At 39.1% G+C, this 57,671-nt stretch carries 55 protein-coding genes and 2 pseudogenes (2 of these 57 cut by a window edge); 24 read left to right on the top strand and 33 right to left on the bottom strand.

Translation table 11 applies throughout. From position 1 onward, the window contains the following. A protein-coding gene (locus tag KO511_RS04960) for a GspE/PulE family protein (protein ID WP_215986369.1) crosses the window boundary here: on the bottom strand, nt 1–731 show its start. It extends 1,081 nt beyond the left edge of the window; 731 of the gene's 1,812 nt are visible here — the first part of the coding sequence; its start codon is at nt 729–731; the stop codon falls past the left edge of the window. Between the two features lie 370 nt (nt 732–1,101). Then, on the bottom strand, nt 1,102–6,138 hold the full coding sequence (gene dnaE / locus KO511_RS04955) for a DNA polymerase III subunit alpha (RefSeq protein WP_215986368.1): 5,037 nt from the start codon (nt 6,136–6,138) through the stop codon (nt 1,102–1,104). 120 nt (nt 6,139–6,258) lie between these two features. Between dnaE and KO511_RS04950 the strand changes: the two genes are divergently transcribed. Further along, nucleotides 6,259–6,726, top strand: a complete 468-nt coding sequence (locus KO511_RS04950; RefSeq protein ID WP_215986367.1) for a thymidylate synthase — start codon at nt 6,259–6,261, stop codon at nt 6,724–6,726. Then, on the top strand, nt 6,717–7,100 hold the full coding sequence (locus KO511_RS04945; protein WP_215986366.1) for a thymidylate synthase: 384 nt from the start codon (nt 6,717–6,719) through the stop codon (nt 7,098–7,100). Before KO511_RS04950 ends, KO511_RS04945 begins: the two co-directional genes overlap by 10 nt. A gap of 59 nt (nt 7,101–7,159) precedes the next feature. On the opposite strand, the gene KO511_RS04940 is transcribed toward KO511_RS04945, so the two are convergent. Both KO511_RS04940 and KO511_RS04935 read right to left on the bottom strand, forming a co-directional pair. Beyond that, nucleotides 7,160–8,200 (bottom strand): hypothetical protein, encoded by a 1,041-nt coding sequence (locus tag KO511_RS04940; protein WP_215986365.1) that lies wholly within the window; start codon nt 8,198–8,200, stop codon nt 7,160–7,162. After that, a complete protein-coding gene (locus KO511_RS04935) occupies nt 8,200–9,738 on the bottom strand; it encodes a ParA family protein (protein WP_215986364.1) in 1,539 nt (512 codons plus the stop codon). Before KO511_RS04935 ends, KO511_RS04940 begins: the two co-directional genes overlap by 1 nt. 164 nt (nt 9,739–9,902) lie before the next feature. On the opposite strand from KO511_RS04935, the gene KO511_RS04930 reads away from it, so the two are divergent. From KO511_RS04930 to KO511_RS04920, 3 genes are all read left to right on the top strand, one after another. Then, nucleotides 9,903–11,576 (top strand): hypothetical protein, encoded by a 1,674-nt coding sequence (locus KO511_RS04930; protein WP_215986363.1) that lies wholly within the window; start codon nt 9,903–9,905, stop codon nt 11,574–11,576. Nucleotides 11,577–12,408: 832 nt separating this feature from the next. Next, complete coding sequence (locus KO511_RS04925) at nt 12,409–13,500, top strand: tetratricopeptide repeat protein (protein ID WP_215986362.1); 1,092 nt, start codon at nt 12,409–12,411, stop codon at nt 13,498–13,500. An 8-nt stretch (nt 13,501–13,508) separates the two neighbouring features. Continuing rightward, complete coding sequence (locus KO511_RS04920; protein WP_215986361.1) at nt 13,509–14,957, top strand: bifunctional diguanylate cyclase/phosphodiesterase; 1,449 nt, start codon at nt 13,509–13,511, stop codon at nt 14,955–14,957. Nucleotides 14,958–14,971: 14 nt separating this feature from the next. Here KO511_RS04920 and KO511_RS04915 read toward each other — a convergent pair whose 3' ends face one another. Genes KO511_RS04915 through KO511_RS04905 form a run of 3 tightly spaced genes read right to left on the bottom strand, consistent with a single transcriptional unit; the run spans nt 14,972 to nt 17,521 of the window. After that, a complete protein-coding gene (locus KO511_RS04915; protein ID WP_215986360.1) occupies nt 14,972–16,357 on the bottom strand; it encodes a M23 family metallopeptidase in 1,386 nt (461 codons plus the stop codon). Then, nucleotides 16,341–16,730, bottom strand: a complete 390-nt coding sequence (locus KO511_RS04910; protein WP_215986359.1) for a hypothetical protein — start codon at nt 16,728–16,730, stop codon at nt 16,341–16,343. Before KO511_RS04910 ends, KO511_RS04915 begins: the two co-directional genes overlap by 17 nt. A 44-nt stretch (nt 16,731–16,774) precedes the next feature. Next, a complete protein-coding gene (locus KO511_RS04905) occupies nt 16,775–17,521 on the bottom strand; it encodes a mechanosensitive ion channel family protein (RefSeq protein ID WP_215986358.1) in 747 nt (248 codons plus the stop codon). A 247-nt stretch (nt 17,522–17,768) separates the two neighbouring features. Here KO511_RS04905 and KO511_RS04900 point away from each other — a divergent pair, with 247 nt between their 5' ends. Continuing rightward, nucleotides 17,769–19,064 carry a hypothetical protein gene (locus KO511_RS04900; protein WP_215986357.1) on the top strand — a complete coding sequence of 432 codons (1,296 nt, stop codon included), beginning with the start codon at nt 17,769–17,771 and terminating at the stop codon, nt 19,062–19,064. Between the two features lie 44 nt (nt 19,065–19,108). Here the strand turns inward: KO511_RS04900 and lpxC are convergent, their stop codons facing one another. Next, the gene (gene lpxC / locus KO511_RS04895) at nt 19,109–19,960 is read right to left on the bottom strand and encodes a UDP-3-O-acyl-N-acetylglucosamine deacetylase (RefSeq protein ID WP_215986356.1); all 852 of its coding nucleotides are present in this window, start codon (nt 19,958–19,960) and stop codon (nt 19,109–19,111) included. Between the two features lie 142 nt (nt 19,961–20,102). On the opposite strand from lpxC, the gene KO511_RS04890 reads away from it, so the two are divergent. Then, nucleotides 20,103–21,101, top strand: coding sequence for a hypothetical protein (locus KO511_RS04890; protein WP_215986355.1), 999 nt, complete (start codon nt 20,103–20,105; stop codon nt 21,099–21,101). A gap of 6 nt (nt 21,102–21,107) precedes the next feature. Here the strand turns inward: KO511_RS04890 and KO511_RS04885 are convergent, their stop codons facing one another. Both KO511_RS04885 and KO511_RS04880 read right to left on the bottom strand, forming a co-directional pair. Continuing rightward, nucleotides 21,108–21,353 (bottom strand): hypothetical protein, encoded by a 246-nt coding sequence (locus tag KO511_RS04885; protein WP_215986354.1) that lies wholly within the window; start codon nt 21,351–21,353, stop codon nt 21,108–21,110. After that, nucleotides 21,334–21,648 (bottom strand): hypothetical protein, encoded by a 315-nt coding sequence (locus KO511_RS04880; RefSeq protein ID WP_215986353.1) that lies wholly within the window; start codon nt 21,646–21,648, stop codon nt 21,334–21,336. Before KO511_RS04880 ends, KO511_RS04885 begins: the two co-directional genes overlap by 20 nt. Nucleotides 21,649–22,070: 422 nt before the next feature. On the opposite strand from KO511_RS04880, the gene KO511_RS04875 reads away from it, so the two are divergent. Beyond that, nucleotides 22,071–24,086: an ATP-binding protein gene (locus tag KO511_RS04875; RefSeq protein ID WP_215986352.1), complete on the top strand. Its 2,016-nt coding sequence runs from the start codon at nt 22,071–22,073 to the stop codon at nt 24,084–24,086. A gap of 12 nt (nt 24,087–24,098) precedes the next feature. Further along, entirely contained in the window at nt 24,099–26,666 is a 2,568-nt protein-coding gene (locus tag KO511_RS04870; RefSeq protein ID WP_215986351.1) for a DNA gyrase/topoisomerase IV subunit A, read from the top strand. A 41-nt stretch (nt 26,667–26,707) separates the two neighbouring features. Here the strand turns inward: KO511_RS04870 and KO511_RS04865 are convergent, their stop codons facing one another. After that, on the bottom strand, nt 26,708–27,619 hold the full coding sequence (locus tag KO511_RS04865) for a sensor domain-containing diguanylate cyclase (protein WP_215986350.1): 912 nt from the start codon (nt 27,617–27,619) through the stop codon (nt 26,708–26,710). A 78-nt stretch (nt 27,620–27,697) separates the two neighbouring features. Here KO511_RS04865 and KO511_RS04860 point away from each other — a divergent pair, with 78 nt between their 5' ends. From KO511_RS04860 to KO511_RS04830, 7 genes and pseudogenes are all read left to right on the top strand, one after another. Further along, complete coding sequence (locus KO511_RS04860) at nt 27,698–28,162, top strand: hypothetical protein (RefSeq protein ID WP_215986349.1); 465 nt, start codon at nt 27,698–27,700, stop codon at nt 28,160–28,162. A gap of 100 nt (nt 28,163–28,262) precedes the next feature. After that, nucleotides 28,263–29,657: a DNA repair protein RadA gene (gene radA / locus KO511_RS04855; RefSeq protein WP_215986348.1), complete on the top strand. Its 1,395-nt coding sequence runs from the start codon at nt 28,263–28,265 to the stop codon at nt 29,655–29,657. Continuing rightward, nucleotides 29,644–30,615: a hypothetical protein gene (locus tag KO511_RS04850; RefSeq protein ID WP_215986347.1), complete on the top strand. Its 972-nt coding sequence runs from the start codon at nt 29,644–29,646 to the stop codon at nt 30,613–30,615. Before radA ends, KO511_RS04850 begins: the two co-directional genes overlap by 14 nt. A 70-nt stretch (nt 30,616–30,685) precedes the next feature. Further along, entirely contained in the window at nt 30,686–31,090 is a 405-nt protein-coding gene (locus KO511_RS04845; RefSeq protein ID WP_215986346.1) for a hypothetical protein, read from the top strand. A 125-nt stretch (nt 31,091–31,215) separates the two neighbouring features. Beyond that, nucleotides 31,216–31,665, top strand: a complete 450-nt coding sequence (locus KO511_RS04840) for a hypothetical protein (RefSeq protein ID WP_215986345.1) — start codon at nt 31,216–31,218, stop codon at nt 31,663–31,665. An 89-nt stretch (nt 31,666–31,754) separates the two neighbouring features. Continuing rightward, nucleotides 31,755–31,847, top strand: a pseudogene (locus tag KO511_RS22505) (topoisomerase DNA-binding C4 zinc finger domain-containing protein); the annotation flags it as partial. Next, complete coding sequence (locus tag KO511_RS04830; protein ID WP_215986344.1) at nt 31,844–32,185, top strand: hypothetical protein; 342 nt, start codon at nt 31,844–31,846, stop codon at nt 32,183–32,185. The pseudogene KO511_RS22505 and the gene KO511_RS04830, both read left to right, overlap by 4 nt. Nucleotides 32,186–32,237: 52 nt before the next feature. On the opposite strand, the gene KO511_RS04825 is transcribed toward KO511_RS04830, so the two are convergent. Further along, a complete protein-coding gene (locus KO511_RS04825; protein ID WP_215986343.1) occupies nt 32,238–32,462 on the bottom strand; it encodes an SUV3 C-terminal domain-containing protein in 225 nt (74 codons plus the stop codon). A gap of 42 nt (nt 32,463–32,504) precedes the next feature. Continuing rightward, nucleotides 32,505–34,139, bottom strand: coding sequence for a helicase-related protein (locus KO511_RS04820; RefSeq protein WP_215986342.1), 1,635 nt, complete (start codon nt 34,137–34,139; stop codon nt 32,505–32,507). Nucleotides 34,140–34,260: 121 nt separating this feature from the next. Between KO511_RS04820 and KO511_RS04815 the strand changes: the two genes are divergently transcribed. After that, a complete protein-coding gene (locus tag KO511_RS04815) occupies nt 34,261–36,411 on the top strand; it encodes a single-stranded-DNA-specific exonuclease RecJ (RefSeq protein WP_215986341.1) in 2,151 nt (716 codons plus the stop codon). Nucleotides 36,412–36,480: 69 nt separating this feature from the next. Here the strand turns inward: KO511_RS04815 and KO511_RS04810 are convergent. Further along, nucleotides 36,481–36,951, bottom strand: a pseudogene (locus KO511_RS04810) (dihydrofolate reductase). Beyond that, a complete protein-coding gene (locus KO511_RS04800; RefSeq protein ID WP_215986339.1) occupies nt 36,948–37,373 on the bottom strand; it encodes a hypothetical protein in 426 nt (141 codons plus the stop codon). The pseudogene KO511_RS04810 and the gene KO511_RS04800 overlap by 4 nt, the downstream one beginning before the upstream one ends. A 103-nt stretch (nt 37,374–37,476) precedes the next feature. Between KO511_RS04800 and ssb the strand changes: the two genes are divergently transcribed. Beyond that, nucleotides 37,477–37,995: a single-stranded DNA-binding protein gene (ssb, locus tag KO511_RS04795; protein ID WP_215986338.1), complete on the top strand. Its 519-nt coding sequence runs from the start codon at nt 37,477–37,479 to the stop codon at nt 37,993–37,995. Nucleotides 37,996–38,385: 390 nt separating this feature from the next. On the opposite strand, the gene KO511_RS04790 is transcribed toward ssb, so the two are convergent. Next, nucleotides 38,386–40,587 (bottom strand): helicase-related protein, encoded by a 2,202-nt coding sequence (locus KO511_RS04790; RefSeq protein ID WP_215986337.1) that lies wholly within the window; start codon nt 40,585–40,587, stop codon nt 38,386–38,388. Nucleotides 40,588–40,699: 112 nt separating this feature from the next. Between KO511_RS04790 and KO511_RS04785 the strand changes: the two genes are divergently transcribed. After that, nucleotides 40,700–41,956, top strand: coding sequence for a hypothetical protein (locus KO511_RS04785; protein ID WP_215986336.1), 1,257 nt, complete (start codon nt 40,700–40,702; stop codon nt 41,954–41,956). A 111-nt stretch (nt 41,957–42,067) separates the two neighbouring features. Then, complete coding sequence (locus tag KO511_RS04780; RefSeq protein ID WP_215986335.1) at nt 42,068–42,553, top strand: GreA/GreB family elongation factor; 486 nt, start codon at nt 42,068–42,070, stop codon at nt 42,551–42,553. Nucleotides 42,554–42,598: 45 nt separating this feature from the next. Here the strand turns inward: KO511_RS04780 and KO511_RS04775 are convergent, their stop codons facing one another. After that, nucleotides 42,599–43,291 carry a hypothetical protein gene (locus tag KO511_RS04775; protein ID WP_215986334.1) on the bottom strand — a complete coding sequence of 231 codons (693 nt, stop codon included), beginning with the start codon at nt 43,289–43,291 and terminating at the stop codon, nt 42,599–42,601. Next, entirely contained in the window at nt 43,284–43,682 is a 399-nt protein-coding gene (locus tag KO511_RS04770) for a hypothetical protein (protein ID WP_215986333.1), read from the bottom strand. Before KO511_RS04770 ends, KO511_RS04775 begins: the two co-directional genes overlap by 8 nt. Before the next feature lie 93 nt (nt 43,683–43,775). Here KO511_RS04770 and KO511_RS04765 point away from each other — a divergent pair, with 93 nt between their 5' ends. Then, nucleotides 43,776–44,744: a hypothetical protein gene (locus KO511_RS04765; RefSeq protein WP_215986332.1), complete on the top strand. Its 969-nt coding sequence runs from the start codon at nt 43,776–43,778 to the stop codon at nt 44,742–44,744. Nucleotides 44,745–44,797: 53 nt separating this feature from the next. Here KO511_RS04765 and KO511_RS04760 read toward each other — a convergent pair whose 3' ends face one another. The 9 genes from KO511_RS04760 to KO511_RS04720 form a co-directional block, all read right to left on the bottom strand. Beyond that, nucleotides 44,798–45,040, bottom strand: a complete 243-nt coding sequence (locus tag KO511_RS04760; RefSeq protein WP_215986331.1) for a hypothetical protein — start codon at nt 45,038–45,040, stop codon at nt 44,798–44,800. A 97-nt stretch (nt 45,041–45,137) separates the two neighbouring features. Next, nucleotides 45,138–48,197, bottom strand: coding sequence for a hypothetical protein (locus KO511_RS04755; RefSeq protein ID WP_215986330.1), 3,060 nt, complete (start codon nt 48,195–48,197; stop codon nt 45,138–45,140). Between the two features lie 145 nt (nt 48,198–48,342). Beyond that, nucleotides 48,343–48,936 carry an ATP-dependent Clp protease proteolytic subunit gene (locus tag KO511_RS04750; protein ID WP_215986329.1) on the bottom strand — a complete coding sequence of 198 codons (594 nt, stop codon included), beginning with the start codon at nt 48,934–48,936 and terminating at the stop codon, nt 48,343–48,345. 72 nt (nt 48,937–49,008) lie between these two features. Then, on the bottom strand, nt 49,009–49,857 hold the full coding sequence (locus KO511_RS04745) for an MYG1 family protein (RefSeq protein WP_215986328.1): 849 nt from the start codon (nt 49,855–49,857) through the stop codon (nt 49,009–49,011). A gap of 118 nt (nt 49,858–49,975) precedes the next feature. Further along, entirely contained in the window at nt 49,976–50,437 is a 462-nt protein-coding gene (locus tag KO511_RS04740) for a hypothetical protein (RefSeq protein ID WP_215986327.1), read from the bottom strand. Further along, the gene (locus KO511_RS04735; RefSeq protein ID WP_215986326.1) at nt 50,434–50,760 is read right to left on the bottom strand and encodes a hypothetical protein; all 327 of its coding nucleotides are present in this window, start codon (nt 50,758–50,760) and stop codon (nt 50,434–50,436) included. Before KO511_RS04735 ends, KO511_RS04740 begins: the two co-directional genes overlap by 4 nt. A gap of 43 nt (nt 50,761–50,803) precedes the next feature. After that, complete coding sequence (locus KO511_RS04730) at nt 50,804–51,001, bottom strand: hypothetical protein (RefSeq protein ID WP_215986325.1); 198 nt, start codon at nt 50,999–51,001, stop codon at nt 50,804–50,806. Between the two features lie 14 nt (nt 51,002–51,015). Next, complete coding sequence (locus tag KO511_RS04725) at nt 51,016–51,705, bottom strand: hypothetical protein (RefSeq protein WP_215986324.1); 690 nt, start codon at nt 51,703–51,705, stop codon at nt 51,016–51,018. Further along, on the bottom strand, nt 51,705–52,460 hold the full coding sequence (locus tag KO511_RS04720; RefSeq protein WP_215986323.1) for a hypothetical protein: 756 nt from the start codon (nt 52,458–52,460) through the stop codon (nt 51,705–51,707). The genes KO511_RS04725 and KO511_RS04720 overlap by 1 nt, the downstream gene beginning before the upstream one ends. Before the next feature lie 49 nt (nt 52,461–52,509). Here KO511_RS04720 and KO511_RS04715 point away from each other — a divergent pair, with 49 nt between their 5' ends. After that, the gene (locus KO511_RS04715; protein ID WP_215986322.1) at nt 52,510–53,106 is read left to right on the top strand and encodes a hypothetical protein; all 597 of its coding nucleotides are present in this window, start codon (nt 52,510–52,512) and stop codon (nt 53,104–53,106) included. A gap of 150 nt (nt 53,107–53,256) precedes the next feature. On the opposite strand, the gene KO511_RS04710 is transcribed toward KO511_RS04715, so the two are convergent. From KO511_RS04710 to KO511_RS04685, 6 genes are read right to left on the bottom strand one after another with little or no spacing between them, the layout of a single operon-like run. Beyond that, nucleotides 53,257–53,673, bottom strand: a complete 417-nt coding sequence (locus tag KO511_RS04710) for a hypothetical protein (RefSeq protein ID WP_215986321.1) — start codon at nt 53,671–53,673, stop codon at nt 53,257–53,259. Further along, entirely contained in the window at nt 53,670–54,443 is a 774-nt protein-coding gene (locus tag KO511_RS04705) for a flagellar biosynthetic protein FliR (RefSeq protein WP_215986320.1), read from the bottom strand. Before KO511_RS04705 ends, KO511_RS04710 begins: the two co-directional genes overlap by 4 nt. Before the next feature lie 24 nt (nt 54,444–54,467). Next, complete coding sequence (locus KO511_RS04700; protein ID WP_215986319.1) at nt 54,468–54,740, bottom strand: flagellar biosynthetic protein FliQ; 273 nt, start codon at nt 54,738–54,740, stop codon at nt 54,468–54,470. Nucleotides 54,741–54,749: 9 nt separating this feature from the next. Further along, nucleotides 54,750–55,508, bottom strand: a complete 759-nt coding sequence (locus tag KO511_RS04695; RefSeq protein ID WP_215986318.1) for a flagellar type III secretion system pore protein FliP — start codon at nt 55,506–55,508, stop codon at nt 54,750–54,752. Nucleotides 55,509–55,566: 58 nt separating this feature from the next. Beyond that, nucleotides 55,567–55,929: a hypothetical protein gene (locus KO511_RS04690; RefSeq protein WP_215986317.1), complete on the bottom strand. Its 363-nt coding sequence runs from the start codon at nt 55,927–55,929 to the stop codon at nt 55,567–55,569. Between the two features lie 56 nt (nt 55,930–55,985). Next, nucleotides 55,986–56,885, bottom strand: a complete 900-nt coding sequence (locus KO511_RS04685; RefSeq protein WP_215986316.1) for a hypothetical protein — start codon at nt 56,883–56,885, stop codon at nt 55,986–55,988. Between the two features lie 57 nt (nt 56,886–56,942). Here KO511_RS04685 and flgB point away from each other — a divergent pair, with 57 nt between their 5' ends. Both flgB and flgC read left to right on the top strand, forming a co-directional pair. Next, the gene (flgB, locus tag KO511_RS04680; RefSeq protein ID WP_215986315.1) at nt 56,943–57,332 is read left to right on the top strand and encodes a flagellar basal body rod protein FlgB; all 390 of its coding nucleotides are present in this window, start codon (nt 56,943–56,945) and stop codon (nt 57,330–57,332) included. Nucleotide 57,333: 1 nt separating this feature from the next. Further along, nucleotides 57,334–57,671: the 5' portion of a flagellar basal body rod protein FlgC gene (flgC, locus tag KO511_RS04675; protein WP_215986314.1), read on the top strand. Its footprint extends 70 nt past the window's final position; the window shows 338 of its 408 coding nt (coding positions 1–338); it begins with the start codon at nt 57,334–57,336; its stop codon lies beyond the right edge, outside the window.

Raw genomic sequence — 57,671 nt, 5'->3', positions numbered from 1 at the left:
GTTGCATTCTGAATCTTCAGAAGGCGTATAACCATATCAAAACCATCTGGCTGCACAGGAGATGTAGCAACACGACCTCTAAGTCTCATTGTCCCAAGGTCTTTATCTATAAGACCATCTTGTACGTTATTGGGGTCAAAAACCTCAGCACCTACAGTCACAAGTACGTTATAGATCGTATTACCGAGACTTTTACCCTCATGAGGCGTGAGCTTAGTTAGTTCTGAGATACTGCCATTAATTCTTCGGCGGATTTTAGCTTCATCATGACGTACCTCTAAGTGTAAGTCTGAGGCATTATCCTTAAGGCATTGCTCTATGAGGGCTGTAGCCTCTTTAACATTATCTAGCTCAGATACGGCGTCATTCTTTTTCTCATCTTTGATGTTTACCTTGTTGCTCTTAACCCTTTCAGCCCACTCAAGGTATATCTTCTTTAAAACCGCTGGATGATCTAGTGGCTGAACCTTACGAACAAGTTTGTATTTTGATGAAACCTCCGCAACAAGCAGTCTTCCCTGCTCTGAGGCAAGAAATTTTTTATAGCCTAAGAAGTAAAGAACGCTTTGGTTCCCTTCATCACCCTCTACATTCGCGTTAATAATAGCGACGTACTGCTGATGTCGCTTCGGAATCTTTACATGCTGGGTGTCTCCTTTGTCTACACCAATCAATGTCCAGTCACTTCCTAAGTCACTGACATTTCTAATATCTGGGAATTGCCCTGCCATTGTTATTATTTATTTTTTTACAAGTAGCGATTACGCTTACATAACATCTGCTTAACTGACAACAAGTTTTCAATCAAAAAAAGCGTATACACAGAAGTGTTATCACTTAAGTGCTATCAAAAAAGTGCTTGCACCTAAATGTATTTAAAAAAGCGTATACAAAAATCGTATACACCTTAAAGTTAAAAAAAATATGTAAGCTAAAATAACTTACGCTACTGGTTCCTTTATTGAAAAATTAAGAAATAAAAATCATTAAAGCAAGGAACAAAAAAGGCGAGTAAAAACCCGCCCATAACTAACCGCTTGATTCGATTGAACCGAAGCCATAAAAGATTACGCATCAATAACCCAAATGCCTGAACTATTTTTAACTCCAACCGCTCCCATTGTCTTTTTTATTGTAACGACCCTTTGGCCTGTTCTCATAAACCTCGTTTTCTGGATTTTGAGGATCATAAACTACCCAAGGTGTTACCGTCATTGAGTCATCATCTGCATAATTATCACGAAGAACCACTCCCTCTATAGCCATTGGTGCACCAATAAACAAATTCGACTTAATTAAATCAAACATGTCAGGTAGAACCATTACAGTCATTTCACCAAACGAATCATCAAGAACTAGGAAAGCCATATCACGACCAAAGTTTTTGCTTGTTTCTTTCTTGATTTTGATTTGATGAATGCTTGCAATTACACCTGCTACTCGGCTAGGAGCAGTTGATCTCTCCACTTCTCTTCGTTCCTCTTCTTCCAAACCTTCAGTCGAAGGATAAGTTAACTGAGAAATAGGCGTATTCCCGAAACTCTGAGATAGTCTTACTCTTAAGTTATCAATATCAAATGGATGCCCAGAAACATAGTAGGCCAAGTAACCCATTTCTTGCTTAAGTCGGTAAGCATCTGAAAAACGCTCAATCACCTTATAGTCGATAGAGTTGAGTGCTTTCTCAAAACTCTCTGCCTTTGCCAAATTAGCAATTGTTAAGTTCATAACAATTGCTTCAATGTCTGTCCAGAGATATGCACGCTTATCAAAAGAAACTAATCGCTCACCTTCATCGCTAGTTTGCGCTTCTCCGCCAGAACTCAATCTATCCTTCTCTGCATTAAGTTGCGACTCTATGACCTCAAGCTCAGAATTAACTTTACGGAAATTGTTTGCTAGTTCATTTCTTCGGCGCAACTGAGTTTCAAGGTTTTTCACATCCTCAGAAACACTGAACTTATCTGCACCTTTATCAACCATAAGAGGAATTTCTTTGATTAGGTACGCTGCCGTTTCCCCGAGAGTTTTATTGTCCATTGATGTATGGCTGGATACCGTTAGCCCGTATCGCTCACCGTAATAAGAAATTACGCTTGAGATCATTTCTCTCAAATCTTTACCTTGGCGAACTAGTGAATCTTTCTCGTGTTTTTTAGCAAAGAAATCAGACTTCAAACCTTCAAGTTTAGGAGTAGTCTTCTCAGAGGTAGCTAACTCACTCTCTTTTCTCAAAGCACCATCTGGAAGGTCGCGAGTCGTTTCAAGTGAGTCAAGCGCACCAGCAAAGAGAAGCCCCTCTGCTACCTTCTTATCAAACTTTCCGCCACAGCGCTTCCTTAGATCCTCAACTGATTTGAACTCACCATTACGCTCTCTTTCCTCAAGAATGGCTTTCAGCTTATCCTCACCAACACCTTTGATAGCAAGCAAACCATATCTGATTGCATTTTCATCTTCTGGCAAGAATTCTGTATCAGACTGGTTTACGTCAGGCGGAAATATAGTGATTCCGTTTCGGTTACAGTCCACCAGTGTCGCTTTGAGTTTATCAGGGGTACTTGATTGGTCTGTCAAAAGAGCAGCCATATACTCGCGAGTAAAGTGAGTCTTCAAATAAGCTGTCTGGAATGTCACATGAGCATAAGCCATTGAGTGTGACTTGTTAAACCCGTAGCCAGCGAACTTCTCAATAAGGTCAAAGATTTTCATAGAAAGCTCTGAATCTATTCCTTGAGTTACTGCCCCTTCTTGGAAAACTTCACGCTGCTTTGCCATCTCCTCAGGTTTCTTCTTACCCATCGCACGACGAAGCAAATCTGCACCACCAAGTGTGTAACCTGACATGGCTTGCGCGCACTGCATTACCTGTTCTTGATACAAAATAATCCCGTATGTTGGCTCAAGGATAGGCTGCAAACAATCGTGCTGATAGGTAGCATCTGGGTATGAAGTTATTTCTCTTCCATGCTTACGATCAATGAAGTTATCGACCATTCCTGACTGTAGAGGCCCCGGACGGTATAGCGCCAATAGGGCTGACAAGTCCTCCATGTTATCACAAGAGATTTTTCTCAAAAGCTTACGCATACCATCAGATTCAACCTGAAAAACACCGTGAGAGTTACCTGTGCGCAACAAATCAAAGGTATCTTTATCACCGTAATCGATTTTAGACATATCAATATCTACACCCTTAAACAATCGAATGTACTTCCTTGCATACTCAATTGCTGTCAGGTTGGCTAGACCTAAGAAGTCAAATTTTACCAGACCAGCAGTTTCAACATCATTCTTATCAAATTGAGCAATAATTTTTGATGTATCTCGGGTATCAATATGGAACGGTGTGAAATCAACCATTTCTGTTGGGGCAATAACAACACCACCCGCATGAACACCTGAGTTTTGCTTCAACCCTTCCATTCGAGAAGTCAGTTCCATCAACTCGTGAACTTCTCGCTCACGCTCTTTACGGAAAATAACTTCTGGTATTTCGAGACAGTCAGAAATTTTTACTTCTGGTGCATCTGGGAAGAGTTTAGTTAGTTGATCAGAAAATGACGGGAGCAAGAACCTAGTCTTTGCAAGTTTCTTGATACCACTCTTCGCGGCGATTAAGCCATGGGTTGCGATTTGCCCAACAGACGGAAACAAAGAATCTGGATTATTGTATTTGTTTTGGACATAAGCAATTACACAGTCTCGGTTAACAGGCTCCCCAGTTTCTGGATGGAAACCAGAACCAAAATCGACGTCGAAGTCAGGCATCGATACACGTTCTGGGTTCAAGAATCGCTCGAATAGTAGGCCATATTTGATAGGTTCGATATCTGTAATATTCAGGCCATAAGCAACAATAGAGCCAGCGCCCGAACCGCGTCCGGGGCCAATAGGCACACCATTACTCTTACCCCAAACGATAAAGTCAGCTACGATAAGGAAATATCCAGAGAAGCCCATGTTCCCTATAATCTCAACCTCATAATCTAAGCGTTTACGAAAAACTTCTTTGAGACTCTCGACTTCCTGAGCTTGTTCCTCACTCAAATCATCGAAACTATCAACTTTATAATCGCGTAGAGCGTTGAAATTAAATTTTTCCCACATCCCCTCTTCTGCTAGATGCTTCATGTAGGTGGTTTCATCAAAACCATCTGGAATTGGGAAGTTAGGCAGTACGGGATGATCAAGAGTGATGTCCAAATGATTACCAATACCGAGATATTCAGTCAACTTGGAAGTATTATTCAGCAAAGTTGGGGTATCGGAAAAAATTTCCAATAACTCTTCTGGAGACTTTAAGTAATGCCCATGAAAATAATTTTTTGTTCGTGATGGTGAATTAACATACTCATCAAGAAGCATCGCTGCCTTATTATCCATTACCTCGTAATCGTCCTTACACAGGTAAAAAGCATTATTCATAGCAAAAGCAACTAAACCTCTAGATGAGGCATGCTCAACAAGTGCGCTATTCCTTGCCGCTTCAACAGAAACCAAGTACTCACCGTCTTCTTGAGTTGTGCTTCTCTGTATACCTACAAGGACATTTTTAGAACCGAAAATATCTTCATAATACTCGAATGCTGAACCCATATCGGTTTTGTAGCGAAAAGCTTTATCAACCTCATCATTCTGCAAACCAACAATCGCTACCAACCCATCAGAAAACTCACGAAGCCTCTCAATTGGTAGTTTAGGGTATGAGTTTACCTTACGCTTGTCGCCTTTAGTTTCAATCAAATCCGAAGACTGCCCTTCCATATATGAAAGCGATATGAGTCGCTTGATGTTTAGGAAGCCCTCTTGTGTATTTGCAAATAAGGTAATATCACTATAGCAACTTTCATTTTTATCTTTGTAGTCGGCTGCTGCCTCAAGAATAACAGGGTATAAAGCATGAAGTTGCAGCTCACGCTTCTCAAGACTGGTCATTTCGTCAGAGACAGGAATCGGCTTAAACGATCCCGCCGTCTCTTTAACCCAATACATCAAAAATGCTTCAGCATACAATGCTGTAAGATCAAGTTTATTATGAGCCAAAGTTACGTTACTGCCCACAGAATCAATTAAAGAGAATACTGCTGCCTCTTCACTGGAGGCGCTTGCCTGTAAATGGTTGTAAATTTCGGCAAAAAGAACCTCATGATAAGTTGCCTCTGTGTTTTTAGCAGTAAGCTTTAACTCCAAAATCGACATAGGAGGTTGCTCACCAAGCAAGTCATCCATAACTTCAGGGAGTACTGATGATCCCGTTTTAGATAAACCCAAGAAATCAGAAGTAACAGAGCGAGCATATTCATCATCGAAGCTGAATTTAAATTTAGCGTGCACCTTAGCTATAGACTCAAGGTATGTTGAGAAAGCAAAATCCTGCTTATTGAGTTTATCTCCCTTCTTGACCTCGATAGCCTTAGCCCACGATTTATATGAAGGGATAACATACTGGTCAATAAACCCACCCCATTTATCGGATGAAGTGAAACTCGGCTGAGACCCAGCCCTAATTTCAGAATAAAGAGCAGGAAAAGCTTTCAGGTAACCTGATACTTTCTCTTCATCTAGCTCTATCTCTCCAAAGAATGTTTTACGAGAATCATCTGCAAGCTTTTTCTTGCTTGCTGCTCCTGAATATCCAAGCTGCTTTGATTGGAGTGCAGCTTGTTGTTCAATACTGGATAAACCAAGGATTGAAGCGGCATTAATTGCAAACAATAGAGATTCTTTCCGCTGTGTAGATGTAGCTTTAGGAGCCGAAATTGCTCGTTTTCGTAGTGGTGCTACAATACCACCTTCAATTTCCATGAAGTATTTTGATACGTATTCTTCGCTTGCTTCTTCACCGATCAGTGCTGTTAAGTATTGATATAAAAGAACAAAAAAAAACCCATTCCTTGAACTTTGTGCTGCATATACTCTTTTGGGATCATAAACACTTAGCAGGGCACCCATTACTGGATTAATAGAGTACTCCAAGCACTTTTTATAGAACCCTATGCCATCTGAAAGCATAGTACGGTCTGCCATAACCAACGTTTTAATCCCGTTTTCCGCTGCAAAACTTACATAGTCTTTTGATTTACCTGAACCCTCATGGAGTGAATGGTCAGTCCTAATTATTGCGAAATCTGTCATTGTTTGCTCATTAGATTTGTTTGTTGCGTCATTATATTACCATCATCAAGTGTTCAGTCATAGAAATACCAATAAATACACGGCGCTATAATGACTTAAGTGTGAGGTATTCATACTTTTATGAAATACGACACTAATTACATATACTTTAATGGTAATCAAAATATCAAAATGACTAAAACTACAACCAAGGTTAGACTAAACACCCAGAAATTCGCACAAACATACTACGGCGAAAATATCCCCGCCCTCATCGGGGGAGGGTTTACGGCGAAATTGCTAAAGAAGACATTGATTTTTGGAAAGGTAACACTTCGCGAGAGTTTTTTGGATAAAGCAGGATTAACTCATGTTGTAGAGGGCAACATGGCTAAGGCGTATGGCTTTCAGCTAAGAAATTATAATGGCGACTTTGATGAAAATACTCAACAAGCCATTCCTGATTCTGGTGTAGATCAGATAAAAGAAGTGTTTGAAAATTTGAAGAAAAATCCATTCGAGAGTCGCCATTACGTAACAATGTGGAACCCCGCTCAGCTTCAGGAAATGGCCTTACCGCCTTGTTGGCACCCACATCAATGGTTGTAATTGAGCATGAAGGAGTCAAATTCCTAAATCTTGAAGTTACAAGCAGATCGGCAGATACATTATACAGTATGATGCTCAATATACGGCAGTGTGCATATTTGCTTATGGCATTTAGTGCGGCTCTTGAAATGACACCTGCCCTACTTACCTGTGAGCTAATAGATGCGCACTTATATGAAAACCAAGTAGAGTTCACTAAAGAGCTATTAACAAGAAAGTTCAGTGAAGAGCCTTGCTCAATAGAATTCAAAAAGAAATTGAACACTGTTGACGATATAATTTCATTAACAATGGATGATATTACGGTGAATATGCCAGATGAGTTCGTAAACAAGGACAAGTTTGTGACACCAAAGCCACCTATGGCTGTATAGCTATTCCGTGTACATAAAAAAGCCCGAGAGTTTTCTCGGGCTTAAAATTAAAATACTAGTCAATAAGTGAAATGTGTATCTAACAATGATTGTAAGTCATCTTTAAATGACTTAGGTACTTTCCCATTCCCTTTAAGCTCCCAGCCATTAGCTGACTCAACCAATTTAATAGTAAAATCTTCACTTTCCACTAAAGTGTTAATTACTGGAGGCTGACTAACTACGGCTTTTGGGGAAAATTTTCGCTTAAAGGCTGCCAACAACTCAGCACCAGTGTATTCGGTTCCGAAATCACTTTCTAACTGCGTGAAAAGTTCATCGAAAACAGGCTTTAACTGCTCTCTGGTGAAGCGTGAATCACCTTTTTTCGCAAACTTTGCAATATACTCAGCCAACTTACGAATACTATCTTGCGAGATTTGGTTAACTAACGCTTGCTCAAAGTATTCTTCATGGATAAACTCGAAGATCTTTTTGACACGCGAAACCGAAGCTGCACTTGTCGCAAACCCACTGGCAGCTAAAACCTCAACCAACAAATCCGTCTGTTTTACATCTTTATTATCTACGTGATCATGTAGTAAATCACGGTATTCATCACGCGCAGTCAGCAACTTCTCAAGGTCTGAGAAATCCTTGCTAGTATTTGTTGAGTTTATATGCGACTTAATTACCCTGTACGGTAACTCATTAGTAAAATACTCGACAGGAAGGTCGAACTCCCCCTTAATTGCGGACATCCGACGTCGTGACCCGTCGATAGCATAATACTTACTGCCATCAAAGTAGCAAAGCACTGGCTCATTAATGACGCCGTCATTTTCGTTGATGTCTTTTATCAAGTCATCAACGTTTTTTCCCTGTAGAAATAATTGATTTCGCTTATTTAATTTGTGAACAAGTACTGTAGATTGAACATCGCGAGATAGAATTAAGGTCTTAGAAACCTCAACCTCAGTGCCGCCTACAATTCTTTTGGAAAGTTTTTTTATAGTGTCTTGCAAAGTTTCTTCCTTAGACGGCAAGTTAAGATCTTTTACATCTTCTTCTGGATTTTTTTCGCGTTTTGAAATTTCACGCACCACACCTTTTAGAGACATTATTGCTGCTCCTCTTCAAGCATTCGTTCATATTCAATTTTCATAGCTAGTTGAGAGAAAACTCTGCGCTGGGCTTTTAACGGCTTATGATCATCTTTGCCAGAGGTGTTTTTTGCAGGGTTCCAAATCGTAGCCTCTTGAGCACTGCATGTAGTAGCTGCTGTTGAGTTAGGAACAATTACATCCATTAGTTCATACATTGTGTTTTGCAATGCGCACATCAAAATTGTCACAACAGAATCTTGAACTTGCGACTGAGCCAAGAATTGGTTGATGATCAATCTGCTTCTCATAGGAGTTGAATACTCCGATGTGTGAGAAACTAGAGTTGGTATAACATCAATTGCCATTCTTCTAGCGAAGTTCCTGAAAGATTGCACATCTACACCTGTTGGCTTCAAGATCGCAACTTGCTCATCACCTGCATAGTAGGATAGGGCAGCGCTAGCATGAATATCAGGACGAGTGTCAATCAAAATGTAATCATACTGATTATCTTCGCAGATATTATCTAAAATCACCTTCAGTGCATTTGGTTTAATGTATTTGTTACCATTCCCTGTACCAACACTAAACTGCGTATCAAAAGACGAGTCACTACTTGCTGGAAGCAAATCTACGTTCGGCAAGGTAGTTTCAACAACGGCTGACCTACAGTCTGCTTTGAATTTTGAAAGTGATTCTAATGTCGGCTCAGTTTCTGTGTACTTTCTGAATAGGTCAAACACACTTAAAGATTGACGGTGATTAAAATAACCTTCACTACCCATGTGCTTCTTAACAACCAAAGTAGATGTACAAGATTGTTGGTAGTCAGTATCTACTACAAGAACACGCTTATTCTCATTGATAGCTAAAGAAAGTGCGCCAGCTAGCGATAGCGTAATATGACTCTTACCAACACCACCTTTTTGGGTATACACAGTTATGACACGCGACTGTCTCTGATTTACCGATGGTTTATCAATATATGAAAAGAACTCATCTCGCAGAGCTAACACTTCATGGAGATGAAACCTAGTAGCATTCGTCCATTTTCTTTTCTTTGCAATTTTTGAAATAAAATCCCTAACCTTTCTTTTCATGGTCAGGTGATCGTTACCATATAAGCGCACAATCATTTGTTCATCAAACCGCATAGATGTTCTTACATCACTATCTTTTTTCTCGAATTGTTCGTCTGCCTTTTTAAGGCTGTCAAACAATTCGTAGTCGTACAGAAAGGTATGAAGCAAAGATCGCGGTATCTCACCATGTTCGTCGCGAATTCTAGAGAAATGCTCTGAGAGTTGACCCATTACATCATTTAGCTCGCTAAACGTTTTAAGGTGCCTTGCTTGCTCAATAATATATGGAGGAACGTAACCACAATCCTGATGCAGTTGCTTAACCATCGCTACATCTAGATAGTTCCAGTAACGGTCATCTGTAATGGTGTTTAAGGTAGTAATAATGTTGTTTTTGCAGCAGTACCTAAAGGCTTGGTACGCCAATTCGCGAAGATCGATTTGACCCTCACACTGAAGTGATTCTGACATGAAAATTTCCTTTTCATAAAGCGATGTATGCGAAATTAAAGAGATCTACCCTTAATTTAGAACTTATCAGTGAGGCATGAACAAGTCCATTTTTTTTTCTCATTTCTCCCAATAACCTCTATTACATCAATTTTTTTAGTACAATTAGTGTAAAAAGCGTACAGTTGTTTAGACCATACGAACCATCCTTAGAATCATACATTCAATCAAATAGAGCATTCTCTCTTGAACTTGTTCATGGGATAAATGGACAAAGGCGTCCACTAACCAAAGACATACTTGAGGCGCATGATGCACATAGAGCTATTGAGCTTCAAAAATACATTAATCACTTCAATTTAAATGATGGCGAGGTGCAATCTCTTCTAGATGAAAAGAAGTCAGGACTAGACCCTTCACAAATCGGATGGGTAAAAAAATCCCTGCACGAAGTAATCTCCAACTCGACAAGATTAGACCCTGCAACAAGAGATCAAATTAGCTTTGGTTTAGTTACTAAGAGGGATGGAGTTGACTTAGTGTCTGAGATTGTTGATTTCTCAAAAATAGGTAATGACAAGATTGCCGCTTCAGTTTTTGATTTGTCAAAAGGGAGTGTTCATCATGAGGCGGTTTCTATTTTGGTGAATGAAATCTATAATATATCTCAACAACCTGAAGAAGACCCAACCAGAAAACACAACCCGAGAGGAAATAAAATAGAGGCTCTGTTGACTGCTACAAATGAGGACACATTCGAAAATCTATTTTTAAAAGTTTATCAAATGAACCAGTCCGTTGTTGGTTCAAGTAATGAAGTCACACCTGATAAATTTAAAGAAGAAGAAAGCAAACTTAATGACGCTACGCTAGGGATGCCAAACCTAAGAGAAGTTCTAAGTAGCGGCTCTAAAATTGAAACGCCATTCATGGTTCCTCGGGTATCAACAGGCTCTGTGGAAACCGCTAAAATCATTCAAGGCTGTATATCCTCAAATGCACATGAAAACTTTCTTAACTTTACTCCAAACGTAGATTTATCCCTAGAGATGAAAAAGCTGATTGATTCTATTGGGGTTGAAATTAGCACGGAACATTCAATGTTTGCAGGCTTTAAATCAAAGGCTAACACTTTTGATGAACGTATTGGGGGTGAGTTTAAATCTGAGAAGTCTGAATCTAACGACATAAGTTTATTCAATAGACTTAAATCCAAGACAAAAGACAAGCTTAAAAAGTTAACATCAAAAGACGATAATCTAGGCGATAAAGAAAAGATTGATTGGTCTGTGTCAGACTATAACTGGCATAACAAAGCCGATCATTTCTCAACAGAAAATTACAAGCCAATAAAATCTATGACATTTAGTGATAAGTATAATAAGCCCATATTTATCCACAAACCTACATCTGGTCTTGGTTTCGGTAGCACTAGATTCGGGAATACAGGCGGAACTATCCTTTTTTCTAAAGGAAGGAAGATCACCCAAGATGAAGCCAACTTGATAGTAGCTCAGTTCCTAAGAACAAACACTATATGCCAAATGTACATTACACCTCCAAAGCATCTAGAAAATAAAGAATCTTCGCAGAGACATGTTGAGCTACTGGTTATATCAGCTCTGGAGTATGGTGTTCCAGTTGAAAATATAAACGTCAGGCCAAATGGAATGGTAAATGCTGAGCAGTTCCAAGAAATAGTAGAAAGAGCCACTTTGGATATGAAGGCTGGATTGTTCGAAGAATTCGGCGGACTTAGTGATACAGCCGACATGACAATAGAAGCACCAAAGGATGGGGTCACTGCCAAAGTTAAGAATGATGATGTCATTGTACGGGTAAGTAAAGAAAAACCTTAATGAATCAATTTTGATTGCAGCAACGGACCCCCCCCTCCATCAACTGAAAGTTCAAATGTTGCTGAGGTAAGGCTATAAGCAAATCAAAGTATCGACAACTCTTCAATGTTTTCACTAGTGAAAAAGTCAGCACCTTATCGGCAATCCTTCAATATTTTCACTAGTGAAAAAGTCAGCACCTTATCGGCAACCCTTCAATATTTTCACTAGTGAAAAAGTCAGCACCTTATCGGCAATCCTTCAATATTTTCACTAGTGAAAAAGTCAGCACCTTATCGGCAACCCTTCAATGTTTTCACTAGTGAAAAAGTCAGCATCTTGCCAGCAAACTTCAATGTTTTCACTAGTAAAAAGCCAGCACCTTGCCAGCACCCCTTCAATGTTTTCACTAGTGAAAAGATTGGCACCACTAGATTAAGGCTGAACCAATTAAATGCAAGATGGCACGTAAGTGGTTGTATTTAAAGTACACCACAATTGGTTAGCCACAACTCTTTCTCTGTATTTCTAACGAGATGAGGAGTGGTAAGAGCGTATCTTCTTCTTGATACTCAAAGTTACCCATAATTCGATTAATTAAAAAAGAAAAGGAGTAGTTAGAATAAAATTTTGTATACTCGAATATAAAATGATTAGTAACGAAATTATATTAAGTAAGGAGATCCTGAGACTTATAGCTATGTACGGCGACAAGTCGCCAGTTTTAAGGAATAGATTAAAAGAAACAAGATACTATTGTTCCCTTTCCTATATTGAAAAGGCTCAATTACTTGACTGCATTGATGAGGTGCTATTGAAATACATAAAATGAATTGGTTAAATTATTAATAAAATGAAAACCAACCTTTCACTATTGGCTACCATTCTTTTTGCTAGCTACTCTACTGCTGGTTACGCTTCTATACCTCCCGTTACGTTTGGGAGCTTAGTTGAGCAGGATTCACATCTTCCTGCAATTCAGCTTTTTTTAGCAGAAGATAAAGCTACCGAAAACAACTTCGAGGAGTCTACAGTACACTACATTAAGGCCATAGAGCTAGGAATTAGCGGAGCAGTATGGAACCTTATGAGGTTTGTTGATGATGGGGTTTTAAATGATGAGCACTTAAATGAAGCCATTCGAAAAATAAAATCCATGGCTACAGAAGATACTGAGCTATCTTTGTTCCTTGCTAACTACTACCACAACAAAGAAGGTACAGACAAAGAAGCATTTCATTGGATGAATAACTCTCTTAGATTAGGCTCAACTGGTGTTGGCGAGATTTTGGCTGATTACATAATTAGGGGTGTTGGCGATGCGGACTCACACTACACGCAGATTGAGGCAGCTACCTTACTAAAAAAAGCTTCTGATGAAGGCTCAGCAAGCGCCTCCCTTACTCTTGCTAAAATATTTGATGATGGAAAATTGATTAAACGCAATCTTGGTCAAGCAAGGCATTACTATGATATAGCTGCGAAATCAGGAATGATTGAGGCTAACTTCAGACTAGCTTATTTCTTGGAACATGGCATTGGCGGGAACAAAAACTTAGCAGAAGCAGCAAAATTATATGAGCAGCTTTTGAATACAGATAAGGCTTCTGATGTTCATTATCGTCTTTCAAGACTCTATATGTATAACGAGGATGCATTCGAAAATGCTAGAATTGATGGTATAACCCACCTAGTTGCTGCGGCTAACCTCGAAAATCATGATGCGCTCTATAAAGTTGGTGTGGCAACATACTATGGAAGTGATGGCTTCAAGGTTAATATCGAGAAAGCAATTGAGCATTTGAAACAGGCAGCATATCTTGGAAACAAACTAGCAGCCCAGAGACTAGTCCAAATATACAAGAACGGAGATAGAAATATTTCCCCAAACAAAGAGCTGATGAAGGAATTTCAACGTATTCTAACAGATGCGCCAAAAGTATAAATTTATGTATGAGACGTTCTCATGAAATTTTGAGGATAGGGCTGGCTAGTGCTTCCTTGGGTACTGTAGGGTATCCCGTAATTAACGGGGTACTTACAGGGTCGCTGTTATTGAGCTTTTTACTTCCATCAGAAGTCAAAAGGCAAGAAGATATCGATAGCGTGACTGGATTACTAACTCTAAGTGCTTACAAGAAGCATTTGAATGAGGTGGTTATTAGAGAGGTTAATCATCCAGCAGAGAGTAAGCGTGTTTTCGTAGCATCTATTGATATCTTAGGTTTTTCGGAGATCAGTAAAGAGCATGGGTACTCAACTGGAAGAAGAGCCTTAAGAACCCTATCCAGAGTAATCAAGCAGCAAAGCAAATGCCTCGCCTCCTCTAGACCTTATGGTGATATATTTCTTTTAACTTATGTTTCAGACAATCTAGAATGTATAAAACAAGACCTACATTCTATTATCGAGAAAGCTGAACAACTGAATGAAGCGCTAGGGTTCTCTATTGGGATTTGCTCTGGATTAAGTGAGTTGCAAATTGCTAGCGAAGAAGGCGTTGAAGTCGATCTAATCTCTTCTGCTATAACTCAAGCAGAGGTAGCAAGATTGATAGGAAAAAGAAGTGCGAAAAAGATAAATTGCTACAAATCCGAATACGCGAGCAAACACTTAGAGAAGATCAAGATGGAAGACGCTCTTCTTAAGAGTATCGAAAGCACAGAAATAAGCGTTTTTTATCAACCAAAACTAACTGCTCAAGAAAGAAAGATTACTGGTTTTGAAGCACTATGCCGTTGGTGTCATCCTGAGTTAGGATTTATTTCGCCTGCATTCTTTATACCTTTATCAGAAGAAACTGGCTTTATCCACAAGTTAGGTATGCATGTAATTGAGGAATCATGCAAAACCTTAAAATGGCTTAAGGATGCTGGCTACCATGAAACTAGCTGCGCCGTTAATGTTTCAATCGCACAGCTAGAGCATCTAGATGGTAAGCCACTACTTTCTCATATCAGGAATATGATATCTGAATACGATATAGAGCCATCATTGCTTGAAATAGAAATCACTGAATCAATGGCAGCCAAGGATTTTAATCTCATCAAACGACATGTTGAAACCTTAAGAGGATTAGGAGTTGTGGTTTCTTTAGATGACTTTGGCACTGGGGAATCTACCCTGTATAGGTTAAAAGAACTAAATTTAAATCAGCTTAAGATTGACAAAGCATTCGTTGATGATGTCTGCACAGAGAGAGGCAAAGAGGTAATGCAAGGAATATTTACTATTGCTAAAGCGATGCATCTCACGACAGTGGCAGAAGGAGTTGAAGAAGAGAGACAAGCGGTAGTTCTTGCTGAAATGGGGTGTACATACCTACAAGGATACCATTTGGGCAAACCTATGCCCAAAGATCACATTTTAGAGGCAATAAAAATAAACAAGGGTGCTAATTAAAGCACCCTTTTTCTTTACCCAGTAAATTCAGTTCGATATGCACCTACTTCTTGTTTGAATCTGCTTATATCATTTACTGTATCTATTGTTGGTAAATCAATCTTTAAGCTATCTACCCGCTTACCATCCTTCTTAAGTTCGAAATGAAGATGATAGCCTGTCGATAGACCAGTTTTGCCGACATACCCTATGACTTGGCCTTTCTTAACTTTAGCACCAATCTTAATGCCTTTACCGTACTTACTCATATGTGCAGAAAGAGTCTCAATACCCTGAGGGTGTTTTAAAATAACCGCCTTACCATAACCCCCTTTAGTACCTGCAAACTTAACGGTAGCATCACTTATTGCCTTTATGGGGGTGCCACCCATATGTCCGTAGTCTGTCCCCCAGTGTGGCCTAACTATATCCAGTATCGGATGCTTTCTATGTAAATTGAATCGTGAAGTAATTAATGGGTTATCAATCGGATGCCTCAAAAAACTTGGCGTTACACTTTTACCATCGATGTCATAATAGCCTGCGCCATTTGATGTCTTAAAATAATAGGCTTCGACAATATTTCTTTCAGTTACCTTTACTCTTACCGCCTTAAGTAAAGTTGATACAATTTTTTTATTAACTACTTCTCTATCGAATATTGCCTCAACCTCTACACCAAACCTCAAGGCACTAAAATCCAACTTACTCTTCAGTGTGTCTGTAACCTGAGCTATCTCAGTATGCGTTAATCCACTTCCTAAACCATCTACTGAAAAATTCTTTACAATTTGAAAATTAATTGGCTTTCTGTGAATCGACGTCGGAAGTTTAACTTTGGATTTTGCATATGAACCTTTCTTTGTCGAGCTGATTTTTACATAGGTTATAGAATCATCGTAAATACTAACCGACTCCAAGGTTTTTGAAATGAATTCGAAATCAATTCTCTGGTCTTTTTTCAATGAAAAAGTAGATTGCGGTATACCACTCCTGTATAAAAGGTTGGTGAGATCATCAGCCTCTACTCCAGCCTTTCTGGCTATCGAAATAAATGAATCGCCACTCTTAACAGTGTGATCTACTACTTGCTTTGAATCATTTTGCGGATGTTCCTCGACGTAGTCATTGTTTTCACCAAAAGACTCAGCATTTATTTTAAAATCGTTAGTAGAAACGTTCTTAGGCACATTTACTGAAGGCGTTAATTCAGGTGTAGTCTGTTCGTTGGCAACTTCAGCTTGAGGATATTCTAAGATAAAGTCGTCAGTTGAAGAAGTTGAGATATTCAGACCTAATTCAGAATCAAACAAGAATTCCTCATAATTGTTTTCACCTGTAAGCTTAAGACCTGTAATGTAACTAAAAAAACAAGCCCCAACAGCACCAACTGATAGAGCAGCATTATATACAATAGTCATTAAGGAATATCCTTTGATCTGATAGGTATGATGAAATCTGTTCATCAAGTGAACTTAAGTGATTTAACCTTTCAGGATACTTAGAAAGTGGGTCAATAGACTTTGCTTTCATGTAAGCTTTAAGGTGGCTTTCATTGATAGGGAACTGGTTTTTTACTGCTAAATCAATCAATCCAATTAAACCCAAGGATGATTCATGGCATCCACGTTTAACGTTCATCGAAACTGACGTAAATACTGCATCAAAACTAGCAGGGTCAAATATAGATCTATCAAAAATATCGTTGTCACATTCAATGGCAGACAAGCACTCGTCAACACAAGAGCTATCCGCCACTCCATAACCGTAAATTGTTGGGCTATTGAAATTCATTGTTAATATTTTTTCATAAAAACTATGAGAAAAAATTCTTAAAATCAAGAAGAGCTAAACATTTGATGAACTGAAACCTTAGGGGACTCAATGCAAACACCATGCATTTGTAAGACTGCGTGTACCTTAATTAAAATATCTTGCTTGATTCCATGAAATCCTTGTATGTCTCCACTACGAGTGAAAGCACTAAGGTATATCCAGCAAACACCCGCTTGGTAGCTAGCAAGATTTACTACCACCGTCCTATCCTGATCGATACCATCATGATTCAAAAGAATATCATTTCTCAACTCTTTACAAATCATACTCATAAGAGGCGCTGACTCGGCTGATACTGTAATGTACTCTTTAATGCGCATAGAGTCTCTTCGACTTACATTCTGCACAATTGCTTTACTAAGCATGCCGTTAGGAACATATAGAGGTCTGTCATCAAATGTACGAATTCTACTGACCCTCCACCCTATATGCTCAACAGTGCCTTCAACTTTCGGATCTTCTAGTTTTATCCACTCCCCAATGTCATATTGAGCGTCACAGTAAATTAAGAAACCAGACATAAAGTCTCCTAGTAAATCCTTAGCAGCAAACCCCAGAACTATTGATCCCATACCGCCGAAAGCTAAAATTGAACTTACAGGAACGCCAAAATGACCAAGAACTATAAGCACAGAAAATACCAGCCACACACCATACAAGAGCTTACCTAATGCATCTATCTTGGTTCTTTGTGGGTTATTGTCTATATCGGCTAATGATTTCTCCTCTAAGGTCAACTTTTGAATCATTTGTTCTTTGAAACTATTAACGATTAAGGTGACAGACCAAGTAACTAACATCAGGTTTGAAACAAAATATGCATCTTCAAAAATAAATTTAAGAATTGCACTCTCGGTCTCCTTTACCCCAAGGACCACATAAATGTACTTCACATATAGGAATACAACTAAAATCGCTATCGGTTTGTAAGCTGAAAATACAGACCTAATCAGTATGCTTCTCTTTTTTTGTAAAGCATGGGTTTCTTTACGCTTTGTGCTCTTAGCACTCTTCTTAAGGAGGAATATCAGAGCAATCACAAAAAAGAGCGGGGGAGCCGCAGCAATTAACGTCTCATTTATTGAAAAATTCATCTTTTTTTATTACTACTACTATAAAGAAAAGATTTCTTCAATGAATAGCGCTCAAAAATTTCCCAAAAAGGCGCAAGATGAGCTTGATGCTCTAGCGCTTTACAACCTTTACAATTGCAACAAAAGCAACCGTGAGGATCAGAATGCAGCCTTAAAGTCATTAAAGGCTAAGAGAAAGTTCAGGCCAATTTGGAGCGCAATGTGTTCCCTTCAACATAATCAGATAGCAACATATTTTATTGAGAACGATATACATTCCCATATAGGGCAAAAAAAAATAAAAATTAAGGGTAAAAGTTACGTCGTAACACTTTATTTTTTGCCAGTAACCCTTAGTACTTCACCTGACATTCAAAGCACAGAAAGCCTTAATCACGAGACGGGTGGAGTAAATACTATTGAAGTAATGGCTGCATTACCAAACCAGACATGTAACGATATTGCAGAGACAATAAAGAAGCATATTAACCTAAAGGATGAAGAGAAAATCAGCATCCTATCTGGATTAATTGACAGAAATCTACTGACTGAATATGCTGGGCTTGAATTCATCAGTGGACTAACTAATCGCTTAGCTGATTACGCAAAAGACCAAAGTAAGGATGAGGCAATAGTAAAATGGTTAGCCAAATTTGATGCGATGGAATTAGTCTACCTTTCACCGCTTCAGCCTGAAGACCATAGGGCGTTAGTTCTATACACGTTAACTGAAGAAAAAAACGAAACTGTCGGTGAAAAGTTGAAGTCTTTAAACTGCCTTGTTAACAACTATCATGGTTCTTTTGTGCAAAAGAGTGATTACACACTTGGAAGTGAGATTCATGAAATCATCACCAACACATACAGAAACGCTGTTTCCAGATATAATGGAAGTGTTTCGATTGTATGCTCAACATTACCACCTCAAACGTATGCTTTTTTGAGGCTGAGCTATTTCTCAAATACGTTAGTTAACATGGTAAACATATCTAAAGGTTTATGGGGTGGTGTTTCTGAATGTAAAATCGATTTCTCATCAGTTAGTGAGTACTTAACTAAAGTAGATGTTAGTATTCAGACGACTGATGGGGGAGGGGTATTCTCAATGAGCCAAATTTATGAACCATCATACAGGTACAATCCAGATGATGAAATTTCATGCCACGCAGATATGGTAAAACATATCGCACAAGTAAATACTACTTTCACCATAAGCTAAATGTACAAACCCCTTCTAGTAAGGGGTTTGTCAATATATACACATCAGTGATCGCTCATAAACTTCTTGAGAAATCTACTATTGATTACGTGACCAGCTTGATTCGCCTTAATCGTAAAACCCGTGTATTCCCTGAATAAAGGATAAAGGTCTCCGATAATATCCAGTATCTTATGTGAAATGATCTCATTTTGGAACCTTAGCCCATCTATATTTATAACCCTTTCATCATCAATAAGTATTGCATTATCTAAGCTTCCCCCAAGACATAGATTTTTAGAAAGTAGTGCCTCCAAATCACGCTTGAATCCAAATGTGCGAGCAAAAGCAATTTGATCATAAAAAGATGACTCCGAGTGGTGATATACCATAAATTGAGGCATCGATTTAACAACTTTATTATCGAATGAAATCTGGAACTCCACATTTCTTTCACCGTATGAACTAGGCTTTATTTCAACAAACTTCTCACCATCTGAAACAATAATATTCTTTGTCACAAGTTTAGGCTCAAACATACCCAATTTATGAATACCCGCAGACTTAATTTGATTAAAGAACTCTGCTGAAGAACCATCAAGTATAGGAACCTCTAGGTCGGTGGTAGATACCACTGCATCTGTTATACCAAGACCAGACAATGATGAAAGTAGATGCTCTACTGTTCGAAGTGTCTTTGTTTTCCCAACAATATTAGTTCCTAAGCATGATCCATTTAAAGAAGATGAATCCAATAAGATTTCTTCACCACAAATAATGAATTTTATCCCATCACCCTTATTAGCTGGTGAAACTTTAATAGCGCACTTAGCACTAGTGTGCAACCCAATGCCATAAAAAGTAATTGCTCTTTGCACAGTTTTGTTGTTTATCATATTTTTTGTAATATTTTTCAAAAATAATTATATGTTTTCGCCAGATTCTCAAGTTTCAATTGAAAGTGGTTATCTAATACTAACCATGATGCCAAGCCTATACTGTGAAGAAAAATGTCCCCATTGCTACCTATCTAAAGAGCAAAGAGCCGACAAAACCATAATGTCTATTGAGAATATCCAATTAATTTGCAATAAAATTGATAAGTATTATTCCGAAAAAAATTATTTTAACAAACACATCGTTCTATATTGGTATGGAGGAGAACCAACCTCAATGGGTATGGATTACTTTATAGATGCCATTGATGTAATAAATAAAACACTTAGCCCTACCAAAGGCTACACTTTGAAGCATGTAGTTCTAACATCACTTGTAAACATAGATAGCAATTGGTTTCCCTTCTTTGACAAATACTGTGAAGGCTACTTTCAGACATCATATGATGGTCGCATGAGAGGAAAAAAATACCTAAATGAGTGGGAAAAAAGAGTCAAGGAAGCTGTAGATTACGGTCTATCAGTAGGCACACTTAGCGTAGTGAATGAAGAGATGCTTAAAGTTGGGGCGAATAAAACAATCGAATACCTTACAAATCTTGGAGTTTCAGAGTCTGGATTTCTACCATTCATGCTGAATGAACAAAATAAGGGAAAGAAATACAATAGATTCGCACCCACAATGACAAATTGGTCTAGTTTTATGATAGAGGCAACTCAAAAGGGAAGGTCTTTACATAAAAAAGGCGAAACCCCTCCTACAATAGGCCAAGAAGCATTTTATTTTGTACAATCATATAGAAATTCAGCAATATCAAATTCAGCAGCACAAACATTATTTTTGATGCCGGACGGGACATTTTGTTTGCCTGATTATAAAAATGGGTACGAAGAGTTTATGCAGCCATTTGGTAATATTTTATCAAGCTCATTTGAAGACATTTTGTCAGGAAACGAGAGAATAAGGTACTTGACTAAACAGCTAACTCGAAACAGCAACATTGAGTGCCTAGACTGTCAGCACTCAAACTACTGCGTGATGGAGTTTTGGAAAGAAAACAAATTAGATGACGATTGTTTTGGCGGTAGCAAATACCTAGATTGGCTTAATAAAAACAATGAATCAAGGTATGGTGATTTATCAAGTTCAATCTTAGCTTAATTCATACTACGCCGCATTTGGTTTTATCATAACACCTTTTGGTTTATAGAGGCTTTTGTAATAATTGATTGCAGAAGCCTTAATGCTTATGGATGCAGGAACCATAACTCTACCAGCTATAGATAAACCGATATTTGTATAAATTACTTCACCTGTGATTTCCACAGGAATTTCATTTTCTATCAGATTTATTAAGTCAGACTTTGAGATCAGTCCACCAAAATACTCTGAATTACTTACGAGCTTTAGCATCAAGGACATACCCGTCACGCGCCTTCATAGCCCGTTTAGTCATATCAATAATAGTTTTGCCCTGTTTATCTCGCCCACCGACTATCAAGTCTTGTGATCGATGGAGACGAACTGACCCATTATTGAATTGAAATACTGTTTTTGGTGAGGATTCTTTGAGTCCTAATCCTCGTCTAGCAATAACCATTGCTGCTGCATGGTGGCGAGTCAGACCAAACCTATCCTGATACTTTAATTCTCCAAGTTGAGAGGTATATCTGACTCCTAGGTAAGTAATCTGTGTCGAAGATCTCAAAGCATCCATTGTTATGTAGCAAAAATTTAGTTAGGTCTAGAGAAAACTTCTTAAATTTAAAGTAAGTATTTTTGGATATCATGGATATACATTCCCCAATATACTCAACCCCGCACTTCCCGAGACCACGATGAGCCTTTGATGCGTATGATGACAAACTACGGAACTCTTTTTCTGTTAGCAGCAGGTCAACTTTAGCAATTTCTCTTAATTTTAACCCAAAACAGTGAATTTAAGAATACTAGTAGCAAAACCTCAACACTTCTCCTAAAAAAGTTTTAATGCTCACGCCCAAAACAAAATCACCTGACAATAAATATCACAAAAAACAACGAGTTATTATGGTGCTACTATTTGTTTAAATTTTTTCTCCTCAGTTGCTTGTGGTAAAATAATGATATAAGGCAACTTTGGAGAAGAACATGACCATATATAATGGCGACTCAATGGACACCCTACAAGGACTTGATCCTGTAAGAAAACGTCCGGGAATGTACATTGGCTCTACAGACGGCGATGGCGTAAAACATTGTTTTATTGAGATTATTGATAATGCGATTGATGAAGCCATCTCTGGGTATTGCGACACCATCAATGTAACCTTCGAAGACAATGGATACATTTCTATCGAAGATAATGGTAGAGGAATCCCAGTTGATATTAACACTAAAGCTGGAATGTCGGCTGCAATCCTTGTTTATACAAACTTACATAGTGGCGGTAAGTTCGAAAATAAGAACTACAAATATAGCGGCGGCCTACACGGTGTTGGTTCATCAGTTGTAAATGCTTTATCAACACACTTAGAACTAACAATAAAACGTGATGGTAAAGTTCATTACATTGAATTTATCAATGGTGGTCAGCTAACAGATAGCAATTTTCCAAGAATCATCGGCGAATGCGACCCCGAAGACACAGGCACAAAAGTACGCTACAAGCTAGATGCTTCACATTTTCAGGGTGCTATATCTGCGAATGATTGGGAAATTAGCTCTGGTTGGCTAGATACGTATCTCTTTGAGCGTGCGGCTATCACAGAAAACCTTAAAATCACCTTCGATTACAAAGGCAGAAAATCTTCATACGTAGCTAAAAACGGCTTAGCCGACTTACTTAACATACCTGAATACTCAGAGGCATCAAGTCCCATCATGCGTGCGCCTCTAATATATTTCGATGAGGGTATTTATAAAGGTCAGCGACAAGTTTGGGATGAACTCAATAACAAGTTTAAGACAGATGAAAACGATAAATCTATAAGAGAGACTTATACAGAAGAGATTGAAGTGCGATTTGCCTTTCTTGCTCAAGATAAGCTGTCACCACCTCAACCTAAAACCTTCTTGAATAACATTAGAACCAAAAATCATGGTAAGCACTATGATGGCTTCTGTAACGGTTATTCAGAAGCAGTTAGAAATCATGCTGTCGATAGACTAAAGATTGACCATAAAATTCTTAATGAAGACATCATGTCTGGTTGTCAGTTATCACTTCTTGTGTTCGCAAAAGACGTTGAATTCAAAGGTCAAACAAAAGATCAGGTCACATCTTCTAAAGTTTCTACAGTAGGTAGCGCCCTTACAAAAGAGTTCTTCTCAAGATGGCTAGATGCAAACCCTGCGTCTGCGAAATCGATTGTAGATAAGTCAATCAGAGCAGCAAAACAGCGCGAAGCTAATGCTAAAGCTAAAGAGGAAGAAGATAAGGCTGAAGCAGGGACTCTTGGTGAGAACCTGACAGGTATTTTGACCAACTGTACCCAGAGAAATTTGGAAGAAACCGAATTATTTGTTGTAGAAGGTAATTCAGCAGGCGGTACAGCAAAAAATGCAAGATGCAAAAAAACCCAAGCAATCCTACCTCTCAGAGGAAAGATCCTTAACACATACAAAAGTGATGTGAAAAAGGCATTAAGAAGTAAGCAAATTCGAATTTTAGCAAGCGCAATCGGTACTGGTTTAGGTGATGATTTTGACTACTCAAAGCTACGGTTTGGTAAAATTATCCCTCTTACTGATGCGGACGTTGACGGTGCCCATATTCAGTTACTGTTTACGGCCTTCATGTACAAATACATGCCTGAACTGATTAAAAAAGGCCACTTATTCATTGCTGAGACACCTCTTTACAAGCTGGAAAAGAAAGGGGCTAACAAGCAAGTTGTTTACATAAAAAATGATGCGGAATTCGATGCAAGATACCCGAACGGTATCCCTTCAGGATGGGAACGAAATCGATTTAAGGGTCTTGGTGAAATGAATCCAAATCAGTTGAAAGAAACAGCCATGAACCCAGAAACCAGAACACTCAAACAAGTTATATATGACGAACAGGATGCTGAAAGGTACATCCAAACCTTTGATGACTTAATGGGCGATGACCCTTCGAAGCGGTTTGAATTCATTAAACACAATGTAAACTTTGCTGAATAACAGGTAGGACAAATGACTATTAATTTCACAAACCAGAATTTTGGAACGGTTAATCTTAGTGTTCACGCAGAATCCGCATTTTGTGAATACTCAAAATACGTAACTCAAGACCGTGCTCTCCCAGATGTTCGTGATGGTCTTAAGCCTGTGCATAGAAGAATTCTGTTCTCAATGCATGAACTAAACAACACTTTCAACAAGCCATACAAAAAATCAGCACGTATTATTGGTGATGTTCTTGGTAAATACCACCCGCATGGAGACAGCGCATGTTATGGCTCATTGGTAAGGATGGCACAACCTTGGGTGATGTCATCACCACTTGCTGACGGTCAAGGTAACTGGGGGGACACAGATAAGAACTCAGCAGCAGCAATGCGTTATACTGAGGTACGAATGACTAAAATAACTAGTGGATTAACTGATGATTTAAAGCTCGATACTGTTGACTGGAAACCTAACTATGATGGCTCAGAGAAGGAGCCTGAGGTTTTACCTTCAAGATTTCCAAATTTAATCATAAACGGCGTTGAAGGCATCGGGATAGGGATGGCTGCATCTATCCCACCTCACCACCCGATTGAAGCAATGAATTGCGTTATTGAGATGGTTGAAGGAAGAAAGACAAATAGTGATGTTCCAACAGAAAAACTAATGGAACTAATGCCATCACCAGACTTCCCTACTGGTGGAATCGTTTATTCGCTAGAAAACTACCGCAATGCTTGGGAATTTGGTAACTGTAGTGTTCGTATTCGCGCAGAGTGGGAAGAAGAACTTATCGATGGAAGAAAATGCATTGTCATCAAGACATTGCCTTACGGGATATCACCATCAGATGCATTAATACAGGTAAACCTTGGAAGAAAACCTAATCCAGAGACAGGAAGAATAGCCATTCGAGGTATAACTGGCGAAAGAGACGAAGGTGATAGCGAAGGATTGAGACTAGTTTTTGAAGTGAATTATGGTGTAGACCCAGAGATCGCATTCAATGAACTTTGCAACCTGCCAAACTCATGCTTCGATATAAGTATTAGCTACAACATGAACGTTGTGGATAACAAAGCACCTAAAACAATGGGCATCAAAGAAGCTTTGAGTCGATTCATTGACTTCAGGGAAGAAGTTGTAACTAGACGCTCTGAAAAGCTTTTGAGTGACGCGAAAGCAAGAATGCATATTCTTACAGGTCTGATGAAGGCACTAAACAAACTAGACGAAACGATCTCAACAATCAGGAACAACCCAAAAGCATCTGATGCCAAGGCCGCCCTTGTTGAGCTTCTCGAAATTGATGAACTACAAGCAACAAAAATCTTAGAGATGACACTAGGAAAGTTAACTCAAGGCGAAATATCAAATTACAAAGATGAAAACGCCAAATGCGAAACAGAAGTAAACTACCTAGAAAGCATCCTAAATAATAGAGATAAGCTTCTCGATGTAATCAAAGCTGAAACTGAAGAGCAAATTGACATATTTCTTTCAGAAAAATCTAAAAATGGTCAGAAGCTTTACGAAAAACGCCGATCTCAATGGACTCACGAAGAGATAAAACTTTCTAAAGAAAACCAAATACCAAGAGAGTATTGCTCGGTGATAATTTCTGAGCAAGGATATACAAGAAGAGTGTCAACTGAAGAGCTGAAAGAACAAAGAAGAGGCACTCAAGGAACTCAGCAAATAGAGTTAGCAAAAAAAGACTCGATAGCTTTGGCGACAGAGTGCTTCTCTCATGATGTACTTGCATTTGTTACCTCACTAGGACGTATCGCGTTCTCTAAAGCGTATGAAATAGACACCAGCTTGAGAGGTCAACACATCAACAACATCATCAAACTAGATACTGAAAATAACGAAAAAGTTATTCAGGTAGTATCCATTGAAGATGATGTTATTAGCGCCTCTGAGGATTACCAACTTGTTCTTGCAACAAAGAAAGGCATGATCAAGAGAACAAACTTTGGCTTGTTTAACCCAAGCGTTTCTAGAACCGTGAAAGCAATAAGCTTGACAGAAAATGACGAAGTTGCGTTCTTTGGCGTTAATAAGGTTCAAGATGATATAACTTTGGCATCATCAAACAACCGAGTCATTAGATTTACACTATCCGAAGTGAGAGAAACATCTCGATTAAGTCAAGGTGTTATGGCAATGAATCTGTCTAAGGATAAGCACATAGTTTCATGCTCGATCATTAAATCTGAAATGATTGAATCTGCCATCATAGGATTTGTTAGTAAGTCAGGTATATTGAAAATATCAAAACTTGAGCACTACAGACAAACCAAGAGAAAAACTAAAGGTGTAACAGCTATGAAATTGGTTGAGAATGACCAAATTTTATCAGCATTCACACTAGATGAATCGGATCTAAACAGCCTTGATGTTGTTAGTACCTCAAAGAATGGAAAAATGAATAGAATCAACCTAGGAAACTTCCGAGTCATGAATAGAATGACTAAAGGAGTAAGGTTGGCGAAATTCAAAGAGAAAGATGAATTAGTTTCTGCTTACCTATCGAGAAAGGAAGATAATTCAGAAAACGAGATAGAGCAGGAATCAGAAAGCATGTAGTGAAAACAAAAAGAAAGGGTGGGGTTTCTCCACCCTTTCTTTTACCTTACACGAATTTGGTTTTTTCCTGATTTTTTTGCATCGTACATAGCTTCATCAGCCTTCTTCATCAACTCATCAGCACTAGATATAGAACTATCATATAAAGCGCCCCCAATAGAACACTTAACAATAAGTGATCCAATGTCATCATCATTTGTCTCAACCGGAAGGGCAACTGCCTTCAATATCCTTTCTCCCTTACTGCTTAAATCATCCAAAGACTCACAAACAGGAAAAATACAGACAAATTCGTCACCCCCAATCCTTGCTGCGGTCTCAAAATCTTCCACTGTAGAAGAAAGTCTCTCGGCAACAGATATAAGCATCAAATCACCAGCATCGTGACCATAAGTGTCATTGATTGGCTTAAATTCATCCAAGTCTATAAATAGAACACCTACCGTGAACTTAGAGTCCTCTTGATTATCTTTAATCGCTGCACCTAAACGCTCATCAAAACCTTTTCTATTTAACAAACCAGTTAGCTTATCGCTTTTAGCTTCACGGATAAGAAGCCCCTCCCTTTCTTTCTGCTTAGAGCTATCTTCAAGAATGACAATATAACTACCGTTATCGGAAGAAATAAATGTGCCAACAGTTAAAGTCAAGGTTTGATTTAAGCTCCTTACTGGGAAATCAGTTGTTCCTTCAATTAGAGCCTCCTTCAGAACAGTTTTGTATTCCACATATGGATTGGCTGCTGCAAAAAAACTCCAGAAATCCAAGCCCTTTAAGCTAGAATTGGATTCACCCGAAACCAGACGAGTGAATGCACCATTGTGAAACAATACCTTATGCCCTTCACTTACCAAAATCACTGCATCCCTTATATTTTCCAATACAGTTTCGTAAGGAATATCCTGTGAAACCCTATCGCCAAAATGATTTAAAAATTTACTTACTACACTCATCAAATTATTCGTTTATAGGAATTTTAGATAATATTTTTTGAATTCAAAAAATAAAATATTAACCTTTGAATAAAAGTCATGGAACAAGATACCAATCAATCAAACGATATGGAAAAAAAAGCTACAGAAGAAGTAGCAGTCAACACAAACAAACCTCCAGAGAAAAGAGACATCAGATACAAGAAAAAAGTTGAATCTACAGTCACCGAAATTAACAATGAGTTGAACAAAATTCTCTCATCTGGTTCAACGATAAAAAACATCAATGATCTAGAAGCCGATATGACGATTCTGGCAAAAAAATCTGCTGAAGTTCGTAAAGCAATGAATGGTGGGAAAAAAGAGCCTAAAACCCATTCTCCTAGTGCTGCAAAAATATACCGAGCAATGGATAAAATTATAGAGATATCGCTCCGTCACGACATTGATGAAAACGATAAAAAAGCAATCTTAAATGAGCTAAAGAGCAATCTAGGTGAAGCTTCTAATTTTGTAGCCTTGGTGAAAAAAGCACTTAAAAAACCTGATGAGTTTGAGCTATAAAAAGATGTTATTGGTAATATGGTGACAGGCATAATGCTAGTGATGACATTTGTGGTAAGATAGGGAAATTCGTTGTCCCTTTTTTAATACTTAATCAATAATGGCAAAAGCAAAAAAAGTATATGTATGTAACGACTGCGGCGCAGACTTCCCTAGGTGGCAAGGTCAATGTAACTCCTGTGGCTCTTGGAACACTATATCAGAGATAAATCTGGGACCAACAAGAGAAAGCTTAGCGTCAAAAGCTTCAAGATCAAGCGGGGGGTATGGCGGGGAAAGCTCCGAAAAAGCCACTAAGCCATCAGAAGTAGTAAAGGTTGAACACCTTAGGTTCAATACTGGGATCGGTGAATTTGATAGAGTGATGGGTGGGGGCGTAACTGTAGGTTCTGCCACATTAATATCAGGAAGTCCCGGAGCAGGTAAAACTACTTTGCTAACGCTTCTAGCGGCTCTCCTTTCTGCATCCAAGAAAGTGATTTATGTAACAGGTGAAGAAAACCAAAATCAATGGAAGAATAGACAAGATCGTGTTGCTCCGCATTACGTAAATGACAATATGTTCATACTTGTCACAGACAGCCTAGATAAAGCCCTTGAACAAGCTAGTGAGACAAAAGCTGAATTCGCAATTTACGATTCTATACAGTCTTTTGTTGCCTCTACTGTTGATGGCTCTAAAGGCTCTGTAGGACAAGTAAAGGAATGCGGCAGTGAGATAACAAAATTCGCCAAACAAAACAATGTTACAACCTTTATCGTCGGTCAGGTTACCAAAGACAATACTATGGCTGGCCCAAAGGTTTTAGAGCATACAATTGACACCCATATACACCTTGAGAAATCTGAGCACTCGAACCTTAGAACATTAAGATCTATGAAAAACCGATTTGGTAGCGAGGAAACTGTCGGTTTGTTCAAAATGGAAGGTGAAGGCATGGTTGAGATCAGTGATCCTTCTGCTGAATTTAGGAGCGCTAGTTCATCAAATACTTCGGGCTGTGCCACAACATGCCTAAGGGCGTCTAACCGAAGTATTCTCGTTGAGATTCAGGCTTTGGTTGTTGAAACTCAATCTGAGAAACTTCAGAGGGTTTGTCTAGGCGTAAACTTTAATAGGGTACAACTAATCGCGGCAATACTAAGAAAACACTGCGGTAAAAATTTCTATGCGGACATTTTCATTAGTGTTGTTGGCGGCTTCAAAATCTCCGAGCAAGACACATCCAGTGATTTAGCAATAGCAGCAGCATTGGTAAGCTCACTTGAAGATAAAGTGATAGATAGCAATACATGCTTCATTGGGGAACTCACTCTGTCAGGGGAAGTGAAATCTGTTCCTAATGGTGCTCAGCGAGTAGAAGAAGTCCTAAGGCATGGATTCAAAAAAATATACATTTCGCAACAACTGTTCGAGCAACTAACAGAAAAAACTGACAAATCAAAACTGATCTCTATCAATAACATTCGAGGACTGATGAATGCATTTAACTGATACACTTATCCTAACACCAGCCCATAAAGTTGAACGTTGGCGAAACATCATAAGATCTGTCCTCGAGTCGGGAAAAAATGTTATCTGGGTTGGTGATACTGAGACAACAGGAACTGAACCTAAAGGGGACAGAGCAAACAAAGACATTAGAGATAGGGTGCTTGAAATAGCACTGTTAGCATACGTTGGCAATGGAACAATTATTGAAAAACCACTACTAGATGATGAAGGTCAACAGATTTTTTTCCATGAGTATGTAAACCCATTTAAAGAAGATTCCAAAATTCTAGATAGATACAACTCAATTAAATATGTTCCAAACGAGGTGTTGTACGTTCATGGAATTAATGAGAGTTTTTTGAATGGGAAAACTGGACTGTTGGATTCCAAACTAGACGAAACCGACTTCAAACTTCCGAAACCAGCAAAAACTTTTAGTGGAATTAAGCCAGCACTAGAATACTTGTCATGTGTAGATCTTTGCAATGAAGTCAAAGGTAGGCTTTGCCTTCTCGCACACAACGCACCGTTTGATATCGAGTTTTTGGATTGCGAATACAACAAGGCGGAGTTCCTGCACGAAGGTAACACAGCTTTTGCAGGTTTTGAGTCATACTTTACTCCAATCGATAGCCTTAAGCTTATTAAAGAAATGTACACACGCGACGAAATTCGAGCAGCAATAAAGCCTCTCGTAATGAAAAAGCTTCAAGACTTGGAAAGCGCTGGTACAAAAATCACCATGGCTCACAACCTTGAATTCTTACGATACTTCTATGAGGTAGACGATATAGATCGCGATGTTCACGGAGCAATGGTTGACTCGGTAATATTGGGCGAAGTTTATAAAAAAATGACCGAAGACCCTAAATACAAGGAGTTGCCTGTAGTCAAGAACTTGATAAGAAAACCAGTCCAAGCCAAGCCAATTTGTGAAGAAAAACTTATTGCCTTATAAATTCTAGTTTTTTGGGCGTCTATCTTGTAATCGCGCAATAAAAATACTTTATTTAGAAATAAAGATCAAAATGAGTGCATTAGACGCCCTATTAAACGATATAAAAAAACCAAGTGGAAACAACAATAGCACCAATCTGGTGGTAACCGTTGATGAGTGGGAAGAAAACCAAATCAAGGGAACCAGAATGGATACTGGTGGGCAAGTTGTCGTTCGCTTATCAAAATTTGAAAAAAAACCTGACGCCTCCTTCGACAGACCTAACTTAAAAATAATCAAGGAAAAAAAGAGGTGCGGAAAGGGTGCAATTATTTGCTTTGAAAGCGCCTACCTTAATAACGAGGATGGCGCTTGGTACTCAAGGTGGGCAAATTTAATCCGTAAGTCGGAAAAAGACAAAAAAACGGTAGCCGCGATCCTAAAATCAAAGGTGGTTATAGGGAAAAGCCAAGCAGGTAAAGAGTATATTATATAGAGATAAAATCACTATCCGCTCGATTTGGTCAACCTGTAACACATCAAACAATCTCCTCTATTGAAGAACTCTCTGAGATAGCCAATAGTCATCTTATCCCTATGGGCAATGGAGTTGTCCCTTACTTGCTAGTTTACGTTAATGATGGTGAAAAAGATTTCTCTTTTGAAATTAAAGCAACAATTATTGACCAAACAACTGAAGATTGTGAAAAGCGAAGAGTAGTAGACCCGAATCCAGAGAATAGCATTAACAAATACCTTGAATCCAACTATGGTCAGGTATTGAAAGGATGCATAGACCACCCTGAAATAACCATCAAGGTAGCCAAAGGTAAGGTGATCTACTGTGGTACGGCGACTAGGGATGCGATGCTTAAAGGCAATAAAGCTGAGTTCTTGAAGAAAGAGTTCTCCTTAGACAAGGAAGCCCCATACTCAGCGCAGAACTTAGGTTATAAAGATATCGTAGTTGGCGTTAGAGATGACGAAGAACTGGATTCTAAATATGCTGTTTTCATTTCTAGTATAAAACCATACGACGAACCAGAATCAGCAAAAGATTTATTATCATAAATTAAAAAATTGGTGCAAGAATATGACAGGGAAAGTACGTGTTTGTTTTAGAGTAAGTAAAACTACAGCCATGTTAACCAAGCTGCGGCGAAGGGTCACTAGTTGTCAGGAAAGGAAAAACAAAGGATTTCCTAGGTTGTACCAAATACCCTGAGTGCAAATTTACCAAAAGTATTAGATGATTTTATCATATGAGTCTCTATTAAGAGAGTGGGTTACAAGTGGCAGTGCAGACAAAATCATCTCTATACTGCACAACAAGAACTCACACATGGATTTCTTTTTGTCCAGATATAGCCAAGACCTGCTCAATTTGATTAAAGAAGGGGATAGAAGAACCCTACTGGCGCTGCTTCGATGTTTTGATGAAGCAACTATTCAAGTGCTTCGTGAATCGCCGCAATCTGATGACCAGAAAGATATCCTGTTCGACATAGATGATCCAGATGCTTTAACAAAATCCTTTTTACAAAAGGAGCTAAATGAAATCATAAGCAAAGAGATAACTCTCGTAGCTTAAGGATAAAAAAACTGACCATGAGGTCGGTTTTAATTTAAAAGCCACCAGCTCTCTATTTTATAGAAGCAACGGACTCATTCATTTTTTTCTCAGCACGTTTTCTTATATGCTCAATCAATACTGGGTCAGCAAACTCCTCAACCCTTTCAGGAAAACGGTTTAAGAACCATCTTATGCAATCAACCTGAGCAAACAGCCTCTCTAACTCAAAAAGTGTATCCTGCTTACCACACGGAAGATTCAAAATTACTTCCTCAATTGAGATATTTTTTTTCATACCCGACATCAACTGAAGACATTCGTAGAACACTCTTTCACATTACTCTATCTGTACTGGCATATGAGCAATAACCCATTTCTCCTGTGGATCAAGTGAAGGCGCATGCTTCTCTATGAAGATAAGGTTCTCCATAATAACGTCTATGTTAGTGAGGTCGAAAATCTGAGAATCAAAGTTCACATTCTCGTATATAAGAGTGAGTGCAGCACTAATCCTCTGTATCCCAGTAGCTTCCATGAATTCTCTTACAAAGAAGAATGGAACAGCAGCAAAGTACTTATCTAGCATAACCGTGTGGTTTTCCTCCTCAAGCATTCTGCCTGTATAGATGTGAGCTTTACTACCCATACCACTAACGTACCCAATATCAAATATGCCAAACCTACCAGCTATTTGCAGAACCTCTCCTTGAGTCAATAGTCTAGTTTCGACACCATCAAACTTTTCAACAGTGTCGAATACCAAGTACTCAATTGGTAGATTTAGCCCTAAACCAATACAGTCCGTAGATATTAGAACATCAACCTCTTTGTTCCTGAACTTTCTAGCTTGCTCTCTTCTTACTTCTGGAGGCATACCACCATAAAGAATACCTACCTTTAAATCTCTGGGCAGTAACTTACGGATTTGGAATATTCTTTTTCTAGAAAATGCCACGATAGCCGTCGCTTGTAGCATAGTGAAATCGTAAATAGGATCTTGGGTAGTAACTAGCTTGGTCTTTCTTTCAAGAAGAACAACCTCAACATCGTCACCCACCATCTCACATAAAGCTTTTATCTTATCAATCGCCCAAGGAGGGCATGTGATACAGATTTCTTTAGCTATAGCTCCTAGTATTGCAGAAACAAAAGAATGTCCTCTTTCTTCATCATCCATTAGCTGGGCTTCATCTATTACTGCACAGTCTAAAGGTTTAGTGAAAGGCATTAACTCAACAGTAGAGGCTTGGTGTGAGGCACCGTCATAAACAACCTTCTCTTCACCAGTAAGGAGGTCACACACTATTCCCTCTGAGGTAAGTTCATCATAAACTTCCAGAGCATTAAGGCGAAGTGGCCCCACGTAGGCTCCTGTTTCTGCGGCTTTTAATCGTTTTAGAGCTTGATAAGTTTTTCCACTGCTAGTCTCACCAGCAAAGATAAACACTTTACGCTTTATGCGACGAACTTTAGGGAACAGTCCGATAAACTCAAGTGTCTTGTCACTAAACCAAGACTTGGTAATGATAGAAGACTGAAGCTTTCTTAGCTTCTTATCCCAGTTATCCTCCTTGAGGTATACAGGCTCAGACAACAACTCATTAAGGAGCGCATCCCTCATAGACCCATAAGGAAAGAGATCTTGTATTGTACTGTTTACAGTCTCAGATATACTATGGATGTCTTTTTTAGAAAAAGCAGATCTTGAATTTGGGGTGTAACCCATCCAGATCTCCAGATTGTCTATCGGAGAAACATTGAAGCGAATCTTCTTAGTTGGATCAAAGTAGGGTTTTTGTTTGAATTCGAAGTTTAATTCGATAAGTGCAGAGAATGTGTCGATGGCATTTTGAGCCGAGGCAAGTTGTTCGGGTGGCAGCTTAGCAATGAATTTAATCATCTTGCTGTAACTGGCGTTATCCATAAACTCCTTTACAACTGAGTTGTCTGGAGGTGAGATGGAATTGGTCATCTTTTTTTCTATATTTTACTCATTTTACCCCTGGTTCCAAAATATCTAAATGTGGTTAAAAATTAATAGATTTGATAACATACCTTGTGAATCCAGAGCGATAGACTGAAGGCTCAAAAGAATGCTGAAACCAATAATTAAAAGAAGACCTAAAAACCGTGAGTCTTATCAAAGTGCTTTGCACTCAAATGCAAGCTCATTTCAGGCAGACATAATTTCTAAACGACAACTACCAGAAGGCATCGACCTTAAAGAATTCTTAAATCCTGATCTATCAAAAGTTGATGCATCGAAACTGAAAGATATATCAAAAGCGGCATCGAGAATCATAAAAGCTATATCGAAGGGTGAAATCATAGGTCTAGTTTGTGACTTTGATGTTGATGGCGTCTCTTCTGGTACAATTTTGTATGAGAGTTTGGTTAACGTATTTGGTTGCAACCCTACTCGAATTAAAGTCTACAACTCATACAGAATGGAACACGGGTACGGCCTAACCCCTCAGCTCATCGAGAGAATTCAGACTACAAACCCACCACCTACGCTAATCATCACTGCTGACCAAGGCAGCAAAGATGGTGCACAAGTTACAGCACACAAGAAATGGGCTAAATCTAAAGGCATAATCAGCGACATCATCATCACCGATCACCATGAGATTGATGAAGACAACCTTCCTAAGGACGCCTATGCATTCATAAACCCGAAAAGAAGTGACTGCGAATTTGAGTGTAAAGATATATGCGGTGCCGTTGTTGCTCTAATGCTTATGGCGCACGTAAGAAAGCGACTTATAGATAAGGGCGTGCGTGATAAAAGCACTCTTCCTCCGATGGGGGTTACATTACCGCTGGCAGCAGCAGCTACTATCGCAGACTGTACATCGATAGCTTACCCGATAAACCGAGGCTTTGTTCATGCTGGGGTCAAACGCATGAATGCTGGTTCTGATATCTGTTGGGCTGCGTTTAAGGATATGCAGTTACAAAAAAATGAACCCATAACATCCCAAACCATTGGATTTAAGCTAGCTCCAATCATCAATGCTGCATCGAGAATGGGTAAAGATGCCTTGCTAGGGGTTAAATTCTTCCTATCAGAGACAGACAACGAGGCAAAGCGACACCTTATTGGGTTAAAAGAATTCAACGAGGACAGAAAGATTGCTCAGAGGTCATTATTTAATGCTGCTGGCATCGTTGCCTTACAGCAGGTAGAGCGCGAAGACCGACTAGGGTTGTGTATCTACCAACCAAATGGAAATCACGGGATACATGGCATAGTTGCAGCGAACGTCGCTCAAAAATATGGACGTCCGACTATAATCCTTGCTCCCAAGAGCAACAAGAAGACAAAGGTTAAGTTCGACATCATTGAAAAAGAAAACCTGAATGTGGACATATTCAGTAAGTTGGCAACATTCAATGAAGTTAAGGTAAACAAAGACGAGGTTATCGAAATCAAGAAAACACTTGATAAGAACAACCCGACATTGACTCTCTACTCAACGTTCAGCGGCAAAAAGAAGCTAATAAAAGAGCTTACAATGGCTCAAGCAACGTCTATGACTACTAAGAGTCTGTTTAAAGGATTAGGTAAAAGAGAGCATGTCTTTAGCAGTAAGGTGGGAAACCTTATCCTAGACCTTTCCGTTCAGAATAAGCCCAAGCTATACCTAGAGGGCGTAGATGAGCTTACAGGCTCTGCCAGAAGTGTACACGGGGTATCAATAAAGAATCTCTTTGAGCGTATTGAGAAAGAGCGTCCTGATGTTGTTGTGAAGTGCGGTGGTCACGAGGCTGCTGGTGGCGTGACTATCAAACTGGATAATTTGGACGAATTCCGAGAAACGTTTGATGAGTTTGTTCGCAAAGAGTGTGCAGACAACAACATCTCTCTACAAGCTTGCTACTACTCTGATGGTGAACTCCCTGAAGATAGAAACTTGGACTTGAATATTGTCGATGAGCTAAACCAACTGGAACCTTTCGGTATTGGGTTTGAAAGACCAGCGTATGAATTTGACCTACTAATAACGAAGCTAGACCGAATCGGGGAAAGTGAACACTACAAGATCCGAGGTAAATGGGATCGAAATGGAACCGAATACAATGCATTTTGGCCTAGGCTAGGGGATAAGGCAGATGAGTTGTCAAAAGTTCATGTAGGGTCGAAGCTAAGGCTTTTGTGTGAAGTAGGGGATAACTACCTTAGAAGCCGATCTGTCCAGCTTACAGTCGTGACCATAGTTGAAGATTGCTCAATGCAGTAATAGCTACACTTAGACTAATCACGAGACAACAAAACTAACCCCTTTATTATTTATATGGTGCTGGTGGCTTTACTGCCGCCCATAAACCTCAACAGTAAAAATCAATCCAGATGACTGACATCTGCCCTTATAAACAACCCGATCAAGCTTGAAGATATCTTTGTATTCAGGAAAAAATGAGTCTGCATCCGGCACCGATATGTTAACTCTTGTTATGAGTAATGACTCAGCATAATTGATGAATAAACGATAGATTTCACCACCACCAATGATGATCACATCATTATCCTTACTCAACTCAATAACCTGCTCGAATGAGACCGTTTCAGTCCCTTCAAACACTGCATTAGGGTCTCTACTTAGAACTAAGTTTCTACGGTTAGGTAGTGGTCTAAATGGAAGGCTCTCCTATGTCTTGCTACCCATAACGATAATTTGGTCAGAGGTCTCTGATTTAAACCACTGAAGGTCTTCTGGGATATGCCAGAGAAGCTTGTTGTTTTTTCCAATCGCTAACTCATTTGAGATAGCTGCTATCATTTTGAAATCACCTTACAGTATTGATCTAAATAATCACGCTCATAGCGCGTTAAGTATTCCGCACCATACCCAAGCCTTAAATCTTCTTTTAGGTAGTCTTGGATGTACAAGATTGCCATTGGGTTACCTTGGCACTCCTGAAGGCCAAAAACAGTCTTAACCATCATCTTGCACGAGTTGGTTACAGAAAATGTCACTGACTCAGACGTAAACAGTGGATCAACAAAAGTTATAGGTTTTTGCTGTTCGCACTTCTGGAAGGCACCCCACATTCTAACTTTTTCATTAACAAATTTGTCCAAATAACTTCGTGTGATACCGACAACGTAAACGTTATCCTCTCTGCCATCAGTAGCTCTATAGAAGACAGAGTCATCGCCCAAACTCTTGCTGAATGAGGTATTTGCAGAAAGTAGCAGCATAATGACGCCTAGTATAGGCCAAATGCGTGTGGTAATATAATGCATATATACTTGTTTTTTAGTATTAAGATTAAGAAAAATTCAAACAAGGTAAAAGAAAAAAATGGCAAAAAGAGGCGTAAACAAGGCCATCATCTGTGGCAACATAGGGCAAGAGCCTTCATTTAAAGCAGGTGATAATGGTGGTATCTTAAACCTATCAATAGCTACATCAGAGACTTGGCGTGATAAGACTACTGGTGAACAAAGAGAGAAAACAGAATGGCACCGCTGTGTGGTGTATGGAAAACTGGCAGAAGTAATGCTCAACTTCAATTTTGCCAAAGGCCAAAAACTTTACGTGGAAGGTAAACTTCAAACTCGTAAATGGATGGATGACAACAACCAAGAACGATACACCACTGAAATCGTTATTGAAGAGTTCGAACCAATGGGTCGCGGTATTGAACAAGGTCAACCAAATAAGGCTGGTCAAAACCAAGGCTCTGACGCAGGCACCCCTCAGAACAATGATCCAAAAGAGCAAAAGTCTGAAGAGAAGAAAGCAAGTCCTGTACCTACCAAGACTGATCAAGATGACAGTATACCACCTGATTTATATGAAGATGACATACCATTTTAGACAAAAACAAAAATAAACACTTTTTTTAGTTTGAGTGTTTAAATTAAATAAACCAAACCCGTGTCATTGATGCGGGTTTTCTTTATCCGAAAAACAAACAATGATAATAAGTGATCAAAAAGGGTCAGTAACAAACTGACCCTCAACTTAACCTACAGCCATTATCGAAGAGTAACTGACCACTTCATACATAACTCTTACAAAAAAGAGAAATGCCACAATTAGGGTGTAACCAGAACTGGAGCACATTAAAACTTTTCTACGCGCTTCAGTTACTTTAATAAATCCGTTTAAATTCAACTTAGTATATGACAAACTTAACTAACTCCTTTTAAATTAAGGGCTTATATTACGCCTGACGATAGTATAAATCAAAGTATTTTTAAGACTTTAATATATCCCTACAGGGAGATAGGCACTACTAGCCATTTTTTTAGCGGCCTCTTTATTTAGGAAGGTGATCGTATATTCGAAAATATCTAAATTCACTGTACCCGCGAAAGCAGAAAAAGCCTCGAAGCAACTCTTCTTGAAGTTATTAATATTCGAAGCAGCCTGAGCATTACTAGAAGTATCAAGCTTAATATTCACCAAATTAACATGGTGTCTATTCCATGACTTGGTTAAGCCTTCCGCCATGCCTTTACGTATACAAGATGCAAGTACATCTTTACCTAGCGTAAACTCATAATGCTCAATCAACTTTTTATGGCTTTCAACCTTTGAAGGTGCCATACCGTAGAGGATCTCTACAGGGTTTGCAGAAAATAGTATGCTTTCACGCTTTTGCATCAATAACTTAAGCTGGCTATCTATAGGATTGTTGTATAGAGAAACGCGCTTTCTTCTTTCTCTCATAATAGAAAGAGACTGTTTCTGGAGCTTTTCTATTAATCGAGTTGTCGCACCAGAGATATGGTAGTCAATGTCAGAAATATCATCTTGCACTAAGTTAACTAAAAGTGAATTAGTTAACGCCGCTCCTGAGCGTGACTGAAATTGCTCATCCTCAAGAGATAAACAAAAGTAGGTGTCACCTTTTGCGCCTTGGCGACCAGTACGACCAATAACTTGCTGATCATCATTTTTCGTCAAGCCCATACCAATAACAACAATCAGCAAACCTCGATCTTTATCCTCGCAAACAATATCCGTTCCTCTACCACACATTCTAGTCGTGACAATCATCGACCCAAACTCTCCTGCGTGAGATAAAATGTCTGCTTCTTGCTCAACATTTGATGAGGTAAGCAACGTGACATTGACAGCCTTCTGGGTAAGAAGGTTAGCAATTATGTCTGCCTGCGCTTCATTGTCGCATATTACCAACGCTGGCCTTTGTTCTCGCGAAGCCTTGCACAGGAATTTAGTAACATTCTCTTTTAGAGATTCTTGGCTAGAAAACAAGATATGACCGTGGTCAACTCTTTGTGTCGGGACATTTGTAGGTATGCTTAAAGTGTGAACACCATAGCTATGCTTTAACTCCAAAGAATTTAAAGATGCTGTTCCTGACATGCCACTTAGAAGGTCAAAGCTCTTTACGTAATGCGGTAGGGCACAACTGACTATCTCTAAGTTAGAATTTGGAATGGGTATACCATGCTTGTAACTCAGGTAAGCCGAAACCGATCCTAGAAAGCCACCATCTATCAAACGCCCCGACTTTCTATCAATTCGATGAATCCTTTCTGACTTAACTACGTAATCTTTGGATTCATGAAGGATGTAAAAGGCTGTGTACGCTGATCTAAAGTGAATCATTAACTCATACGCATCGCCGTATAGATCTACATGACTAGAAGCCAAGCCTGACTCTATAAAAAGGTTTTCAACAAACTGATAAAAATTCTCAATAAACTCATAATCACCATGCTTATCAACATTAGTGAATTCAGACTTATGACCCGTTTGCTTACAAAGTTCAGCAATTTGCTGATAGAAACTTCCTATCTCCAAATTTGAAACAATTGAGTAATTAACCCCAGATGAATCGATAAGGCTATGGTCTATCTCATCAATGATAAGAGCCGTTTTTACGTCAGAGGCACCTAGTAGCTGAGGATGAGATATTGATGACAACTCACTAGCGAGATGGTCAGCTAACCAAGATAAGCAGCCTTCTTCAGTAAAGTGCGTGTAATAAACATTAGAACTTTTTGAACCGTGCTCACTCCCCGAGAGACGAGATACATTAACACCACAAAGATCAAAAAGTGGTTTCATGGTTACAAAATCACGGTCTGCTAGATATTTGTTTGCGGTAGCAACATTTACTACGAATCCCTTTTTAACCAGCACTATAGAGGAGATAGCGGCGACCAAGGTTTTTCCTTCACCCGTTTTCATGTCAATCACATGACCGTCTGAGCAAGATAGTGCCGCCATGACTTGAACTTTGAAAGGTTTAAGGCCAACAGCTCTCTCTGCTAAAACTCTTAATGCGGCATATACCTCTAATTCTCTGGAAGAGGACAGCATGTGTATTAATTCATCATTATTGCGCTCAAACAATGACTTAGAGCGAGACATAATGGACTCAGCAAGGCGCTCAAACTTTGAGAGTTTTAGCTTTGTAATAATATCAAACACTACAATTTCCTATTTTTTTTAATATATGGATATGAAATTACTTCACTTCTTTAAGTATTAGGTTAGAATATAAGCGTAATTTGCATACAAGAATCTCTAGCAGGAACAACTTATGTCTAAACCTCGCACATCTGGGGCAGGTAACAAGCTTTCAACGGCATTATCAAAGTTTGCTGACCACCCAAATAAAAATTCTCAGAATTTATCTAAATTTGCCCTTAAGGCACTTCGTGAAACTTTTGGCGAAAGCCTAAAGGTTACCTCTAAAAGTGACTTTAAAGACACAATCATTTCTCAGTCTGTAACTTTCTCTGTGACTAACGGTAAATTTGAAGAAATTTTAGCCGAGACGGCGCTAACTGCTTCCATACAATCGCTAGAGAAGCTGAACGAACATAGCATCCCGAGCAGAACACTGCACAACCTTGCTACACTAGAAGCTCTTATGCTCATGGGCTTTGATATTGAAGACCCTTCTTCTGAAAACACTTCTCCTCAAGTAGCTTTGGAAAAACCTAAAGCACCTGAGCAACCAAAAGAGTTCGCACAAGAGTTTCCCATAGCTAGCCCTAAAGAACAAATAGCAGCAACCATAGAACCAGTAAGTAATACCGAAGATTTAGAGCATGTTACTGATACAGATAATAGTCAATCCGAGGCTCAAATCACAACCACTTCGGAAAATAATGCTCAACCAGTTAGCAGAACGGACGAACTGAACGCCCTCATTGATGCTCAAAGCGATGACAGCGAAGATCTAAAGCTTGTATCTACAACTATCAAAGAGCGTATTATTGAAAAAATGCGTGAACTGGACTTGTCTGAAAAAGCAATTCTAAGTCGCTTGAGAAATAGCAGTGCCAAATCAATACACGATATGACCCAAGATGAAGGATATCGTATCACTGGCTGGCTGAGTAAAAGTAAAGCTGACTCTGTAAGCATCAAGAAGAAACGAGACACCTACGGCGGCTTCGATCAACACCTTCCTAAAGATGAAAAGAAAAATCAATCTACTAAAAATAAATCTACTAAAAGTGAAGCACCTGTAATTGCACCAGAAAGCAATTCGAGTCAAACGCCACCTCATGCAGAAGCATCGCAAGAAGAGCCGTCAGAGGTCGCCACAGGCTCATCAGATGTAGAAACTGGTGAGATTTCAGCGGTTGTTACTAAGACACTAAACGCTTACAACCGTGAAGCATCCTCAAATGATAAGGCAAAAGGCTTTGCTATCTCCCTAATTAAAGAGATCGCTGGCAAAGATATAACTGAAGAAGAGATAGTTGCCTCAATTTCAGCACTTAAAGATAACGAGGCGAAAAAATTAAGAACCCGCTTATCTACCCTGATTCTCACAGGAAGCTGAGAAAGTTATATTAAATCAATTTACAAAAGGAGAGCTTAAAAACTCTCCTTATTTTTTCATTGTGATTTGAAAAATTATTATAATAGAGCTAAATATAATGAAAAAAAGAAAATGGGTAACAAACCTTACATTAGCCTCAACGGATACAATAAAATTACTGAGGATATCCGACTACTTAGAGAGCAAGCTGATCAAGTTGTTCAGCAAATTAAAGAAAACAGAGAGACAGAAACTGGTGATGAAAGCGAAAACGTAGAAATGATTCGCTTAATGGCGGAGAGGGAGTCTATAAGTGAAAAATTTCATGATTTAGAGACCTTCTTATCAAGTTGCCAAGTCGTTGACATTGAATCTCTACCAGATGAGCGTGAAGTAGTTCGATTTGGCACCACAGTTAAGTTTTTGGATTTAGATACAGAGAAAAAGTTCACATATCAGATCCTTGGCGACCGAGAACCTAGCGTTAGAGATAACATCATCTCTTATCTATCCCCTTTAGGTAAAGCACTTATGAATGAGAGAATCGGTAACATAATTAGCTTTGACACCCCGAGCGGAGAACGAGAGTTAGAGATACTAGAAATAAGTAGACACTAATTGAAAAAGGCACCTAACGGTGCCTTTTTTGATAATACAGGACAATTATTTATCCTTGAACGCTTCTTCAACCAGTTTCTCTTTCTGGTTTCCAATCTCACCTGTCATAAGATCCTTATGATTCACCTGATCTAGCCAGTCTGCATCAATCTCCTCTGACTCAAGATAAGCGCCAGCGTGACCCATTGCTACACCCTTAGCAAACTCTTTGTGGTCAAACTCTTTGACGTCACCGATATCAAAGCCAAGTTGTCTGTTCATTATTTCGTTAATCAACTGCTCAGCAGCTTCTTTGGTTAACGCATTACAAACACTTTGCATCGCAGCATCAAATAGCTGTGTCGCTAAGGCTTGTGCTGCCGCGCCCATACCATCCGTTGAGAAGTCCGGCATTTTCAGAGCTTGAAGCTTTGCTATTAGCTTTTGTATATCCTCTACAACCTTGAGATTATCAAAAAGTATTAAACAGTTATCTGGGTCGTCTTTATTGTTTGCAGCTTCATTTTGAACAAACCTATTCGCACTCATAATGTTGGGAGTCACCGAAAGGGATTTTCTTCTGTCCTTTAATAAGTCTGCTAACTCTTCAGGAGTACAAGCGTACTTTTCATTCTCCTTGTAGTATTGGAGCATCACATCATTGCTTGCTGATGGGATAGTTGGGGCAGCAACAGCAACACCGTTAACCCCGACAGCAACAATAATAGACGCAATTAATTTTAATCTGATTTTAGTCATCGTTAGTAAAAGCTTTTTTTAAGTTTAACAAATTCTGGTCGTCGAATGTACTTGAGATGATTTTTAGCGTGTAAAACAACTTGAGCTTACCCAGCAAAACTCTTCCAACAGGACTATCTAAATCTGACTCAGTAATTAAATCGAAGAACTTTCTTGTTGCTCTTTCATCCTCTCTGATTGTACTTTTGAGCATTGAGGACATAGACGTAAACGAGGATGTTGCCATGAAGGTCATTACTTTCCCCTTACTGCTTTCATCAACTGCACACACAATATCTGAAATAGCCTTAATCTTTGTGAAGTCTGATTGCTTTAAATTTGAACATTCGTCAGCAATTTTTAAGAAGTCTTTCTGCTCATCCGCTATGGATACCACATCGTGATATTTCATGAACTTTTATTGTAAATAGTAGCAAAAAATTCTTGAGTGTCCGAATTTGCGTGGTAATATAATGACATATGTTGATGTGGGTGAGTTTATAAAATGAAAAAATTTGTATTGCATAAGTGGTTTGGTGTAAATCTAACAAACGAAGTTTTAACCCAATTCATTGAAGATAAGGCATATGCCCTAGATGAATTTGAAGCTACTGAAGACTACCGTTGTGGCTTTTCACAAATTCATAAAAAGTTAGACAACATCTTTGTTGAAGGTAACGGTTTCGTGAAGACCACGTTCAAAATGGCTACACGTACAATCAACAAGAAGCGTCTTGCGGACTTAGTACGTCAAAAAGTTCAAGAAAACACTCAGAAAGGACTTGACGTTAAGGTTGCGGATGTTGAATTGGCTATGAAGTCTAAGCTAAAAGCAAGTGCAGACTTCAAATTCACAGAATTCGAAATTATTTTCGACACCAAAAACAATATCATTTACTCATCTACTTCTCACAAGGTATTTGAGGATAAGCTTTTACCATTCTTGAAACTGACTTTCCCAGAACTGAAAGTCCGTACTTTCAAAACCAAACAAGACGCTCAAAAGTTGGCTGACTTCTTTACTTACCCAGATATTTTGCCAGAAGGGATCGAGCCAGTAAGCTCTGTTAAGGTAGAGAAATCTGATGGCACAATGGTGACATTTGATGACGCAGATCTTAGCCAGCAAAGTGAACTTAAGGCGATTGTGGAAGAAATAGATTTTCTAGTACATCAAGTTGCGATGCGACTGTACGATGAAAACCTAATGTGTTTTTTCAAGATCAGCAATAAATTTCTTCCTACTGGCATTAGTGTCAGTGGAGCAGAGACAGATGCAGAGATGGAATCATCTGCCGAGCTATCCGACGCTTCTTCTGGAGGTGGCTCAAAAGAACTGAGTAAAGAAGAAGTATTGTTTGACAGCATCTACACTAACACGATCCGACTGTTCGATGCTTTTGGTAAAATTGCTGAATTCCTGTTTAATTACAAAGAAATGGAAGAGCAAACCGAAAGGCTAATGTCTAAGTAGCACTAATAAAAAAAGGACGCTTGAAGCGTCCTTTTTTTCATTAAGAGGGATAACTACTTACCTTCTTCTTTTACATCAGATTCAGACTCGTCTTCACTAGACTCTTCAGCCTCAGACTTGTCTTCTTCTTTAGGTTTTTTCTTCGACAGACCAGCAATCACAGCCTTAACATCGATCAAAAATGCTTTTGTACCATCCATAACACAACTTGGAAGGTCAGCGTCAGCTTTTACTGCTTTGTGCTTCACACCAACTACAGCGAAAAACACGATTAAAACTAGAATTAAAATTCCCATAACTTTCTTTTTATATAATTAATAGAAAATCTTTCACAAATAGTCTAGATGTTAATAAAAAAAATGGGGAACCATAAGCTCCCCATAAGCATCTGATTTACGGCTTGGGTCTAGAAACCTTTTTGGACTCCTTGAGGTCATTGACCTTCTCAACTTTAGGCTTTACGTCTAATTTTTTTTCAAAGAAAGAAGTCTTAAATATTGTTCTTTCTGCGTCGTATAGGTCAAGTGAGTCTATTTTGATTTCAACATCATTAAATTTTCCTGTTGGCGAGTCAGATAAAATGTCTTCCATATACATTTGTGACACACCAAGTAAAGCCGCCCTCGAATCCTTACGGTTCTCACTTACAGGGGTAGACTTCATAAATCCCACTTCATCAAATGCCCCGAAATAAATCATTCGGTTCACTAATCCCTTGAATGAATCAGATACATCACTAAGACTGGCTACATTATGCTCCTCCATCAATACTCTTCTGAACTCAGGAGAAGCAATATCGATGAAGTTTTTGAGAGTCAGGTCTATTGATAACTTTTTCTCTCGTATTTTTCCGATAATGTTGAGCAATACCTCGCCATGAGATCCTTTAACACCTTTGAAAATAGGCTCAAGAGGTGCATACATTACTTTTCTAGTGCCATTATCTTCGAGCCTGTAACCAGACTTCATCGACTTAGAAATACTCGGAGAAACTACCTCAATACCTCGATTAGAATACTCATCCATCAATAGATCAAAATTCGTAAACTCTTGCCCACTAGGTGGGTTTTTCGGTATTTTGAAGGTGTTAATAACTGCATTCAGAGCAATATCTGGGTGGTTTTGCTTTAACCAAGCCTGCTCCATTGCAATCGCAGCGTATGATAATGCGTGAGCTTTCGGGAATGAATATCTACCAACAGACTTCTCTAAAACCTGATAAATTTCATTACCCATAAGCTCATTTCCACCGTTACTCATAACGCCTGAAACGAATTCACCCCTCATTGAATGGAATTCATCGAGCTTATTCTTTTTGATCGCAGTTCTCAGTTTGTCTGCTTGCGCCTCTGACATTCCAGCAACTTTAAAGCAAAGCTCAAGGATCTGTTCATCAAATAAAACAAAGCCGCATGAAGGTGCAAGGATGTCAACAACCCTCTGATCTTTATACATTGCGCTATCAGGTAACGGAAGGGCACCTGCACGACGCTTGTAGCAAATATCTCTATCTTCCTTAGTAAGGATAGGTCTAGGAAGAGCCATTGACATCAGTAGTTCATAAATATTCTTAGGCTGGACCCTTTGAAGAGTTCTCCTCATATTTGAGCCACCCATCTGATTTAAGAACGCAGTGTTGTCAGCAAAGAAGGAGAAGAATGACTCATCAAACTTGTTTGGAACTTCGTACTCTATCCCTTTTTGCTCCTTAAGGAGCTTCGCTGCCTCCCTAAGGAACTTAACGTTATTACTAGAGAGAATATCAAACTTAACAAAACCTAGCTTAGATGGCTTAGTGCTTTCTAGTGCCATCCCTCCTTTGGAGTTCACCAACAAAGGGAGTTTAAAATCCCTAGTTGGTGAGAAAATCATACCTGACTGATGTGAGGTAACTGTTGTAGTCCAATCGGAATACTCTTTAGCCAATACAATTGTTTTATCAAGCTCTGGGTTGTTCTTTCTTTGCTCAGCAAGTAACTTTGATTTTTCCTCAACATTGTGCAGATGCATATCTTGACTATCATAAGCTTCAATCTCGGCACGGATTGCCTGATCAAGTTTGGAAATGTATGCACTGTTTATTGTAGATTCGTCACTAGAGTTTAGTGCAATAACCTTATCAAGAAGCTCACGGAAGCTCGCTTTTCGGTTTCGGTTTACGAATGCCGCTACTGTGTTCTCTCCAAAATTACTCTCCATGAACTCTATAAAAAGTTCACGCTGATCGTTTGCAATATCAATATCTACATCTGGGTATTCGATGCGACTAGAGGTAATGAATCTCTCAATCAACAACCCTTGCTCAACTGGGTCATTTAAACTAGAAGTAACACCATAGAGGTTGAGTATTATGGATGCTGCTGCCGACCCCCTGATGCGAATGAATGCCATATCTTCTGATGAGTCATGATCGCTTCGCTCTTTTAGGTAGTTTGAAAAAGCTATGATTGTCTGGTAGTAACCAGCACCACCAATTTCAGAAAGTATTGAGATTTCACGCTCTAGGTAATCACGATATTTCCTAGCGTCCAAGTGTGGGTTTGAAGCCAACTTAGACTCCAACACATCCCTTGCGCCACCGAAAACATCAAACCCGAAGTTAGTATTCGGCATTTTTTCCTTTTCAAGCACTGAGATTGGCTCAGATGTCGAAACCACAGTAGCTGAATTAGCTCTAGCTTGAGGTACGGTTTTTGTGGCCTTTGATGCTGTAATCAGAGGCCCCATCGTTTGTTTCTCAAAAATCTCTTTCGTTGTTTCCCATTCAGGAAGATCAACTTTTAGGCTTTCAAGAACCTTAACATAGAAGTCAATATTTGCTTCATCGCTGAACGAAATCTGCTCAAGATACAACTCTGAATTTGAGTTAATAGGAGAGTCGATACCCTTAGCTATAAGTACTTTACTAAGTAACTTTTCACCAAATTCTCTTTCAGACAATTTATCCTTCATTTCCGGCGTCTTAGATGAAATCATCACCGTTACATTGTCAGAAATGTCGTTCAAGTCTTCAGGTAACATAGTTTTATAAACCCAGTTACCTAAAGATATATCTGAATCAGTATACTTAACTTTCTTTAAGTTGTGCTTATGTGCATTAACCTTAGAAATCAGCTCTGAAATCTCGTTAAGTCCGTCTGCATTTTTTGCGACAAACACAAGTTCACCTAGAAGATCACTATCATCTTCAAGTGCGATCCTAGTTCCAACCATTCCCTTAACACTATACTTCTCACATATCGCCTCGTAGTCAGACAAAGATAATAGCGAGCAGTAATCCAAAAGAACCGGAGATAACTTATTTCCTATTCTGGAAAAACGACTAACAGTTTGCTCTAGTAGTTCGTTATTTAGGCCACCAAGAGGCGTAGCGCTGGTGGAAAGTCCACACAGAAAAGATTCGGTAGGATTGGACTCTATAGGTAAGCCCTGATGGTGTTCTGCTGATGACATGTTTGTTTTTTCTTAAGTATATAATTTTTAGATGTAGCTTTTAATCTAACTTGTCATGATACTACCACACGTTAACTAGCATAAATACATAAAACACAAAAGCCGAGCTATAAAGCTCGGCTTAAAGTATGTGTTTTAACCAAATTTATTTTCGCTTATGAGTAGGTTCTAGGACAGAATCTATCAAACCAAACTCTACAGCTCTTGGTGGCGTGAGGAAATTGTCGCGCTCACAAGCTGCATACATCTCATCATACGTTCTTTCAGAGTTCTCAGATAGAATCTGAGTAAGCAATTCTTTTAACCTTAATGTTTCTTCAGCCTGTATCTGAATGTCAGTAGCTTGGCCTTGAGTTCCACCAAGAACTTGGTGAATCATGACTCGTGAGTTAGGAGTAGCTACGCGCTTACCTGTGCCACCAGCAAGAAGAAAAGCCCCCATACTGCAAGCCTGACCGATACAAACAGTGTTAACTTTGCAAGGCAGGCTCAACATTGTGTCGTATATAGCCAACCCTTCAGTTACATGACCACCACCAGAGTTGATGTAAAAATCAATGTCTTTATTTTGATCTTTTTTAGCAAGTGCTAGTAGCTGAGCAACGATTGCATTGGCTGAAATAGGGTTAACGTCCCCATACAAGAAAACAACCCTTTCGTTCAACATGTAACTGAAAGGGTTTGCTGTTTTGTGAATACCTTGTTCTACGTACTCAACACTTGGGATTATGTATGACATCCAAAAAAATCTCTATGAAATTGCAATGTCATTATATTGCCATCTGCACGTAACCACATCAATAGACTGTTTTTAGTACTCGCCCAACATTAGCTTAGCAGCCTCAATTGCAGCAACGCGATCTTTAGCTTTCACCAAGTGTCCGCTTCGATGAGCGAAGACTAGACCTTTTAGGCCAGATACCATCTCTAACTGATCTCCACTTAAGCCTCTCCAAGAAAATGGAGTTTCAACAGTAGAGTCAATACTTTGAACCGACCAACCTTCTTCCGAGATTTTTGATTCAACCACAATCTTCGCTTCAGTAAGGGTAGATAATGTAGGCACAACATTGAACCCACCATCCTCGACAACAACAACGTGGCCTTCGCAAACATATTCGTGTAGGTCAATTCTCAATCTATTCGACTCCTCCTTACAGATGAAATAGATGCTATTCTCAAGGTGCATCTCAGCCATCTCAAGTGCTTTATAGAACTGTGAATCATCTTGCCTCTCACGGTTAAAAAGTTTGAACATAATAGCTTGAGACCATCTAGCTCGACCGTTATCATGAAGGTCTATCTTCTTGATTAGCTTATTTTCAATTTCATTTAGAACCCATCGAGAGTGACCATTTAAGTATCCAGCCTTTCTCAAGTGATTCCAAACAAGCCCACACGAGCTGAAAAGAATATCCGTCCCTTTCCACTTTGATGTGAAGTCAACTTGGTGATGATCGAAGTTTTTTAACCTATCATTGTATTGCCCACCAACATCGATAACCCATACTTTATTGTCGTACAAGTACTTACTTAACTGCTCCTGATCTCTTGTTCTTACTATAGTTACCTTATCCGAAATATACCGCTTAATTAAGGCTATAGCGAATAGCTCATCCGAATGGAAACCTCCACTATGTGTTACTATTTTTAACTTCATTTTTTCTAATATTTAATTCAAATGTACAACAAAAAATGGAGATACCTGAAATTTAAAATAGGCGTAAAAAAAGCGGAGCCACAAGGGACTCCGCAATTGAGTGCGTAAGTTAAAAACTCTATCCCATTGAAACGCCATGTTTTTGACCCATGGTGTTAGACTGCTCTTGTTTCCTACTATGGACTACGCAAGCTGCTAACATTTTCGACACATCAACGCCATTTGGAGTTCGTACCTCAAAAACTTGATACCCTCTGCCATGGACTGCATTCTCGAAGTTCTTTTCATCATCTCCGATAAGGTTTAGTTTACCCACCTTATTAACGCCACAGCCCATACCCGCCGCAACGTCTTTGACTCGGATGAACTCATCTGAATTCAGCGAGTACTCCACATCAGGTTTTTTAATGAGATCATTAATATCTGAGTTAACCAGATCATGACCTCCTTTAATTTTCGCGAACTGGTCTGCTCCAATTTGGATAAAAAAACCACTTGGGGACGAAAACAATTCTTTTGCAAAATCAATAGAATCGAGGCTTAATGCAACTTTTAATGATTTAATAAATTCTTGGCTCATCTTAGCTTCATTGATGTATTTAATTTGTTACTTGGCTTGTGAGTGAAGCCTTCAAATCTGCTATCAAACACATCTAAAGAGTCACTTAATCTTTGCATAACGTCAAGGTTCCCACTTAATGAAGTCTTAATCCCGTAGTTAACAAATCCTATTGTCTCAGTATTAAATCGCTCAGCCATGATTGGGATTGCGCCTGTACTTATCTGCTCCTTCACATAATCAGCATACTCACCGAAATGCAACTTTAGAACTGACCCTATGTCATTACCAGCCCTCAATTCTTTGTTACAAACATCTATAATCACCTTTACTGACGTAAGCAAGTTATTCCTTTCATCAGAATAAATGCCCCTCGCATAATGATGCTCACCCAACCTTTATCGAGTCACCTTGTATATACATTAAATCTGGAAGGCCACGGCTTTGTAGGTTGTATGAAGCAAATTGCTTTTGGTTACCGTCTCGATCTTTAAAGTTGAAAATCGGCTTATCTGATAATGCTATTGAGTTAGCCAGAGTGTTAGCTAAATTATTAAATTCAGCATGAAGCGAGGTAGTAGTCATTTTTTTCTTTAATATTAAAAAATTAAAGAAATGTATGCATCTACGCCCCCCGTATTGTTGTTTTTGTAAATAAAATCAAAAATGTCATTTAGGAAGCTATTTGCCTCTTCAGTATCGACACCTTTACTAAAGTTTTCCTCAATTATTTCAGTTACTTCCCTTTCGTAGGCAGCCTCAAGATCCGTCATCATAGTATGAGTCATAGCCACCAAGGATGAATCCGAGTCCACCTGCTCAACAAGAGGAATTGCACTTCCGCTACCACAAAATAAATCTCTTTCTGATTCCCAGCTTCGATTCGCCACAGGGTAGGTAGATACTGGCAACCCATCGATCAATGGAGGGCTAATTGCGAACAAAAAAACACCGCCTCCAACTTTTGCGACATAAAATTTATCCTCTGTCTTAAAAATGAGACAAACGCATCGACTGATGTACCCTCGACTTAACATCTCAGTATCAATACTCTTTAGGATATACCTTAAGTATTCGTCAGGCTTTTCTGGGTTAAAACCTGAAATGTGCTTTAAGATACATGGTAAAGGTGAGTTTATGTTGTAATCAGAGTTTATGTACGCATAAAACAAACCCGTACCTTCATCCCTTTTAAAGACACAGTCATAATCATCGTCACTTGCTTTTCTGCGCCTATTCATTGAAACAGAACGCCTAGCGCTTATCTTTAGCTCTTCATACACTGCCATCAGAATATCCCATCGAATGATTCTTCATTTACCGAATCAATTTCAGCTTCGATCTCACTCAACTGTCTTTCCAGCTTATTCAACGTAGCGTCATACATCTCATTCGCCTCAGCACTCATTTTGGCAACATAGAGCATTCTATCTCTCTCTGTCTCGTTCTCAGCGTAACGGATATCACACTCAAATTTCGCTGATGAAGACTTATCAATCTCCTCAAGCTTTTGAGATTTCATTGTATCAATCTCATTTTGCCAAGCCTTTACTCGTGCGGCCTCATACTCTAGCTTAAGCCTAGCTATCTCTTGCTCGTATGCTAATGAGAGAGTTTCATCAGGATTGCTATCAAGACGCATAGCAAGATCGCCAATTACACGCTCAGCGTCCTCTCTCATGCTTTCAAATCTTTGATGAGCATGATGTGGAGGCTTCGACATAGAGATGCTTCGATCAGTAATTTTTAGTAAATCAGCCTGACACTCAAGGTCGATTAACATTTTTTGTTTTTCAAAGTCGTCGATAATCGTCTTGTTAAGTTCATCAATACCGACGTTTGTCTCATGGGAAGCTTCTTCAAGAATAGGCTCGATAGGTGTTGAGTTCTCAGCAACAACCGACTCTTCTAAAGCTACGTCATTTATCAACTGAGTGTCATTCACTTGTAAGGGGGATTCTGTCTCTATATTGCCAGTACTTCCGCACCCAGCTAAAAGTAGAACAGCAATAACAGATGAAAGATATTTCAATTTATGCTTCATAGTACTTTCTAACTCCAAAAATGTGTTGCTAATATATAGTAAAAAAATAATGATTTTTTCAACTATCCTATTCAATCTGATCGGTCTTTATGATGTGGACTTAAATGAACGAAAAGGAATAAATGAATTCAAACAGGCGCATTTGTACAATGAAGAGTACAAAAGGTGTGCAAAGCTCCACCATTCAACCAAAATTTTTGGGGAGCCTCTCAATTGCATTAATGACACCTTCGCTGTGTCATCTTTAGAGCTACTTGGCGGTTCAAGCACTACTGCAAGTTCACCTGACATGATTCATTTCATAAGGAGTCTGAACTTCCATAACGACCCCCTCCAAAGTATTGAGATTATAAGTAACCAACAAGGCCAAATCATTAGGGTTGAGGCGGAACTACCAGCAGACGCTACAGTAGAAGAGATGCGCTCTATGGCTATGTATATTAGTAAAAAACACGGTCAACCTGACGTTACCCCGCCAAACCCAAGAATGCCTCTTTGGGGATGGATAACAAGGGATGGCTTTGAACTTAGACTATTCCGAGACACATCTAGTGGATCGAATAAGTTCTCAATTACTCAGCGGTCTGCACACGAAACACTTCGCGATCTTAAAACCAAAGCAAGTACGGAAGGAGATAATGGTTGATAGGATAAAGAATGAATTAGCTCAGAGATGACTAGCGAAGAAAGGAGGGCAATCCCAAGGAGGCTCTGGGAAGAAGCCAAAGCTACGGACAGAAACGAAAAAAAAACGCCCCAAAATAGGGGCATCTAGTTAAAAGCCACCAGCTCCGTATTATTCTAGAACTGTCACTTTTGACTCATATGGAGCACAATCTACAACTTCTGATTTCACATCCATAACACCAATCTCAACCTCTTTTGGTAAATTCGCAGACCGATAAAGTTTCTTGAACGGATCTTTAATCTTTTTAATCTTTAAGTCTTTTATAACTTCCATACAAACACCGTTGTACTTGAAGACTTTCTTGCCAATCCAGTCATCCTTAGGGTGAATAACCATTCTCTGCAAGTAAGAAATATCGATCTTATCTTCGTAAACTGACTTACCTGACTTACCTGACTCAACTTGACCAAGCTCCGTCTCTGTCAGATCGGCTGCTTCAGCATGGGCAGAGTAAAGAAGAACTCCTCCCCCCAGAAGCATAGCGAAAGAGGTCTCAACCAATAACCACTTTAAATTTTTATTCATAATAAATTTTGGTAACTTTCACTCAATGTTAAAACATAAGTATAAATATCTGCAACAAGGGTAGGGAGAGTTAAAGACAAAGCCATGATTCCAAGTAACACAGACAACGGAAAACCTATGGTAAACAAGTTCATTGCTGGCGCTGACTTACTAACCACAGCTAGAGCTGTATTAAGAAGGAGAGCCGCCCCAGTGAAAGGTATCGCAATCATAACCCCCATTAAGAACACCCTACCAAACTCTTGAGCAACAAGAAGGAAGCTTATGCTCTCAAACTTTATACCAACCAGAGGAAATGACTCAAACGACCCTGAAAAAAACTCGATAAAAAGAAGCAGCCCTCCACTTGATATGAATACCATACCAAATACAACATTTAGCAAATTAGTGATGACCCCGCTATTACCGCCACTTGCAGGGTCAATCATCTGTGCCATACCTAATCCACTAGCATAAGCAATAACTACACCTGCGATAGCAATCATCTCGAAGACAAGGAGCAGAGAACCACCATACAAGAAGCCCACCACCATGTTGCTAAAAACCTCTAGTGGGATATCAATACTGCTTGGGTCAATTGGGTTTATCTGCACAAGTCTTGGAGTAATGACGAAAGCGAAGGCAATGGCAAAGAAAAGAGCCACCTTTCTAGGAACGTTCTTAGTACCCATATAAGGAATGATAAAGCAGAAAGCCACCAGCCTGAACAATACAAGCTGGAAAGCAACCGTGTGGTCTGCGATGAGAGCAGGAATAAGGGCATTTTCCATATTATGACTCCATAGCAGACATCATTACTTGGCAATAGATGGTATTAGGCCGAAAACGTACCTGAACAATTCAGACAACTGCTCAAGAAGCATGTCTCCCATAAACAACACAGCGAAAAATATAAATATCAGCTTAGGGATAAAGCTAAGTGACGCCTCGTTGATTTGAGTAGCAGCTTGAAATACAGCGATAATGAGACCGATAACTAGAAGGGGAACCAAGACCATTGTAGAAATGCTACCAGTCACAGACATTGCCATCTTTATGGTGTCGAAAATTAGAATGTCATTTGTCATGGTGCACCTCTACACTATGAAGTAGGACTTACTAAGCCCATCCACTATCATTAGCCACCCATCCACAAGGACGAAGATAAGTATCTTAACTGGCAAAGAAATCATGATAGGGGAGACCATCATCATACCTAGACTCATCAATATTGAAGCTACCAATATGTCCACAATAACAAATGGCAAAAACACAAAGAAACCAATAGTAAGAGCTGTCTGAATCTCTGAAGAAATAAATGCAGCCCACAAGACTAGTAACGGAACCTCTTCCTTAGTTGTGTACTCTTGCCCACTCATTTGCAGGAATGTCTCTAGGTAAGACGGCATAGTGTGATTTAGCATAAATGTCTTAAGTGGCTTTGCACCTCTATCTATCGCTACATCTAGAGTTATCTGACCCTGAGAAAATGGCGAGTAAGCTTTCTCAATAATTTCTCCTATCACAGGCTGCACTATGAACATACTGATAGCGAGGGAGATAGCTACTATCACTTTGTTGTTTGGCGTTGTGTTCAAACCTAGAGCCTGTCTCATCATAGATAAAACAATAGATATCCTAAGGAACGGCGTCATGGTCATGATGATAATTGGAATAAAAGCCAGTAGCGTCATCAAGATAAGCGCAGTAAGGCTTGTACTGTATGAACTACCAAGTTCACCATTTGTACTGGTGATTAACTCCAGATCTGGTGTAGATGCAAAGGCTGAAGGTGTGAAGATAAAGGTTAGGCTAAACATTAGTCCTATCAGGTATCTTAAGTTTCGATTGATCATTAAATTGCTCTTATTGTATATCGGGCTGGTGGCTTTATGGGTGTAAATTTTTAAAAAATTAAGATTCTTCTAAGTGCAGTATGACTTCATTACAACCCAGTGATTCCCACTCGGAAACTGCCGCGAGAACATAGCTAAGTTCGTCGCCAAAATCCTTAATCAGCATTTTGAAGTGGTGAGGTGGTATGAATGCTGAGAGAAGCTCTACGCCATCATCACGGACACAAATCCCCTGTAAGTCGCAGAGGCTTTCAACTTTTTTCCCCCAGACAGACTGAGAAAGAAAATGAAAAAACTTTTGAGCTACCGATCCTTCGATTACCACTTCTTTACCTTCTATAGGTCTCACCTCGAAACCTATTTTCACATAAGGGAAAAATTCAATCTTCCCATTAGGGTTACATTGTTGGAGTGTTGCCATTATTACTTGAACCTTAATTGCACATAATTTTAGTCATTATATTGCCACATGGCTAACTAAAAAGCCTCACTTAGAGCACTTTTCACTTCCGAAAGATGTGAATCTACATCCATTATGGCCTCGACATTACTACCATCTTCCTTTTGAACCTCAAGCCTGAATCTACCATCCGGTAAATCACTTTCTATACTGTAATGGACACCGCCTCGCGTAAAATCGGCAACTTCTTCGATTCCGAAAATTTCGGTCAGATTCATAAAATCCGATCTGGAACAGTACGCATAAGTAGCCAACTCCCACTCCTTAATGCCAGAAACGAAGTCTTTAACTCTCGATTCTACAATATCCGCAAGGTATGAAGATTTAAGCTCATCCAGAACAGACTCCGCGACTGATTTAATAAAGCTACCTATAGCTTGATTGATCTCTTCCGATAGAGCTGCTGGGTGTGTTGTGGCAATTTTTAAGTCGGATATTGTCTTCTGAAGCTCTACAAAGCGCTTTTCCATCACCTCTTTTTGATCGACAGACCCTTGCATGTAGCCTTCTGCAAAGATTGCCTCTCTTATCTCTTCATCGATATCAGGATCAAGGTCTTCATCATCCTCATCATCCATACCAACTGATTCGTTTAATACTTTTAATCCAGATGGCACGGACATAGAGTCCACCTCTGAAAGAATTTTATCGAACTCGTCATCTGAGAAAATCGGGTCTTTGGCGCGTGGATCTGTCTTTATTGAAGGAAACTCTTCACTCACAAAGTCTGTGAAGTCAGAATTACCTCTGTCTATTAACGTAGGTATACCATCGAAGTCTGAAGGTAGATTGATATCATAAAAAATATCATCTTTTTTATTCTCTAACTCAGAATCAGAAAGTCTTTTAAATACACGTTCTTTAACTGAATCATTCGCCGGAAATTTAGGCATAAAAGTTTTGTTTGAATTTGTCATCTATTTCTCAATTTGTTATAGGAAAACTACGGAAATTAATATACTCAAAGAAAATACATGAACCAAGTAAGCAACCTAGATTTTTACAATCACGCATTAGCGATTAGGGAAATGCAGTTACAGTTAACAGCATCGAATATCGCAAACCAAGACACTCCTGACTATAAAGCTAAAGGCGTAGAGTTTAAAGAAGCTTTTAAACAAGCAATAGATTCGCAAGGTATAAATCTAATGAAAGATAGCCCAAGGCATTTCGATGGGCTTGGTAATAAAAGAGGTATCGAAGTTGGGTATATTAATACAGGAATGATGAGACCTGACGGAAATAACGTTAATGAACATTTAGAGAAAGCGAACTTTGCTGAACAACAGGCAATGTATGAAGCTGCACTTATGTTTTCCAATTCATCGAAAGACTCAATAAATAGCGCATTAAAGTACCAATAATATGTCAATTTTAGATGGAATGAATGCGGCAACGACCGCAATGAACGCTCAAGCTCACCGCTTAAATGCTGTTGCTGGGAATATAGCAAACCTCAACACTGTAGCGTCAAGTCCTGAACAAGCACACAAAGTACGACTCGTTGAGTTCAAGACAATTTACCAAGGTGAGGCACAAACCGTTGCTGTCAGCAACATAGTCGAAAGTACCGCACCTAATAGACCTATTTTCGACCCAACAAATCCTTTGGCGGATGAGAAGGGTTACGTATACGCAAGCAACGTGAATAGAGAAGAGCAAATGGCTGATCTAATTTCAGCTCAGCAGTCATATGAGGCTAA

The organism is Vibrio hepatarius (assembly GCF_018860525.1).
Taxonomy (GTDB): Bacteria; Pseudomonadota; Gammaproteobacteria; order Enterobacterales; family Vibrionaceae; genus Vibrio; species Vibrio hepatarius_B.
The sequence above is the reverse complement of the archived record's forward strand: the minus strand, read 5'-3'. Positions and strand labels throughout refer to the sequence as shown.

What these genes read in the sequence shown, in the direction of transcription:
- KO511_RS04760 (WP_215986331.1), bottom strand. Translation starts at nt 45,040, where the DNA reads ATGGGAATTTTAATTCTAGTTTTAATCGTGTTTTTCGCTGTAGTTGGT.
- KO511_RS04945 (WP_215986366.1), top strand. Translation starts at nt 6,717, where the DNA reads ATGGTTGTAATTGAGCATGAAGGAGTCAAATTCCTAAATCTTGAAGTT.
- KO511_RS04850 (WP_215986347.1), top strand. Translation starts at nt 29,644, where the DNA reads ATGCATTTAACTGATACACTTATCCTAACACCAGCCCATAAAGTTGAA.
- ssb (WP_215986338.1), top strand. Translation starts at nt 37,477, where the DNA reads ATGGCAAAAAGAGGCGTAAACAAGGCCATCATCTGTGGCAACATAGGG.
- KO511_RS04935 (WP_215986364.1), bottom strand. Translation starts at nt 9,738, where the DNA reads ATGTCAGAATCACTTCAGTGTGAGGGTCAAATCGATCTTCGCGAATTG.
- KO511_RS04815 (WP_215986341.1), top strand. Translation starts at nt 34,261, where the DNA reads ATGCTGAAACCAATAATTAAAAGAAGACCTAAAAACCGTGAGTCTTAT.
- KO511_RS04690 (WP_215986317.1), bottom strand. Translation starts at nt 55,929, where the DNA reads ATGGCAACACTCCAACAATGTAACCCTAATGGGAAGATTGAATTTTTC.
- KO511_RS04750 (WP_215986329.1), bottom strand. Translation starts at nt 48,936, where the DNA reads ATGTCATACATAATCCCAAGTGTTGAGTACGTAGAACAAGGTATTCAC.
- KO511_RS04865 (WP_215986350.1), bottom strand. Translation starts at nt 27,619, where the DNA reads ATGAGTGTAGTAAGTAAATTTTTAAATCATTTTGGCGATAGGGTTTCA.
- KO511_RS04765 (WP_215986332.1), top strand. Translation starts at nt 43,776, where the DNA reads ATGAAAAAATTTGTATTGCATAAGTGGTTTGGTGTAAATCTAACAAAC.
- KO511_RS04780 (WP_215986335.1), top strand. Translation starts at nt 42,068, where the DNA reads ATGGGTAACAAACCTTACATTAGCCTCAACGGATACAATAAAATTACT.
- KO511_RS04920 (WP_215986361.1), top strand. Translation starts at nt 13,509, where the DNA reads ATGAGACGTTCTCATGAAATTTTGAGGATAGGGCTGGCTAGTGCTTCC.
- KO511_RS04745 (WP_215986328.1), bottom strand. Translation starts at nt 49,857, where the DNA reads ATGAAGTTAAAAATAGTAACACATAGTGGAGGTTTCCATTCGGATGAG.
- KO511_RS04830 (WP_215986344.1), top strand. Translation starts at nt 31,844, where the DNA reads ATGATTTTATCATATGAGTCTCTATTAAGAGAGTGGGTTACAAGTGGC.
- KO511_RS04785 (WP_215986336.1), top strand. Translation starts at nt 40,700, where the DNA reads ATGTCTAAACCTCGCACATCTGGGGCAGGTAACAAGCTTTCAACGGCA.
- KO511_RS04775 (WP_215986334.1), bottom strand. Translation starts at nt 43,291, where the DNA reads ATGACTAAAATCAGATTAAAATTAATTGCGTCTATTATTGTTGCTGTC.
- KO511_RS04890 (WP_215986355.1), top strand. Translation starts at nt 20,103, where the DNA reads ATGTCTATTGAGAATATCCAATTAATTTGCAATAAAATTGATAAGTAT.
- KO511_RS04755 (WP_215986330.1), bottom strand. Translation starts at nt 48,197, where the DNA reads ATGTCATCAGCAGAACACCATCAGGGCTTACCTATAGAGTCCAATCCT.
- KO511_RS04730 (WP_215986325.1), bottom strand. Translation starts at nt 51,001, where the DNA reads ATGACTACTACCTCGCTTCATGCTGAATTTAATAATTTAGCTAACACT.
- KO511_RS04685 (WP_215986316.1), bottom strand. Translation starts at nt 56,885, where the DNA reads ATGACAAATTCAAACAAAACTTTTATGCCTAAATTTCCGGCGAATGAT.
- KO511_RS04910 (WP_215986359.1), bottom strand. Translation starts at nt 16,730, where the DNA reads ATGAATTTCAATAGCCCAACAATTTACGGTTATGGAGTGGCGGATAGC.
- KO511_RS04870 (WP_215986351.1), top strand. Translation starts at nt 24,099, where the DNA reads ATGACTATTAATTTCACAAACCAGAATTTTGGAACGGTTAATCTTAGT.
- KO511_RS04820 (WP_215986342.1), bottom strand. Translation starts at nt 34,139, where the DNA reads ATGACCAATTCCATCTCACCTCCAGACAACTCAGTTGTAAAGGAGTTT.
- KO511_RS04700 (WP_215986319.1), bottom strand. Translation starts at nt 54,740, where the DNA reads ATGACAAATGACATTCTAATTTTCGACACCATAAAGATGGCAATGTCT.
- radA (WP_215986348.1), top strand. Translation starts at nt 28,263, where the DNA reads ATGGCAAAAGCAAAAAAAGTATATGTATGTAACGACTGCGGCGCAGAC.
- KO511_RS04695 (WP_215986318.1), bottom strand. Translation starts at nt 55,508, where the DNA reads ATGATCAATCGAAACTTAAGATACCTGATAGGACTAATGTTTAGCCTA.
- KO511_RS04715 (WP_215986322.1), top strand. Translation starts at nt 52,510, where the DNA reads ATGATTTTTTCAACTATCCTATTCAATCTGATCGGTCTTTATGATGTG.
- flgB (WP_215986315.1), top strand. Translation starts at nt 56,943, where the DNA reads ATGAACCAAGTAAGCAACCTAGATTTTTACAATCACGCATTAGCGATT.
- KO511_RS04860 (WP_215986349.1), top strand. Translation starts at nt 27,698, where the DNA reads ATGGAACAAGATACCAATCAATCAAACGATATGGAAAAAAAAGCTACA.
- KO511_RS04905 (WP_215986358.1), bottom strand. Translation starts at nt 17,521, where the DNA reads ATGATTCAAAAGTTGACCTTAGAGGAGAAATCATTAGCCGATATAGAC.
- KO511_RS04825 (WP_215986343.1), bottom strand. Translation starts at nt 32,462, where the DNA reads ATGAAAAAAAATATCTCAATTGAGGAAGTAATTTTGAATCTTCCGTGT.
- KO511_RS04940 (WP_215986365.1), bottom strand. Translation starts at nt 8,200, where the DNA reads ATGTCTCTAAAAGGTGTGGTGCGTGAAATTTCAAAACGCGAAAAAAAT.
- KO511_RS04705 (WP_215986320.1), bottom strand. Translation starts at nt 54,443, where the DNA reads ATGGAAAATGCCCTTATTCCTGCTCTCATCGCAGACCACACGGTTGCT.
- KO511_RS04770 (WP_215986333.1), bottom strand. Translation starts at nt 43,682, where the DNA reads ATGAAATATCACGATGTGGTATCCATAGCGGATGAGCAGAAAGACTTC.
- KO511_RS04710 (WP_215986321.1), bottom strand. Translation starts at nt 53,673, where the DNA reads ATGAATAAAAATTTAAAGTGGTTATTGGTTGAGACCTCTTTCGCTATG.
- KO511_RS04845 (WP_215986346.1), top strand. Translation starts at nt 30,686, where the DNA reads ATGAGTGCATTAGACGCCCTATTAAACGATATAAAAAAACCAAGTGGA.
- KO511_RS04800 (WP_215986339.1), bottom strand. Translation starts at nt 37,373, where the DNA reads ATGCTGCTACTTTCTGCAAATACCTCATTCAGCAAGAGTTTGGGCGAT.
- KO511_RS04725 (WP_215986324.1), bottom strand. Translation starts at nt 51,705, where the DNA reads ATGGCAGTGTATGAAGAGCTAAAGATAAGCGCTAGGCGTTCTGTTTCA.
- KO511_RS04925 (WP_215986362.1), top strand. Translation starts at nt 12,409, where the DNA reads ATGAAAACCAACCTTTCACTATTGGCTACCATTCTTTTTGCTAGCTAC.
- dnaE (WP_215986368.1), bottom strand. Translation starts at nt 6,138, where the DNA reads ATGACAGATTTCGCAATAATTAGGACTGACCATTCACTCCATGAGGGT.
- KO511_RS04720 (WP_215986323.1), bottom strand. Translation starts at nt 52,460, where the DNA reads ATGAAGCATAAATTGAAATATCTTTCATCTGTTATTGCTGTTCTACTT.
- KO511_RS04915 (WP_215986360.1), bottom strand. Translation starts at nt 16,357, where the DNA reads ATGACTATTGTATATAATGCTGCTCTATCAGTTGGTGCTGTTGGGGCT.
- KO511_RS04740 (WP_215986327.1), bottom strand. Translation starts at nt 50,437, where the DNA reads ATGAGCCAAGAATTTATTAAATCATTAAAAGTTGCATTAAGCCTCGAT.
- KO511_RS04885 (WP_215986354.1), bottom strand. Translation starts at nt 21,353, where the DNA reads ATGCTAAAGCTCGTAAGTAATTCAGAGTATTTTGGTGGACTGATCTCA.
- KO511_RS04950 (WP_215986367.1), top strand. Translation starts at nt 6,259, where the DNA reads ATGAAATACGACACTAATTACATATACTTTAATGGTAATCAAAATATC.
- KO511_RS04875 (WP_215986352.1), top strand. Translation starts at nt 22,071, where the DNA reads ATGACCATATATAATGGCGACTCAATGGACACCCTACAAGGACTTGAT.